The sequence below is a fragment of the Hallerella sp. genome (genome assembly GCF_022776125.1).
GTDB lineage: Bacteria > Fibrobacterota > Fibrobacteria > Fibrobacterales > Fibrobacteraceae > Hallerella > Hallerella succinigenes.
Map to the genome: position 1 here is coordinate 1 of NZ_JALFIA010000024.1, position 57,062 is coordinate 57,062.

Here is a 57,062-nt window from a genome sequence, read left to right on the forward strand (position 1 = left end):
TCGAGGATTGGGATTTTGTCTTCGGAATCCTTGTCAAAGGCTTCTGGAACATCCATCCAGTTAAGCCCATAACGAACACTTTTGACTTGAGACTTCCAGCGTTCGACTTCTTTTTCCAGTTCGTGGATACGAACCTTGAGACCATCCAATGTTTCTGCCACGTGAACCTCACAGCTAAGGGTGTGCGGCCCTTATTTAGTGCTGTTCGCGTCACGATTTCGAATAAAAAAGCGTGGCGTCGAATGTACTTACCGCAACTGAGGCTCTGGTAAACCTATCTATCAATAAGCACAAACGACCCACGCCCATTGCTGGACGTGAGTGCTCGCCTTATTCTCGATAGATTTGAAATTTACCAGATTTCAGTTGCGAGAATAAGAGCTAACTCTACGTTAATCTCTGTCGCCCCTCGCCTTGCGGCAAAGGGCTATGTCTGCGGAGAATGATAGTAAAGAAAAGATTCCCGGTCAAGCCGAGAATGACGAACTAAGGGAAAAAGGGAAATTTTAGGAATAAGAGACGAAAACATCGTAAGGCGAGTGCTGCGAAAATGCTTGCATTTTCATTGCCGAGCCGAAGATGTTTCTACAATCTCAAAATATCCGGTAGCTCCGAACCATTCGGGACGGGGCTATGTCAATGGGAAATATTATCCCTGACGTCTACGATCGGGAAGATGGCCCGATTCATAAAAGCTGCGTTTATCGTCGTACATACGCTTATCGATGATTTCCAAAATATCGTCGACGCTGTTGTCCTTCAGATTAAAGTAGCCGCTTCCGATGGAAACCGAGAGAGCGTACTTTTTTAAGCTTCGTTCATTGTACAAATCCACATTTTTGCGAATGCGCTTTTCATAGCGTTCCGCAATCCCCGGTAGATCGGAGTTCACAAGAATCACGAATTCGTCGCCCGCATAGCGGATAGCCGTTCCACAAGTGCCCATGGAATCTCGCAAAATTTCCGCCATCGCCGCAAGCGCTTCATCCCCACGAGAATGTCCGTAAGTATCATTGATCAGCTTAAAGTCGTTCAAATCGAGCATCATCATGACAAAGCCACGACGCTTGCCCATTTCTTCCACAACCTTATCCAAATAGTAACGGTTAAAAAGACCCGTCAATTTATCGATGAAAATATTTTCATTTTGCAGGGCAAGGTTCATGCCCGTCACACCGACTGCAATACCGACCCAAATCGTTGAAATTCCATACCACGCATTCTGTACCGCTACGCAAACAAAAACGGGCAAAAAGAACTGCATCACAGGGAAGAATTTAAGACCGCCATTCTGGAAGCGCATGAGCAAATAATAAGCGACGCTATCCAGCATAAAGAGAGCTTCAATCAAATTGTTGATCCAGAATAAAGAACCCCGAGAATAGCGGTTCGTATCGTCCAAGCAGAAAAGAATCGGATAAACAAAATTCAATAGCAACAACAGAAAGCCGAATCCCGACACAACCGCCGTAAAAATCTGCTGCCCCTTCGGAATTCGACCCCCAATATGCTTTAATATCATCATCAGCCACAAAGGCCCAATGAACAGGTTTCCAAGGAAAAGCACAAAATTTGAAGCGTAAGCGACATTTCGGAATATAGTTCCCGGAAGCCCGTCCACCGTAAAAGTGACCACATCAGCAATACACGAAATAAAAATCGTGATAATCATGCCGAGCAGGATTTTATCTTCTTTCCGTTTTTTCTGTAATTTCCACGAACCGCTAAACAAGACATTGAGCATCAAAAAAATGCCCAACGCATCCGCAATATAAATCTCAGGCAAATTAATTTCGTACATGTACCGACCCTTACTCCAATGGAAGCCTCTTCGCCTTCCGGATAAAAGCTAGGGTCTCCCGTTCTCCTTTTTCTCCCAACATATTTAAAAGGAAGAATAATTTCCGATATGTGGAATCGGTCATCTTTTCCCGAGCTGAACTTTTTGTTAGGTAAAGGAACGGATCTTTCTGGGAATAGCTCTTCCCATTGTAGATTTTGGATGCTGCAACGCGGTCACAGAACATTTCCTTGATATAGCGGTCCGGCATATCGACTGGAACGAGTTGTTTTGTCACCAGGTCATAATCGTACCAATACTCAAAATGGTGCTTATTGCGGCCCTTATGATGCATCCAGGCACGGCTGTAACCATAAAAGCGTCGCTCCCCATTATTCGGAGATTCTTTTCCTGTGTAAAACTTGACGCCCGGCAAAAACTCTGTCGGAGAATACTTGGACAGGTCGTGAAACAGGCCTTGAAGTCCGATGCCCGCCTTAAAACAAAGTCGCATGACTTCGTTTCGATGCTTGGTAATCGTGATAAAATGCCCTAAAAAATGCCACATTTAAAGTCCAAAAACACGCACGACCCCAAACAGGACAATGCCCGAATAAACGCCGCCGAGCAAATCGTCCGCCATCACTCCCCAAGCGCCCGGGAAACTTTCGAACTTGTGAATGCCAAGCGGTTTTAGAATATCAAAAAAGCGGAAAACGCCAAAAGCGACAAGCAAAAGCCATGGGTTAGAAAGTATCGACTCCGCCGAAATAAACGCGAGCGCCATAAAGACGCCACAGACTTCATCAATTACAATCCAACCCGGATCTTCTGTCTCCGTATCGCGCATCGCCTTTTTCACAAACGGGATCGCTGCAAAAAAGACGACAAGCGCCGCAAACAAAAAGAATCCGTAAGAGTCGAGAGTTACGCCCTCTTCCGTCCAAGATTCATAACGGAGCGGCCAAAATTCAGAACTGAAAATAGCAAGCGGATAAGCGACAAGCGCCGCGGCAAGGCTGCCATAGGATCCCGGCATTTTCGGGAGCATTCCCGTTCCAAAGAAGGTGCAGATCAAAGCCGAAATTTTATCGGTGCAGCGCCACTGATGCGGCACTTTCGGTTTATGATATTTGGCATGTAATTCTTCTCGGTTCATCACCTTGCAATGTAGAACTTTTTAACCGAACGATTTTTTGAAAAAAAAGGTTCTCCCATCAGAAGAACCCTTTTCAAAAATATGGCTGCCCGGTAAAAGTACGAACCTAAACACCATGTGTTAAATACGCGCCGTTTTCGATGAAAAAAAACTTTTTGCGGGCAGCCCAGACGCGATTTAGCACTTTGCAATCATCACGACCTAGATTTAGGACTGTTGCCCCGTCCGTCCCCTATTCGGAAAAGAAGCTTTAATCATACCCTTTACCGCTTTTTGATGACGACGATTTCGGCGTCAGCGCCGTTCTTGCCATATTCGCTCACGAGAATGTAGCGTTCGTCGCATGCAATTCCAAAGCAGCGTCCTTCGGCACCCTTCTTTTCGACCTGATTGCCCCAGTAGCTGGCGTTATCGTCCAGGAACTTGACGCTGTTGCCGTTAATTTTGTATTCCTGATTGATGAACGCGCCCTGCAACACAAAGAGGTTGTCGATTTTCGGCATGTCCTTGACGCCGAGGGCGTTGACTTCCTCGATGAATTTTTGCTTCATGGGCGAAGTAGCGTGCGGCAGTTGATCCGCGGGGAAGCGCCAGCGCTTGAGCGTCGGGAAATACTTGTGGAGTTCCTCCTTGTATTCTTCGCGGGTGAGGTTCTTGCCGGTATTCTTGTTGAACTCATCGACAAACTGCGAGCAGAATTCAACCATCTGTTCCATGTTGAAGTCGCCGGTGAAGGCACCGTCCTTGTAGCAGTAGATGCAATACTCTTCGTTCTTGCTGCCATCGGCATTCGTACCGAAGATTTCGTTTGTGAGCGGCATTCCGCAGCTCTGACAAAATTGCGTCTCCATAGTTTCTCCTTTTTGTTATATGCACAAATGTACACTATTTTAGATGATTGTCAAGACTTTTTTGCGGGCACCCTAGGCGCGATTTAGCTGGCGAACTTTGCCCTACCACATGGAGAGCAACCTTGACGATGCCAAAAAACGGTAGAAAGCGTTGCAGCGTCCGATAGGGGCATCCTTTTGACCGAAACCGTCTTTTAAGGCGTTCAAAAAATTATATTCTACCCATATGAAAATCTCGGACAAAGCCTTAGGCTACATTTCTTTTGCTATTCTCCTTCTGATTATCGTGGGAGTTTCATTCGGAATGTGGCATGCGCATCAAGAAAGTTCCACCCAGGCAACGATCGACTTCCAGGAACTCGGATCCCTTTCTCCCGAAGATCCGATGACCGAAAACGGCTACCCGATTGGACACGTCGGCGATGTACAGTGGCTCGGCGACCGTTCCCGTGTGACCGTTGTCTTTGACGAACCGATTACCCTGCACGAAGGCACCCGATTTCGCAACGCCGCATTCGCCCTGATGGGGCAGCGCCGCATTGAACTCATTCGCACCCACGAAGGCGAGGTCCTTCCCAAGGATCATGTATTTAAAGGCGAATTCGTTCCGGGCATTACCGAATCGCTTCGCTTTATCACTGAATTGCACGACCAGGCGATGGTCGCCCGAGACGCCGTCCTCACCATCCTTTCGGGAAACGACACATTGTCGAGCGTCACCCAAAAATACCAAGAAGCCATGAAGACGGTCGAAAGTCTGCTCAACGGGCTTGAAAAGACTACGAATGCGACCGGCAAAAAAATCCAAGAAGTCCTCGCCCAGGCTGAAAACGCCTCTGCGACCATCCATAAAACAGCGGACGCCGCCGACTCTACCATCCGTACGATCACAGCCCAAGCCGATTCTTCGATCGCCAAGGCGCACGGAGCCCTGCAGGGCCTTTCTGAAGGCATCGAAAAGATCGAAGCGATTACCCAAGCCGTTGAAACCGATACACTGACGCAGAACCTCTTGAATACGAAAAAAACTGTGGATAAGGTTAACCAGCTCGTCGCCCAAATGAAAAAGCTGATCCAGGCGATTAACACCAAGGGCATCGCCATGTATGACGAAAACGGCAACAAGATTCAGCTTTTGAAGTGGAAGAACCTGAATCTGATCGGGGAAACCGCCCGTGAAAAAGCGAAGAAGCGTCAGGAGAATCAAAAAAATTGAAAAAAGTGAAAATACTTCACACAACCCCCTTGACAAGAAATTCTCGTTTTTTATATTTGGGTCACCACGATGCCTCATAGCTCAGTTGGTAGAGCCCCTGACTGTTAATCAGGTTGTCACTGGTTCGAGTCCAGTTGAGGCAGCTTAAAGGCCCCGAGAAATCGGGGTCTTTTTTTATGGATCAGGCATCAGTTCACACTCCAAGTTCTTACCTCTGAACTAACCGCCAGCGAGCTTGACCGTATAACCCCGCTTTTCGAGTTCCGCCTTGAGGACGTTCCTTTTGTCGCCCTGAATTTCGATCTGGAAATCCTTGACCGTTCCACCGGTTCCGCATTTACGCTTAAGATCGCGCCCAAGGTCCGCCAAAGCGTTTGCATCTAAGTCGACGCCCGTGACGACGCTGACCATTTTATTTCCACCGAGACGCTTCAAAAGGATGCGCACCACGCCATCCGTTTTGGGGCGTTCCGCCACAGGCTTCGGCTGTTCAATTTTGCCTTTTCCCGTCACATAGACGAGGGAAGAACGTTCTTCAATCATAAAATCTCCGTGGAAGGTTTACCTAAAATTAAAAAAAATGGACAGCGCGCCTTTTCGTATCATAGATTTTTAAAGATTTTTCATATTTTATTCTATTTTTGGTATTTTTGATGATTTTTCGTTAATTTTGTATCATTGTTTTATTGCATTTTCATGTTTGAGAGTATATATTCATAAAGGTATGAAAACGGTGATGCAATATTCGGACTTCCGAGACTTTCTGAGGGACTTCTATCAAGAAAGAAAGCCCTATGGATTCTCGTTCCGAGAATTTTCGAAGCTCGCCGGTTACAGCTCCCCCGTTTTTTTGAAGCTCGTGATCGAAGGCAAGGCAAACCTTTCCGAACGAGGAACGGAACGCGTGGCAAACGCAACGGGCCTTGTCGGCGCCGATGTGGAATATTTCCGCATTCTCGTGGCAATGAACCAGAGCAAAAAAGCGGAAGAAAAGAAACTTTTGTTCAAAGAACTCCGATCGATTGCAAAATCGAACAAGGTGAAAATTGTCGGCGAAGACCAGTACGATTATTACGAATCCTGGGTTTCCTCGGTGCTACGCGAAGCTTTGCCTCACATGGCAAAATCCAAGGTTTCCGAAGTCGCCGATAAGCTGATATTCAAAAGTTCCGCGGCAGAGATTCGCAAGTCCATCCAGGTTCTTTTGAACGCAGGTCTCCTCTCTAAAAATGCGGACGGGACCTTAACGCAAACGAATCAAAAAATTTCGACGGGCAATCTGGAAATGCCCTCGCTCGCCGTGCGCGACATGCACCGTCAAATGGGAGAGCTCGCCGTTCAAGCTTTGGCCACGGTTCCCGTAGAAGAGCGCGACATTTCCGGTTTAACGCTCGGCGTCCCTGAAAATATTCTACCGAGAATCCGCGCCGAGATCGCGGAATTCCGCCGTCGCATTTCAAATATCGTCACAGAATCTCCGGAAACCGATCGCGTTTACCGTTTGAATGTGCAGTTCTTTCCGCTGACGAAAAAGCTTTCTTCCTCTGTCGAAGGAGGTGCCGCATGAAGCCGATGAAAGCTCTTTTTGCAGCCCTTCCGATTTTAGGCGCAGGTATTTTCTTCGCCTGTTCCACACATGTGGCCGGCGGAAGTTCCGAAGAGACGAATACGATTGCCGGTACGCTGACGCTTCCAAGCGGAGAAGCCGCAGCCCGCGTCGCTGTGCAAGCTCAGGCAGTCAGCGGTTCGGATTCGACAGTCTACAACGACACGACGAACTCCCAGGGCGAATTTTCGATTTCGCCTAAGGCAAAAGGCGTTTACGGTTTAAGCGCCATCTCTGAAGATTTCGCCTACTACGACACGATTTCTGTCTACGGCAAAACGGTTTCCCGCGATGCCGAACTGACAAAGACCGAAACCCTTTCCGGAAACGTTTACTTGCGCACAAACGAAGCCGCAGTCGGTGCAGTCGTTTCTCTCGCCGGCTCTCCGTGGAAAGCGATTACCGATGAAGAAGGTTCCTTTACGCTCGTGAACGTGCCGCAGGGACAACATTCGATTCAGGTTCTTTCGCCACAGTCGAATTACGTACTGAATCAAACTTACTCGGTGGCAAGCGTTCCGGCTCACTGGATTTTACCGCTGTCGACGGATTACGCGATGGCAGGATACTGGACGTTTGAATCTTTCAACGGTAATACTGCGGCCGATGTCCGTGGCGTTTCGGGGAATGCAGTGCTTTACGGCGAAGCCTCTTTGGAAGCGGGTCGTGATGCGGGCAAGGCGCTCCATTTTAAAAGCGCTAGCGATTTTGCAGTCGTCGAAAACGACAAGGGCGTTCTTGACAGCGCGAAGGCTTTTACCGTCGAAGCGTGGGTGAACATTCAAAATCTGCAAAGCGATTCCGCCTTTGTGAAGAATATCGTCGGAAAGCTCGGATTTAGTGATAGCGCGGTCTTTAGCCTTTCCGTTCTAAAGGATACCTGCGGCATCGAAGGTTCCGCTTTTGGATTCTTTATCGCCCAAGGTTCCGGAGATTCTCTCCGTTGCGAAAGCGCAGCGATTAGCAGGGCCGCCGTTGAAATCGGCTCCTGGACTTATCTCGCGGCCTCGTGGAGCGGCGACTCGGCAAAGCTTTACGTGAACGGCAAGTTCGAAGCTACCGTGGCGACGGATTTTGAAGTTCTCGTCGGAGAAAACGGCATTCCGCTTTACTTCGGCAAGGAAAACTTAAACCTTTTAATTGACGAAGTTCGACTTTCTACAACCGCAATTGAAGAAATTGACGCTCTTTATCGCTATCAAGAATAGGAGGTACCGTATGAAGAACAACGAAGCCGCATACTGCGAAATCAATGATCACGGTCGCCTGCTGACGGCAAACAAGCGTTTCTGCCGTCTGTTCGGATACAAGGAAGAACAAGTCGAATGGCACTATATCCGCGATGTTTTCCGCTACGACCAAGATTGGACTTCGTTCATCCAGAACGCGACGACAAAGGCGTCGCACTTCATTGTGCGCCTCAAGAACCGCAAAGGACGCAGCTTCCTCGCGAGCATTTCCCGCGAAGCCTCCGAATTGAACGGAAAGACAGTTTACCAAAACACCTTCCAAAAGCTCTCGGATATCACGGAAACGGGTAACGAAGAAACGTTCATGGTGGAAGAACCCCTTTATGAAGCTCCGCAAATCGTCGCCCTTTAATTTTTACTGCTAGAAAACTCCCTTCTCGTAAGAAATCGGCCTCCCTCAAGAACCACAGAGGGAGGCTGATTTTTTATCTTTAAGGCGAATCAAAAAATTCACTTGTGAAGAGGTTCCAAATGGCCGAAAAGAAAGGCAAAAAAATGATGTGGGACGGCCGCTTTGACTGCGGAATGGCCCAAAGCATGATCGATCTCAGCTTCAGCTTGGATTTTGACAAGGAGCTTTTGGAAGAAGACATTCAGGGTTCTCTCGGCCACGGAAAGGGCCTTGTGGAATCCAGCGTTCTCACCAAAACAGATTATGCCAAGATTCGCAAAGGCCTTTTGGGAATTCTCGACGACGTTCATGCGGGCAAAAATCTTTGGCTCCCGACGGACGAAGACGTCCACATGGCCGTGGAACGCGTTTTGACGGACCGCATCGGCGATCTCGGCAAAAAAATTCACACCGGCAGAAGCCGCAACGACCAGGTTTCCACGGACTTCAAACTTTACATGCGTCACCGCGCTGCAGAAATCCGCGCTCTCGTAGTTGAACTGCAGAAGAACGTTTTGGACGTTGCCAAGAAGAACTTCGGCAAGATTATGCCGGGCTACACACACTTGCAACAGGCCCAGCCGATTCTCTTCAGCCATTACATGATGAGTCTCTTCTTTGCGCTTTCCCGCGACGTGAAGCGCCTTGACAACTTCCTCGATTTGCACGTGGAACTTCCGCTCGGAAGCGGTGCGATTGCAGGTTCTGCATTCCCATACCACCGTCAGCTCGTCGCAGAAGAACTCGGCTTTGAACGTCCGAGCGCAAACAGCATCGATGCTGTTTCGCACCGCGATATGGCTCTCGAATTTTTGAACGATCTCGCAATCATCGCGAATACGCTCAGCCGCTATGCAGAAGACTTTGTGATTTGGAGCTCTTCTGAATTCGGTTACCTCACCCTTTCCGACGCTTTCTCGAGCGGTTCTTCCATGATGCCGCAGAAGAAGAATCCGGATTCGATGGAATTGATCCGCGGTAAGTCCGGTCGTATGCTCGGCAATTACACGGCGATGTTCACTCTGGTGAAGGGCGCACCGCTTTCTTACAGCCGCGACCTTCAGGAAGACAAGCAGCCGGTCTTTGACAGCACGCACACCGCCAAGGTTCTTCTCCGCGTCATGAGCGAAGCGATCGCAAGCGCCCGCTGGAATTTCGACAGGATGGAAGATCGCATGCTCCCGGCCCTTCTCGCCACGGACCTTGCAGACATCTTGGTGGAAGACGGCGTTCCGTTCCGCGATGCACACCGTATCGTGGGAAGCCTTGTCGGCGAAGCTGCGAAGCTCGGTGAACAGTTCACGGACCTTTCCGATGAAGCGTGGGCTGCCAAGGGCGTGCCGAATCCAAAGGACGTGAAAAAACGTTTGACCTTTGCCTATTCCGTCTCCCGTCGTAACATCGAAGGCGGTACCGGTGCGAACTCTGTAAAAAACCAGTTCAAAAAGGCCGAAGCCATTCTCAAGAAAGAATTGAAGAAGTAATTTTTCAGATTCAACAAAAAGCCCGTCACAGAATAGCTGCCGGGCTTTTGTTTTGCAAATTTAGTTTAGCCTTTGAATACGTAGCCCGCCTTTGTGATAGCGGCTTCGATATCTGCGTCCGAAGGCATTTCCGAAAATTCGATTTCGACGGATTTCTTTTTGTGATTCGCCGTCGCCAACAGGATTCCGGGCAAAGTTTCTAGAGCCTGTTTGACATGGGCTTCGCAATGCGAGCACATCATGCCTTCGACTTTTAAGGTTCGAAAATTCGCCCTCTTCGCTTCCGGATTCTTGAAGAAATTCAAGCGTAGCGCATTCGTCACCACGCAGAAACTCGAAAGGCTCATCGCGAGAGCGGCAAAAGTCGCATTCAAAGTCCAACCGAAAAAGTGGTAGTAGCAGCCCGCCGCAAGCGGAATGCCGATCACGTTGTAAATAAACGCCCAGAAAAGGTTTTCGTGGATGTTCCGAATCGTTTTACGGCTCAAACGAATCGCGGTCACCACGTCACAAAGAGAGCTCTTTACAAGCACCACATCCGCTGCGTCAACCGCCACGTCCGTCCCCGCTCCAATCGCAATTCCCACATCAGCACGAGTCAGCGCAGGCGCATCATTGATACCGTCGCCCACCATCGCGACCTTCGCATTCTTTTTACCGCTTTCCGCAAGTTCTGCCTGGAGCCGCTGAATGACCGCCTCCTTTTCATTCGAAAGAACATCGGCAATCACCTCGTCAATGCCCGCTGTCTTCGCAATCGTCTGCGCCGTCCGCAGATTATCGCCGGTGAGCATCACCACACGAAGGCCCATCTGCCGAAGCTCCGAAACCGCCGTAGCAGAATCCGGCTTCACCTGATCCGCCACCGCAATGATTCCCAAAAAACGTTTTCCCTGCACAAACAAAAGCGGCGTCGCTCCAGCATTCGAAAGAGATTCCACCTGCAAGTCCACATCCTTTGAAAGTGCAACCTGCGATCCTATAAACTTGTGCGATCCGCCGACCAAAAGTTCTTTTTGCCCATCCACAGAAATCTTTGCCGAAAGGCCGTTCCCCGGAAGCGCCGTAAATTCGGAAACTTCGCAAAGATCCACGTTTACGGCCTTCGCCATAATCGCCTTCGCCAAGGGATGTTCGCTTCTCGATTCAAGACTCGCCGCAAGCTTCAAAAGTTCTGCTTCCAATACACCTTCCGCCGGAAGAATCTTTGTAACTTCCGGTTCGCCACGGGTAATCGTTCCCGTCTTGTCGAGCACCACGATTTCGGAGCGGCCTGCTGTTTCTAACGCAGCGGAAGTTTTAAAAAGGATTCCATGCTTTGCACCGACGCCGTTACCGACCATAATCGCCACAGGCGTTGCAAGACCAAGCGCGCATGGGCAACTGATGACAAGCACCGCAATACCGCGAGCAAGTGCAAAACCGACATCGGCACCCACCAAAATCCAAACGCCAATCGTCACAACCGCAATTGAAATCACGACCGGCACAAAAAATCCTGCGACTTGATCCGCAATCTTTGAAATCGGGGCTTTGGTCGCCGACGCCGCCGAAACCATCTGAATGATTTTCGAAAGGGTCGTGTCTTCACCCACACGGGTCGCCTTGCACTTCAAAAAACCGGAGCGGTTGATCGTCGCCGCCGAAACGCGGTCATCGACCGTTTTATCGACCGGAATGCTTTCGCCCGTCAAAGCGGATTCATTGACCGCAGAACAGCCTTCCAGCACAAAACCGTCCACTGGAATGCTGTCCCCCGGACGGACCGCGAAAACGTCGCCCACCTTCAGCTGTTCCACAGGGACAATCCTTTCCTCTTCCCGACCGTTTTCCGTCACCACGAGGCGTGCCGTCTTCGGAGCAAGATCCATCAAACCTTTGAGCGCATTTGTCGTGCGGCCTTTGGAAATGGCCTCTAAAAGTTTGCCCACCGCAATTAAAGTGACGATCGTTGCCGCACCTTCAAAAAAATATGCGCCTTCCCCGCCACGTGTCATCTGGAACAAAACAGCCAGGCTGTACAAATAAGAAACGCCCGAGCCAAGAGCGACCAGCGAATCCATATTCGGAGCCCGGTGCAAAATACCCTTAAAACCGTTCACAAAGAACTTCTGGTGAATCACCAGAATAATACCCGCAAGCGTCATCTGCACAAGCGCAATCGCGACGGTATTCGGCAAAGGCTCCATAAACCAGCGCGGCAGCGGAAGGTCGAACATCATGTGTCCCATGCTAAAATACAACAGCGGAACAAGGAAGATAAGAGAGGCGATCAAGCGCCTTTTGAGAAGGGGAATCTCTTTATTTTCAAGCGATGCCGCAGAAAGCGCGGGAGTCGTTCCCTTCCCCTGGACAAAATCCCCTGCAGGCGTTGCGCCGTAACCCGCCTTTTCCACCGCAGCAATCACATCCGATGAAGAAACGGATCCGTCTACCTGCATGGAGTGCGTCAAAAGGCTCACCGCGCAGGAATCTACGCCGGGGAGCGCCTTGACTGCTTTTTCCACACGAGCGACGCACGCAGCGCAGCTCATTCCTGTCACAGAGTACTTGCCCATTCTAACCTCTAGCGTTCAAGGTTAGCGATCTTCGATCGAAACGACGTTGAAATTGCCCGCATTTTGAACAGCGGAACGGATTTCTTCTTCCGAAACTTCACGGATCGCATCGAGCTTCGCCTCGGCCTTTTTCAGATTCACCTTGGCAGATGCCCCGTTGATTTCATTCAAAGCGTTCTGCACACGAGCCTCGCATTTTTCGCAAATCATGCCCTGAATTTTGATGTTCTTTTTGAAAATGACCGTACCGTCGAGCTTCTTTTCGAGGGCGCAGGATCCCCCGCTGTTAGCGCCGCAGCAAGAGCCTTGGCCCATAAAATGGCGAATGGAGGTGCGTACGGCAAAGAAGATGGCAAGTACAATGATGGTGATAATGATAATGTTGATCATGGTGATTTCCTTGGAAAATTATTTCATCATTTTTTGAAGTGTTTTTAAAAGCTCATCGATAACGGTGTCGTCGCCTTCACGCACATGTTTTGCAACACAAGTGCGAAGATGATTTGAAAGCAACACCTTATTAAACGAATTGAGAGCAGCATTGACCGCAGCGACCTGGGTCAAAACGTGTGTACAATAGGCGTCCTTTTCGATCATGCCCTTGATGCCCTTAACCTGACCTTCGATTCGGTTCAAGCGGGCCATCAACTGCTTGACTTCTTCAGGATCTCGATGTTTTGTCTTTTTCATACCTACAATATAATACCCCCAAGGGGTATATTGCAAGGGGCACAAAAAAACTCCCGAATGCGGGAGCGATTCTCGTCCAATCGAAGTCTTTAAGCTCGAAACGGAATTTAACGGCGTTTACGATCCTGCGGAGCGAGGCGTTCCGTGATCTTGGAAAGGCTGTCGTAGAGTTCAAGGAAGTCTTCCACCCAAATGGCATCGCGTTCGCCGACTAAGGACAGCGCATTTTCAAGCGTGTGTTCTGCATTATACAGTCCCACCACAGCACCCGTCGGAGAATGTCCAAAACCCGAAGCATGTTGGCTGTAAAGAATCATCGCGGCGCGCGCACGGTAAGAACGATGCAAACGGGAAACCAACTGCGAACGAAGCGAAAAGAGTTCCGAATACGCCTTGTCAAACTTACCTTGCGAAAGAAGTTCCTTGGCACGTTCCATGTTGTGCGAAAACGAAATGCGTTCCGCCACCGGAATCAGGTAATTCTTAGCCGCAAGAGAAGCCTGCAAACGAGAAATTTCCTTTTCGATGGCAGAAACATTCCAAAGCGAAACCTTTGCCGGCGCGGGCTTTGCCGTTCGGGAGAGTTCCTTTTCGTGCTCATCGACCCAACGGTTCAAACGCACAATCATTTCATGCGCTTCATCCTTTCCACCGACCGCAATGTAATCGCCAATGCGTGACAGCGAAAACTCCGCATAAGCCAGACGCCAATACGGCAAGCGATCCTTTTTACGGAGCTCGTCTACTTTGCCTTTTAAGGCAATATATTCAGCGTCTAACGCTTCGCTCATTTCTGCACAACCTCAGCCGCTTCTGCCTTACGGATCGGCGTAATGCCGATTTCCACGCGGCGGTTCAAACGGCGATTTTCTTCACTCGTATTCGGCACGCGCGGATGGAAAGGTCCAAAGCCCGCGGCAAAAATACGTTCACCCGGAAAGCCTTGGTTGATCAAAGTCTTGACCACGTTCACAGCGCGTTCCGTGGAAAGGTTCCAGTTCGTGTAAGTCGGAGAATTCGTCGGCGTGTCGTCGGTAAAGCCGGAGACCATGATGGCGTCACCGGTATCGAGTACGTCTAGCAAACCTTGGCCAATCGATTTAATGATACCCACGCCTTCGGCAGTCAAATCAGCTCCGTTACGCGGAAAAAGGAAGGACGCCTGAATCTGGATGTTTCCATTTTCGAGTGCGATAATTCCCTTTTCGAGAGGAGCCTTCAAGCTCTGAGAAAGCAGCGCGTTGCGTTCCTTGGCAACACGGCGCATTTCTTCTTGACAGCTCACGACTTCTTGTTCGGTACGTGTCAGCGCTTCCGCCTTCTTTTCTTTCATCGTCGTCATGGCGACAAAGGCAAGAATGAAGAGGGCGAGAAGGCCTGCCGTCAAGTCCGTAAAAATCAGCCAGTGGCTATCTTCGCGACGCTTCGCCATAGATTAGTCCACCTTCTTAGGAGCCTTCTGAACCTGATCCAAGATTTCCAGGAGAATTTCCTGGGTCTTCAACGCGTTTTCAAGCAGCACTTCGCCAGAGCGTTCCTGGAAGGACTGTAACGCGGTGTTCAGCTGTTCGATAAAGTTCTGTTCGTTTTCGCGTTCCGGCACGTCGCCCGAAAGCTTCGAAAGCACCGCTTCGATGCCCTTGCCGAACATTTCGAGGTTTGCCGCAAATTCGGACTGATTCACACGCATGAGCGTTGCCGCTTCCGCAATGTTCGAACCGAGCGCTTCCGTCGATTCGTTTTCCTTCACCACGCGGTTGTCGATACCGGTGATAAGCGCCTGCTGAGAAGCGACAAGAGATGCAGAAGACTTGGCGAGCTCTGCGAAAGAGGTCTGCACCTTCTGCGAAAGGTTTTCGATTTCGGAAGTGACCGTATTCGAAAGCCCCACCGTGGAATCGTTCGCCTTGGAAGCCACCTCTTCTGCCACAGAGCGGAGCACTTCGAGACCCTTCTGTTCGGCTTCCGCGACTTTTTCGGTCGAAGCCTTGAGAGAATCCATGAAGGCGTTCCACTGTTCGCCGGAATTTGCCATCTGCGAATCGAGATGCGTGGAAATGGAATTGGCAACGCTCGAAGAGAGATTCGAAATTTCTTTTTCAAGACCATCGACAACGCCCGATTCGATTGACTTGACGCTCGTCGAAAGTTTCTGCATTTCTTCGGAAAGGCCCGAAGTCACCTGAGAAAGGGAATCGCGGAGTTCTGCAGACGCTGACTTGCCCGAAGCGACAATGCCTTCCGCAGCGGCCTTCTGCACCGCAGAGAATTCTTCCGAAAGCTTTTGGACCGCAGCCTGCATGCCTTCGAGAGCCGCCTTCTGAGCAATCGCCAGATCCTGCATCGCCTTTTCACCGAACTTCGAAACGCTATCCGTAAAGGACTGCTGCAGCTCGGCAAGATTCTGTTTCTGAGCCTGTTCCATCGAAGCGAGACTTGCCGACAAAGACTCGGAACGAGACGCTTCCGCAGCCTTCGAAGCTTCGACCATGCTCTGGAAATCCGCCGCACGGGCCGTATCCGAAGACTTTACCGTATCGATCAAACGACGGATTTCGTTTGCCGCCACATTTTCAGCCGAAGCGGTCTTCGGGATCAAATAGAAGAGCGTAAATTCATCGAGTTCCGCCATCAACTTTTCATGATCCGATTCATAGGAAGAGTGGATGGAGCTCAAGACCAAGGAAGCAAACAGACCGCAAAGGGAAGATCCGAAGATGCCCTTCATACTCGCAAAGATGTTCTGAATAATTCCGAGCGTCGTTTCGGAAGTCGCATTCGTATCGATTGCAGAACCCGCCGCATTGATCGAAAGCATCAAGCCGAAGAATGTACCCATCAAACCGAGAAGCACCACGACGCCGCTATGGCTGTGCACGGTTTCTTCTTCCTTCGAAGCCCACGTCGACTTGAGAAACGGAAGGTCCTGCACCGTCACCACGACCTGTTTCTGCGAAAGGGTCTTGAAAAAGCGCACACGAGAATTCAAAATGCCTTCGCCTTCCACATCGGAATCCGCAGGAACATTGCCTGCGTTATAAACTTCAACAAGTTTTTTCACCTGTCCCCGTTCTACATCTGTCGCACGGATTTCGCGGAAAATATTCCACGACGTCAGAAGGTAAATTGCAAAAATCGCAATCATGATGAGCCAGCCAAAAAGCGGGGCTCCAAAATAGACAGCGCCAATCGCAAGAACGACTGCACCGATCAGGGAAATGATGAGAGTCCGAGAAGATTTTGTCATTGTTATCCCACGGTTTTATGAGTAAAAAGATCCAACTGACCACGCGAGAATCCGCGCAGATATAAAAGCCATTTTTCAAGGTACCACTTACCGATAAAGAGCGTTAAGCCCTGAGCGTAATCACAGAAGTCATCGGTAAAAGCGAGGAACGCATTTTCGTATGCGATGTTCGCATTGTTTGCGCCCACATTCTTTGCACAGGAACGAGCCGTGTGAAAGTGACGTTTGTCACGGGGCGGTTTGAATTCCACCATAAATCGGTTACGGGAAACGCCCGCCAAAGACGCACGCAAGCGAGATGTCAAAGCGTATTCACTTGAACGCAGAGCCGCTTCCAGAGCGGGCAAAATCTTGGAAGACGCATCTACCGCGCTTTCCTTGTACCACAAGCGAGAAAGCTTATCCTGCATATGTTCTACACGGCCCGAAAGGTTCACGAGCAATTTTTCTGCATCCCCCACCATCAAGTGAATCGTTGAGAAATACAGGTTGCGAAGTTTTTCCGCCGTCGCCGTATAGTACCAGCCATTGTCGTCGCGCAGAATGTACTGGTTCTGCGAAAGCATACGGGTGATTTCTTCCGTTGCAAAGCGCTGGATCCACTTGGCACGGAATTCTTCAAATTTTTGGCGATATTCGTCGAGAATAATCGGAAAGTCTTCGGCTGCGATTTTCCAAGCGATCTTGCCGTTTGAAATCATTTCGCTGCCCGACATCATTTCTTCCGGATTCGCTTCGGCAGCGTCCAAATGTTCGTAAAGCGCAATGGACCAGCGGATATCCATCGCCTGAGAAAGGTTTGCCAGTTCCGATGCACGGTCCAAGCGGAAGCCTAGACCGAGCAAACTCGTCCCTGTCATCTTTCGAATCGCTCTACGAAATTTTTCTTCCACGAGTCGTTATCCCCTTAAAATCCCGATTCGATTCTCTGCCAAACGCTTCTAGAAACCTTGCGACCCTTGCCAGCAAGATCGTCGGATTCCTTGCGGACGTCCGCTTCCAGGTTGTTCGATATGGACTTTGCTTCACCGTCGAACGAGGTTCCCTTGTAAAGATAAAGTCCAAAAACGTTTTCGTGTATTTTCGTATTTCTAAAACGCACCGAGCCGACGCCCACCGAAAGAGCGAAACGGTTGCGTTTGAATTCACAGCCGACCAAATCGAAATTCGGGGAATTTTCCACCCAAAGTCCGTAATAGTTATTCACAAACTTCACGTTTTCAAAAAGACCCTGCGAACGGATGACCGTGTTGCGGAAGGAATTTTCCACCCGCAGATTTTTGACATAGAAATAATTTTCACCCGTCGAAAAATACAAGCCGTTCCACGATTCCGAGGAATCCGCATTCATAAAGGCGACCGGCTTTTGCACCGTTCCTTCTATACGCACCGTTCCGCGCAAATAAAGCTTGGCGTAACCGCTAAAAAAAACTTCCACGCCCGGCTCAATCTGAAGTGTATCATCCATGCCAAGCACAAAGCTCGTTTCCAACACATACGGAGACGAAACCTCGGTCAAAACCACCTTGTGATGCTTGATCGCCGGGAACGGAGTCACCGCGAACGTTGCACCGAAAAGGCAAAGGAATGCAAGAAGGAATCGTTTCATTCGCGAACGCTCCTCAGCGTGATCTTTTGACGCACACGCAGATCCGGAATGGTATCACCATCCTTCTTTTCGATGACGCGAACCTTTCCTTCAATATCGAGTTCCCCTTCTACAACCTTACCAGCGGCAATATCAAAGAGAATCGTGCCCGAGCCCAAGACAAAGTCCGGGCTTTCCATGATCTGCGCGTCGTCTTCACTGTTCTGCTTGTAACGCACATTCATGCGAAGCTTTGCAATTTTTACGCCGTCCCGGTCAAAAACCTCTTCCAGCTTGAACCATTTGTAAACCACGCTCTGCTTGTTGTTGTCGTCCGTCAGCATCTGCTGGCGTTCCCAGGTATCGCCCACCGCAAGCGGACTGGACGGCAAAACAGGTTGAACCTTGAGAAAGATGCGACGGATATCGATATCGCCGACATCCGGCAGCGCGACCATTTCGTCGAAACGAACCGAGCTCATTTCCCCGTCGCTTCCCATCTTGTATTGCACCAGCTGAGTCTTCAAATAACGCTGAATGTGATCCGTTTCTTCCACCGAGCGATTGTCCGACGAATAGTTCGCAGAATCCACTCGCAACATAAAGCGACCTGTGCCATCATCATAAGCGGCGAGCAGTTCCGAATGCACCAGAACCTCGACTTTTGCTGACATCGACTGTTGCATTTCGACCGGCACGTTTTTCGGCACATCCAACAGCACGTGCAATGAACTTTTCAGTTCATAATTTTCTGGCGTCGGATTCTGGGTATTGAAACCGAGAGAAATAGACTTATCTTCGCAAGCGACAAACACGGTCAAGAGCGAAAATAAAAGAGACAGGAGCGCAATACGGTTCATGTCTTAAAAATAAATTAAGAAATGGATTCTTTTGGAGGCTTTGCGCCGGAATCACCCTTCTTTAAGCGCATTTCCATAAAAAACGCCTTGAGGATGCCCAAACATTCTTCCGCCTTCACGCCACCTGTCACCTGGACTTTTTGGCCAAGCGCATTGTTCGTGATAACGTCAATGGTCGTGCCGCAGCCACCGAAGCGCGTATCGGGAGAACCGTACACGATTCGGGAAATTCGGCTGTTCAAAATTGCGCCCGCGCACATGGGGCAAGGTTCAAGCGTCACATAAAGAGTCGCACCGGAAAGACGCCAGTTTTCAAGAGCCGAAGAAGCGGCTCCGATTGCCAAAACTTCCGCATGCGCCGTCGCATCTTTTAAGGTTTCCACCTGATTGTAACCTCGAGCAATGCAACGTCCGTCTTTCACAATTACGCATCCTATAGGCACTTCGCCCAGGTCATAAGCACGTTCGGCTTCACGGAGAGCCGCTTCCATCCAACGGATATCTTCTTGATCGGTCAAACTTTTTCCTCCGCAGAAACTTCTGCACGTTGGGGGAATACAAAGCGAAGCAAGTTCGCCATTACAAGCGTTGCAACGCAAGAAATCAACGGGTTCCAGAAGAAGTTAAAGACTCCACCAAACGGCGGAACATAAGACGGAAACACCGGTATCTTGTTAAAGAGCAAAATAGACGCCATACCGCAAATCACGCCCAGCACAACGGCACGCGTGCTTAATTTATCCGTAAAGAACGCCAACAGGAACAGAGCCAGGAGAGGTCCTGTAAAAAGACCTGTAAAGAAGAGCGCATTCGAGAGCAAGGAACTCCGCATATCCGCCGCAATAAAGGCGCAAAGCGTGCTGAGAATCGCCCAAAGGATTGTCCACTTTTTCGCTTTGGAAAGCGCCGCCACATTTTCGGAACGGATGAGCAAAATATCCTTGACCGACGTGTTGCCTAAAGAATTGATTGCACTCGAAAGACTGCTCATCGCAGCCGCATAAATTGCAGCAATCACAAGGCCAGTCGCCCCCGGCGGAAGCACATTCACAATAAAATACGGAAAAACTTCATTCAACTTGACCGCTTCTGGAAGGATCGCAACCCCCTTCACCTGGTAATAAACGAACAAGCCCGCTCCCACCCAAAAGAACACAACCGAAACAAATACGCCGAGCACCATGCTCAAAATACTCGAAGCATTCGCCGACTTGATCGAATCGCAACTCAAATAACGCTGCACGAACTGCTGGTCGCAACCGCGAATCGAAATTTCAATAACCGCATAGGCGAGGCCCGCCGAAAGCAGATTCCGCGAATTGGACGGATCCCAGTTGATCGCATCAAAGAACTTCGTTTTACCCGCCGCCGAAGCCAAGTCGAACATTTCCTGAAAACCACCAATGCCCTTCGCCAAAATGTAAAGGGTGATAATTCCACCGCCAAAAAGCACCATGAACTGCAAAACATCTGTCCAAATAACCGCTTTGAATCCTCCGTACCACGTATAAAGCGTAGCCGCTATGGCCGTCACGAGAATTGCCCAATGGATGTCGATTTCCAAAATCGGAGCGAGCACAAGAGACGGCGCATATAGCAAAATACCCATGCGCAACAGCAAATGCAGGCTGTAAAAAAAAGCCGCCAAACGACGGACAGACGGAGAAAACTTCACTTCAAAAAGTTCGTATGCGCTCGAAATCTTGGAACGGCGAATGCGCGGGATAAACACAAGTCCCACCACAACAATCGCAATCAAAGCGCCGATGTTATTCATGAGATAGCTCATGTCCGCCGCATAAGCTTCTGCCGGATTTCCGAGGAATGTAGTTGCGCTCACCGAAGTGGCTATTAAGCTAATGCCCACCGCAAACCACGGCATCGCACCGCCACCGCGCATGTATTCGCTAAAACCTTTGTTGCTTCCACGCGAAGCCCAAAGACCAATACCAACAGTCAAAAGAATATAGGCAACAAGAACGATCCAATCGAGGACGGTGAACATTTATGCGTTCTCCGTCTGCGCATCTTCCGGTTCAAAATCACGTTCCTGATATTCAACCACACGGTTTCTTCCGCCTTCCTTGGCGCTGTAAAGAGCGTCATCAGCGTAATGCACAGCGCGGGTCATTTCTCCCTGGAAACTTCTTGTCGCAAGGTAACATCCAATGCTGACCGTCACTGGAATCGGAGATCCCTGCTGAATGTCAAATGGAGAAGAATTGACGGCAACGCGAATCGCTTCTGCCGTATCCTTCAGAATTTCTTGAGTCGCCCCCGGAATGGCGACAAAGAATTCTTCACCCCCGTAGCGAGCAAGCAGATTTTCGCCCTTGTTTGCCACCGACGAAATACGAGCCGCAATTCCCTTGAGAATCGTATCGCCTGCCTGGTGACCGTAGGTGTCGTTGATATGCTTAAAGTGGTCGATATCCATCATCATGACACCGACGTCCTTTTCCTGATGAACTCGGTTGAGTTCGGCTAGCCTCGAATCAATCGTTCGACGGTTCAAAAGGCCGGTCAGAGCATCGTGGTAAATTTCGAACTGTTCATGTTCAAACTGCATACCGCGCTGATAAGCAAAGTAGGCGATGTTCACCATAAAGCGGAGCAAATCCTTTTCGAACTGTTCGAACTTAAGCGCCTGGCGACGTTCAATACAGATGGCGATTTCCGAAGGGCGGTTTAACGATGCATTGCGCATGGTCATGGAGCTCGGCTGCACAAAGAGATAGCGGAGCGAATTATTGCGCGGTTCCGCATCGTTCAAACGCAGCACGTAATCACGGCCCGTGAAAACGCGTTCCGTTGCAGTATGCTGCATCATGGCAAGTGGCAAAATGCCCTTGTCCGAAAGCGAGAAGTGACGACCTTCAAAAAGGCGTTCGTCTTCGCCACGGCAGAATGCCACCGTACCCTGTTCCTGATCCATGTTGTCAAAGACAAGAATCATAATACGGTCGGCGCTAAAGTTCTGGCTGACGTATTCAAAGATTTCCTTGTAGGTATCCTTCAAAAGCGTCGTTTTGAAGAACTTCTGCTGATACGCGGAAAGTTCGTAGAACTTCTTCTTTTCCCGGTAGTTCGAAGCCGAAGTGAAGCTCTTATACGTGAGCATGTGGAACATCGAAGCGAAACTGTCGAGAATCGGAATCAAGTTCGCATTGAATGCGTTCTGTTCCAGAGAGTCAATGATGAGAGCGCCCACTCGCTGATTCTTGTTATTGAACATCGGAACGCCTGCCACCGAATGAATGGCGGGAATCGTCAAATAATAGCCTAAACTCTTTCCGTTTAGCAAATCCCCTTCGAGAATACGGTTCACGTCGCGACTAGCCAGCTGCCCCACAATGCCCACGCCATCCAAAATGCGGGCATTCATGTTGATTTCATTTTCCGCAGTCGACGAGAATTGACGAATGGCAAAAGATTTTCCGTCCAACGTCTTCAGCAACAAAAGAACCGAGTGTGTCTTCGGAATCAAGGTTTGAATGGAACGCAAGACAGAGCGGTAAATCGGATCCAGATCGCGTTCAAGCTTATTCCAAATTTCATTGCCTTTGAGCTTGTCGAGCGAAGATTCCCCGTCACCCGGAAAAGCGGTAAAGGTGTCGCGGGCAGAAAGAGTCTGACTCGTCTGGGTCACCGCCGGGCGCAGAATACGACCGATGGCTGTTGCATCCGTTGTACGCGTTGCACGCAGCACAGGCACGGTCGCCGTATGCGCCTTGGACGTCGGCAAGCTCGGACGATTCAACCAAGCAAGCACCAGCGCGATCAGCGCACCAGGAATCGCAAAAAGAAACAGTCCGCCTTTGAAAGCAAGGCCGATAAGCAAACCGGAAGCGACATATAAAATATCAGACATTCTAACCACCAACCATCAATTTCAAAAGATCACAAGCGGAAAGACCGACGAAGCATCCAAACAGCCACGACCGCAAAAACAATGTGTCCTATCCAAGCGCCGAGCATCGGAGAGAGCGCACCATTTTCCCCCATCTTGAGACCGATTCGTATAATGACATAATAACTAAAAACGAGCAGGATGCCGATGCCAAACTTTTGAGAAAGGCCTCCATTTCGGTTAAAACGATGCGCAAGAGCAGCACCAATCAAAAGCACGATGAAATTCATCATGGATCCCGAATATTTAAAGAAGTAGGCGGTTTCGAGCTTGTTCGTATTTTCGCCAGAACGCTTCTGCACTTCGATCTTGCGAAGAATCGTCTGAGCATCCATTTCGTCGCCACGTTGACGTTCGTCCAAAAAATCTTCTGGGAGAAGGCTCGTTTTCCCTTTTAAGCTCTCACGGATAAAATGGCGAATTTGCACCGAGCCATCCTTGAGGAAGACGCGTTGGTAACCTTCTTCCAAACGCCAATAGCCGGGTTTGATTTCCAAAATGGAATCCTTCACCTTTTCCGCCGATGCCGAAGACTTTTCCATTCGAATGGAATCCATCTTCTGCCGAATGCTTTTCACCACGGAATCTTGGGAAACCTTCTCTTTTTTTTCGGCCTTTTTCCGCGGAGCAACGGTTTTAGCAGGCTCTTCCACAGCATGCGCCACTCGAATCGTATCCGGCATCATCCATCGCAGGCGCTTTGCGTCGTAACGTTCAGCGAGATCTCCGTCCCGATGGATCAACAGAACGACGTCGCGGCCAATCTTGTTTGCGCCGCCGTACATGCGCATGAACCAGCTCGTTTTATCGCCCGAAATGTACACAAAGTCGCGTTTGTCCTTGACTCGCGGATCCCTGCGCTGTTGCGCCATCGGTTCCATGATTTTATAACGGCGATGGTTTGCATCCGGAAGGATCTTGGCATCGAGATAGAACGAAATCGCCGTCACGGCCGCACCGACAAAAAGGATCGGAACCAAGGCGCGAAACGGGCTTCTTCCCGACTGCTGAATCGCCGTAAATTCAAGGTGACGAGACATGTTTCCTACCGAGGCGACAATCCCGATAAACAGCGCTACAGGCGACACCAGGTAAACGATGTACGGCATGTAGGCGATATAATAATCCTTCGCATCGGAAAGATCCCGAGCAAGCCACGTTTTGATGTTGCCCACGAAGTCTATCACGATAAACATGAAGACCGAGCCCAAGAGCACGAGCAGGAACATCTTCACAAAATTCCAGACGAGATACCGGGAAAACTTCATCAGCGATTTTCCTCCGGCAAAGATGTCTTTTTACGGTGAATCTTTTTCCAAATATTTCCGAAGAAATTTTTCACATGTCCAAGCGGAGTCGTGCCCGAATAGCGGTCGCGGACCATCTTCCACGTGAGAAGGATGCCGATCGTTCCGATAATCGCATTCGAAATCCACATGGCGAGGGTCGGCGATACGATTAAGCGGTCGGCGAGGTTTTCGCCCCCGATCAAGCAGACCCAGTACAAAACGAAGAACGCGATGCTGTAGATGACGCCCGTGCCGATACCGCCCTTGCGAGCCATAATGCCGAGCGGCGCACCGATCAGAACGAAAATGAGGCAAGCGACGCTCGTGCTGAACTTTTTATGGACTTCCACCCAGTACTGAGCCTGGCGTTTCCTTTCAGAAGTGACGCGTTCCGATGTGCGATGCACAAGGCGTAAACGAGTGCGTTCGGCAATGGCGACGTCGCGCAAGGCGCGGATATGGCGGAGAGAATCCGCCTGAATATCCCATTTGCCGTTTTTCGGCACAATCGAATCTCCCAAGGCGAACTCCCGCAGATGGACTAGATCTGGGAAGAGCGTTTGATGCGATTCCTTGACGATTCGCGCTTCGTTTTTTTTCGCCTCTTCGATAACGTCAAGCATCATGTCTACAGGCATTTCGCGGTCGCTGCGATGTTTGCGGTCTCGACGTTCCAAGCGGTCGTTTACATTCTTAATGGCGAAATCTTCCGATGAGAAACGGATCCGGAAATATCCCGAAGGATCGTCCTTGTCCGCCATGTGATTTTCACCGCTTTTGAGGCGCAGCATGAGCGTTGCCCCATGATCGGCGTAATCCATCGAGGCGCTGTCCGCCAAAACGACTCGGGGAGGACCTTTGCCCTCTGTTTCAAAAATCTGGATGCCGTAGAGCATACCCGTCGAAGGATCAATGCGATCAACCCAAAGCTGCACCCCGGGGAACTGCGTCGTGAGCTTTCCTGCATCGATAAAAGCGTGCGGTTTTTTACGCGAAACGGCACTCATCAGCTCCACGGAACGGTGGTTCGCTTCGGGCAAAAGCCAGTTATTAAAAAGAATCAACAATTCCGAGACCAAAATGCCGACCAGCAAAACCGGTCGCATCATCGCCAGCGGCGAAATTCCAGCCGCCTTCATCGCCGTGATTTCCTGATCTCCCGAAAGGCGCCCAAAAGCCATCAGACAGGCGACAAGCACCGCCATCGGAATCGAAAGCGAGAGCATCCAGACAATATTGAGGGCAAAAATTTCAAGAACGGTCGAAAGCGGCAAGCCTTTGGAAAGCACATTATCGAGGATCGTCACCAAAAAATCCACGACAAATAGGAATGTGATGACAAACAACGCCAGCAAAAAGGGCGCTAGATGTTCCTTCAACACATACCGAACAAGAATCATAGGCGTTTTTTCAACTCGTTTTTGCTAATTTAGCAACTTGAAAAACCGTTCCATCCTTTTTTAGACGGACCAATGCGCATAAACAAACACTTCTCGATTTTTGTTCTTCTTGCTGCAACAGCCTACTCTCTGATTGCTTGCGTCCCGCGTGACGGCGGTGGTGACCGCACACTCATGTGCAAGAACCGCTTTGATGCGGCAGATAAAGACTTTAAGGAAGGCAATTACGGCCGAGCCAAGGAGCCATTAGAAGAAATCCTGAATATCTGTATCGGCACAGGCTATATGGAACAGGCCCAGTTCCTGATTGCCGAAAGCTACTTCAATTTGGAAGAATGGCTCGAAGCCCGTGGCGAATACGGCAGCTTTATCAACAACTTCCCGAGTTCCCCGTTTATCGAAACCGCAGAATACCGCAAGGCCGTTGCCGCCTTCAATATCGAATACGATATCGACCGCGACGAAACCAATACGACCCTCGCCATGCGTGACTTTGAAAAGTTCCAGTCCAATTACCCGGAATCTCCGCTGATGGACTCCGTGAACTACTACATAAACCTTTTGATCGAACGCCGCGCAGAGCGCGATTACCGCACCGCCCGTCTTTACCACAAACTCGACCATCCGCAGTCGACGGTCATTTACATGAAGGAATTCCTAGACCTCTATCCGAAAAGCAAGCGCCGCCCGGAAGCCTTGAACCTTCTCATCGAAAGCTACGCGGAACTCGACCAGTTCGAAACAGCCCGCTACTACCTGGAAAACTACCGTTTGACCGTTCCCGATAGCATCCAAAAGCGCATCGAAACCGTCGAAGCCACAGAAGCCTACATCGCAAAGCTCGAAAAGAAGTTCCTGCAACGCATCGAAAAAGAAAAAAAGCAGAAGCTGATCGAAAAGCAGGAAGCGAAGGAAGAAGCCGATGCGCAGCGCGATGTTGACGAAGAAGATGAAGAGGACGAATATTGAGATTCCCCTTTGTCACCATCGCCGTTTTTTGCACGAGCCTCTGCTCCGCGCTTTGGGCTTTACCGAGTGAAGAGAATCGCCTAGGTGTGAGCGAATCGACAGACGACAGAAGCATTCTTTCGTTCTTTATCCAGCCTTCTATCTCTTTTATCGGATTTGACAACCGTGACAAATTCCAGGCTCAAGTCGATACGGTTTACAACCATTACAAAGCCCAAGCCTTGACGCAAGCGGAAAGCAGCAACGTCGCCAAGCAAGACTTCCAAAAGGTGAACTTCTGTTTTCCGATTACAGCAGGTCTGCAATTCCAATGGCAAGAAGGGCATTTCGTCAGTGCGGGCTTCGGATATATTTACGATAACGAATCCGTGGTCGTCACCGACCGCAAAGACAAGATTCATAATTACAGCTATACGCTCCAAGGTTTTCCGCTGTATCTCGAATACCGCGTCGCTATCCCGACCCATTTGATTTCCCTTTCAAACGCAAGTCTCTTTAGCGTTTCTTTACGCTGGTACTGGATGCTTCCGGGTACCGAAATCTATTCAAGCTGGGGCCATATTTCTGCCGAAACGCCCCTCCTCGGTAACGGCTTCGGGGTGAGCCTTGGCTACCTTGTGACGACGTGGAAGAACATTTACATTTACGGTGACATCGGATATTCGAGAATCATCGTGGAATCGGACGAACCGTTTTCGAGTGTCGTTCCAGACAAAGATACAGACAAGGCGAAGTGGGACTTAGGCGGCTTGATGCTGCAATTTAGGTTCAGCTTCGGGGTACTGAACCGGGAAAAATAATGTGGTTCGATCCTGACTATGCGGAGATGCATTACAAGTTCAAGCTCCCTTGGTCCTTGCTATACAAAAATGAACCCGAAATTTTGATCGACGCCCCCTTCCAAGTCGTTCCCGGCGAAGATACCAGGCTTTTCATCGTCGTCCGTGAAGCGAACCGTTTTCCCGTCACCCTGGAAACCTTCGAAGCGGTCTTCACCTGCGGCACGACCCGTATCACCAAGGCGCAGCCGATTCGAGAAGAAGTTCACACGCCGTTCCGCTTTATTCCCATTTCTTGCGGAAAACTCCCTTCCGGAAACTACACCGTCGAAACGTCGCTTACAGTTCTCCTCAACGGAGAGCGCAAGCGCATTCGTCGTTTTAATTTGACTGGATTAAAGCGAAACCCGCTCCAGATTGCGGTCCTTCGAAATCCGATTCCAAAGCCAGGAGGTTATATCGCAGGCGAAACCCACTCGCATACGTATATTTCCGCGGACCCCGTGGAATTCGGAGCTTCGCCCGCCGTTTTACAGCAAGCGGCCCAATCCGTCGGGTTGGACTTTGTCTTTTGCACGGACCATTCTTACGACTTCGCCTTCCGCGACGATAATTACATGATCCGTACCGACGCAAGCGTTCGCTACAACGAGCTGCGAAAAGAAATCGCCGCGCTCCCCGCTTTTCCGAAGATGATCGCCGGCGAAGAGGTTTCGGCCGGAAACTCCCAAGGTCAAAACGTCCATTTGCTCTTCCCAGGAAACCCCTTCTACGTTCCCGGCGAAGGCGACTGCGGACGCAGATGGCTCGACAACAAACCGACCCTTCCCATTGCGCAAATCGTCTCGCAGACAAAACTTCCCTGTTTTGCCGCACATCCCAAAGAACAGATGGGAAAGCTCGAACGTTTTATTTTTCGCCGTGGAGACTGGCACGCAGAAGATCTTTTGAAAGGATCCCAAAATCCGATTGCCGCGCTCGAATTTTGGAACGGTTCCCGAGACAAAGGCTTTGAACTCGGCCGTGAATTCTGGATTTCAGAGCTCGAAAAAGGGAATTTCATTTTGCCGCTCGGCGGAAACGATGCCCATGGCGATTTGAACGAATATACCGGCGTGAAGATTCCGCTTTTCAAACTCAAGCAGTCCCACGCCCACGTTTTTGGATACGTGAGAACGGTCGTCCAAGGTTCTGACCCGATTTCCGCTTTCCGCGGCACGAACCTTTACATCACCGACGGACCAGCCCTTTGGTGGACAGTCGAAGGAGAAACCGTTACATTCCATTTCCAAAGCACCGAAGACTTCGGCACCCTGCAAACCCTGACTGTTTTTGCGCAAGAAACTTTGGGTACAAAAAAAGAGGCGCCGATTGCAGCACCTCTTGAAAAGATTTCCGATTTTGAAGCTGTAGCAAAGGTTTCTCTTTCAGGCAAGAACTATGTCCGCGCCGAAGCGGAAACCGACTTCAAGCGCTTTGCGCTTACAAGTGCCTGCCCTGCGCTGAAAGATAGCGCTCGTACATAAACATCGCGAGCAGATTCTTGTGATCGATGAACTGCTTGCCCGCTTCTTCATACGGCAAAACGACGGTCTTGATCCATTCATTTTCATCCGTATATTCCTGATTTCTTCCATCCAAACGTTTGAGCTCTTCCGGCGTTACGTCTCTTTCGATCGCATAAAGGCGAATGCGTTCGTCTAAAAGACCGCAACTTCCGGCGTGGCCGTCGAGCTTTCCATCGGTGTAAAACCCGGTTAGGTCAATCAGTTCATCATCCGTCGCATCGATCATCGCCTCTTCTTTCAATTCCGAAAGGGCGACCTTGCGATAATCCTTGGACCAGTCGAGAATTCCCGCCGGCATTTCCAAAGATTCCGGTTCCGAAATGGCAAAGCGCGGCTGACGCACAAGCAGCAAATACGGCTTGCCTTCACAGCGCAGCACCACGAGAACGCCGACCGCATTGCCGCGCACAAGCACAATCCCGTGCACAGGCTTTCCATCCGGAAGCGTTGCAGTCGCAGTCAGCTTGATGAACAGCGGAGAATGATTCTTAAAGCGGTAATCGACCGAAGAAAAGTGGATCTTCGAAACGATGAAATTTTTTTGCGCATGTGCAAGCCAATTCTGAAACAAGAAGCTGTTCAAAACCGCATCGCGGTCTTCGACTAGGACTTCATCCGAAAAGGTGTATTCCACCGGTTTATTCGACATCTTCTTCCTCGCTTGCGCCTACCGAAGCTTTTTTCCACGCCGATAGCAACGTATCCGCCAACGCCGAATCCAAAACTTCTTTTTGAGCGCTCAGGTTGTAAATGGCCCAATTCGAAAGGGCGGCAGGACCGCAGCTCGATTCTTCGAAAGACGGAATAAAGAGAATGTGCTGCGTCGTAAAATAACGTCCATGCAAAGCACTTCCCGTAAAGTCTCCATGATCCACACTAGCACATTTCGGAATCTGTTCCATAAAAAATTTGGAATAGTACCACGTCGTATCCAGATATTCGTAAACGGAATCGCTGAGCGACGTCGAATCGTTTTTCCAGTTGGCCGTCAAGCAGTAGACCAAGGAATCGGCTGCGGTATCTTCGGCACAGACCGCACGGATCGGGACAAGGTTCGTATCCTTTGCGCTCCAGGAAGAACGCCAAGCTGTATCCGGCACCGTTTCGCAGGAATCGTGAATTTCGACACAGTTCGATTCCATGAAGCGGTAAAGGAACGTATCGATATCCAAAGAATCCGTTATAAAGAGAACACCCGCCGTATCGCTCGACGTGCGACGCGGATACGTGTAAGGATCTGCAAAAGAGGAATCGAGATAAACGGAAATGCTTTCCGCGCGGAAGCTTCCCTGTCTAACCAAAATCGAATCCTTGAAAGTCGCATACGCGGTGGCCGCCGTATCGATATCTTCGGGATAGAATTCATTGTGGGCGTTGCCTTCCACACGAATTTCACGAACGCCCTTCTGTTTCCATTCTTCGTTAAACGCCAAGTACAGAACCGTATCCGGTCTAAAAATCGGCTGCGGGCAATCCGTCGTTCCGGTGTTACCGAGCAAGAGCTTTACCGTAATCGTCAGGATGGTGTCGTTAGAATAAGAGCCGTACAGTTCGATGTCTTTCAAAAAGCAGTTGCCGAAAGTCCACATGCTGTCCATCGCAAGGGCAAGCGTATCGCCCTGAATGTGGAAGCGGTAACCGGAATCGAGTTCCGCATAAAGCATATAGCCGTAACCGCCCACGGCAAAATCATTCGGATAAATGCGGATTGGACCATCATCCGATTCCGCACAGGCAAGAATCAAAAGCGAAGCGAGCAGTGCAAGAATCCAACGATTCATCTTAGAATTCAATCTCCGAAAGGAAGAGCTTCACATCCGCCGCATCGGCAACATGGGTCTTCTTGTAGAAATCATCCCAGCGGACAAAACGTCCATTGCGGAGCACTTCCAAAAAAAGGACAGCGCTATCGTTCGGCGCAAGACGTCCCAAGGCATCGTCCTGTTCCAAACGCTTCCCCGCTTCGATATCAGCAGCGATCTGCGAAAGACCCGAAACGCGGGAAAAGAGATTTCCTCCGTGATCCAGATAAAGCTTGTAACCGAGAGAATCCTTCGAAACAGAAATCACGTAGCCGGGCAAAATCGGATAAACCGGAGCTTCGCCGATGCCCATGAACAAATCCTTCAAAAGCAATTCTTCGCGACCGCCAAAGTCAAAGTCCGCTTCAATCGGAAGCGCGCCGCCCTGCAACGGATTTCTCGGACAGGCCCCCGGATAACGGCAACCATCCGCACGCACCCAAGCAAACGAAGAATCCGCAAGCATCAAATGGTAAAAAGAAGTCGTCGTCTTCTTGGAGCGTAAAATCAAAACCTTTGGATTCCAAAAATCCGACGAGTCCGCAATCCAATGCACTTGCAACGGATACTGCATTCCCGGAACAGAAGCCGCATAATGCAAAAACGGAATGTCCGGAAGTTCGGAGACCTCTTTTTCGGATTTCACAATCCAGCCGCACTGTCCCAGGGAACCTTTCTTTGAATCGAAACTCGTCCCTTGAGTTTTCGCACAACCTTCCCGCCACGGCAAATCCGCATACGCCGGTTCTTCGACAGGAATCTTTCTTTGGTCTTCGATAAACCGGTAAGCCTTCTGAGCGGCACCGCTCGCATAGACCGCATAGATCAACGCGAGAACGATCAATGTCCGCACAACCGGAATCCGCTTTTTCGGTTTCCAGTCTGACTTAAAATCTTTGAATTCGCGAAAGGAGCTCATGAATGCAAATTCATCACAAAGACAACAGCCACAGCGGCAACAGCCACCAATCCAAGTCCGAGCCACAGCCACTTTGCGCCGCTGCTCTTTTCTTCCTTGAACGGATTTTCGAGGCTGCCTTCCATCTTCTGGGTATCTTTGCGAATCGCATTAAAACTCTGGGTAAAGCGACCTGTCACACGGCGGCGAAGAGAATTCATCGAAGCCGTTTCACGGCGATTATTGCTCTTTGCGGTCGGGACTTCGACAACTTCTTCTGCGTCTGACTTCGGACTATGCATCGCCTCGTCTTCCTTCATCGAGAAAGCGACCATATCCGCTTCCTTGCGGAAGATGTGAATGCTCTTGTCGAGATTCGCCTTTTTCAGGCACGTGACAACATCATCGTGATCGGTCAAGACGGCAAAAGCGCCGTGCTTTTCAGAAAGCTGTTGCTGCACCTGGCAAAATGCACTGCAGGCATCGCTATAAAGAAAATCAAGACCCGTCGTATCGACACCGATAAAAGAAGAACCCTTTTCAAGCAAAGGCTTCACGTCTTGCTTAAACTGTTCCGCATCAAAAGACCCGATCGGAGTGACGGGGGCAGAAACCAAATCAAATAAACCGACTGCACGACAATTACTTAATTCGCTCATAGGTTTAATATACCTCTCATTCTTCCCAATAGGTACCACCTGCGGATTCTTCTTCCACAAGTTCGTCTGTTTCTACAGGCTCCATTTCAGAAATAGCAGCCTTTTTGACTTCTTCCGCCTTCTTCGCTTCCACCACGTAGGCAGGCGAAGACGCCGATTTCTTCTTCGGGAAAAGGAAGAGACCCGGGCTGACTTCGAGGCTTACACGGTGCACAGCAGAAAGTGTCGGATGCGATTCAAAGGCGTAATCAACCCTTAACCAATTCGAAAGAGCAAATCCAGCGCCAGCGGTCCAGCTTTCGAGTTCCGAAAGGCTCGCCAAACCAGCACGCAAAGACAGCCCAAAATCAAAAGCGAATTCTACACCCGCACGACCGCCACCCAGCCAATCCAGTGGATGTTCCCAAAAACGGCCACCGCGTTCTTCACCGTCCCAGTCCAGGTCACGGTTTTCACGGTGGAAAATCCCTGCGCTCTGCCAATAGGCACTCGCCGTTCCGTAGAAGTAAGAAATCGGCTGGTGCACGTTCAAGCCCAAGTACCATTCCGGGGAGCTGTATTCAAAGGTTCCTTCTTCCCACGTCGTTGCAGACGAAGTCCAGCCTTTGAGGAACGAAGACACCGTCACCTGTTCATGCACATGGTAATTTGCACCGATGTCTCCACGGAACCCCCAACCGCTCTGGTCCAGTTCACGGTAAAGACCATGGAACGAAATGCCCAAGTCCAAGCGATCGTTTAAGAAGCGACGACCCCATGCAAGCGTAAAGACGTAATCCGCAATCGAAAGGGTCTTGTAATCATCGCCTTCCGGCAAAGGATCCCCTTCCGCAATCCAAGGAATGTCATTAGCGCCAAAGCGCGAAAAAGCAAAGCCCAAGCCTCCCATATCGCCAAGCGGGAACTGCACTGCACCGTAATCGTACTGGGTGTCTTCATAATAAACAACGTGGCTAAAGGCGACCCAGGAATTTTCCGCACTCGAAAGCTGTTGCGGATTCGAAGTAAGTTCCAAAAGATCGTGATCGACCGCAATCGATGCACCGCCTAAAGCAGAGGAACGCGCGCCGGCATGAATGTCAAGAGAAGCGTTTGCGCCCACGACACGTTCCAGAGCCCACGTTTGCGAGGCAAACGCGAAAAGGAACAAAGTCGCTGCTGTATAAATTCGGCGGAACATTTTCCACAAGATAAAATTTTCCAAAGAACAGCGCCCACAAAAACTTGTAGATTTAAGGATAATGGCTCTTCTTTCGGAACACACAGAAAACTTTTGCAAATACATCGCCTTGGAACGCCGATTTTCCATGCAAACGGTGAGCACATACCAAAAATCGCTCGCCAAATTTTTGCAGACCTTGCGCCCCGAAGCCGAGCTGAAAGATTTTACGATCGAAAACATCCGAACCTACGTCTGGCAGATGCGCCAAAAAGAAGACCTGGCGATTGCGAGTATCGATTTGCATATCGCTTGCCTCAAAAGTTTTGGCAGCTACCTTGTGCGCAGCCATCTGCTCGACAGCAATCCTGCAGAAGCTGTGCCCATGCCCAAGCGTCCCAGAAGGCTCGTCTCGTTTCTTTCCCAAAAGGATCTCGGCGAAGAAAATTTTCCGGAAATCGAAAATCCGACGCTTCCCATGGTCCGCGCCCGTGTATTGCTTGAACTCATTTACGGCTCGGGACTGCGCATTTCCGAATGCCAGAGCCTGACCTGGTCCCGCATTGATCTTTCTGCCAAATCCGTGCGCGCCTTGGGTAAGGGCTCCAAGGAACGCATTGTCCCGCTGACGCAAGACTTGATCCGTTGGCTGAATACATACAAATTAAAACTCGCCGATGAAGGCAGATTCGTGTCGCCGCATGCGCCTGTCTTTTTGAACGAACACGGTCAAGCTTACGACGTGCGAACACTCCGCCGGGACATCCACGATTTACTTCGAAGCATCGGCTGGGAAGGCAAGGCAAGTCCGCACGTTCTGCGCCATAGCTTTGCCACGCACCTGCTCGAAAACGGTGCAGACCTGATGAGCGTCAAAGAAATGCTTGGGCATTCAAGCCTTGCGACAACACAGGTCTATACGCACGTCTCGGCGGAACGCTTAAAGGAAGCGTTCAAGAAGACGCATCCACGAGCGTGAAAGACTCTTTGTAAACATAGCTCTTCTAAAATATTGGTTCATGGGCCAAGTGATTTAAGACAGGGTATAGCGCACCAAAGCATATCTGCGTGAGCGTCTGTTTCATTCTCCCGATTGAAAATTTTGGTCATATTTCAGAGCGGAGAACAAGAGCCAAAGCTTAAAAAATGTCTATCAACAATGTAGATCATTCAATCCAAACCGGAAATTACGAAAGACTCCCACCGACTTAGCCGACAATTTTGAATGCATATAAAAACAGCAAGCAGATCGCTTGCCGTTTTCAGTTTTTTTAAGAAAGATTAGTCGCCCGTGCGGTAGTTCGGAGCTTCCTTCGTAATCGTCACATCATGCGGATGCGATTCGCGAAGGCCTGCGCCCGTAATACGCACAAACGTTGCCTTTTTGTAAAGTTCTTCGAGGTTTGCAGCACCCGCATAACCCATTGCGGAGTGAATACCACCGATAAGCTGGTAAACGGTGTCGCGGAGAGGTCCCTTATACGGAACACGGCCTTCGATGCCTTCCGGAACGAACTTGCGCGGTTCCTGAACACCACCCTGGAAGTAACGGTCTGCAGAGCCGGCCTTCATGGCAGCGAGAGAACCCATACCGCGATAGCTCTTGTAACTACGGCCATCAGCCAAGATCACTTCACCCGGAGCTTCTTCGGTACCGGCAAAAAGCGAGCCCACCATCACGGCGTGACCACCGGCAGCGAGAGCCTTCACAATGTCGCCAGAGAACTTGAGACCACCGTCGGCGATAATCTTCACGCCCACCTTGCGAGCCATCTTGCCGCATTCCATCACAGCGGAGAACTGCGGATAACCCACACCGGCCACGATACGGGTGGTGCAGATAGAACCAGGACCAATACCCACTTTGACGATATTGGCGCCGCACTTGGCAAGTTCCGCAACCGCTTCAGGCGTGCAGACGTTACCGGCGCAAATGGTGAGCTTCGGGTACTTCTTGCGAACGGTCTTCACCATGTTGCGCACGCCGATGTGGTGGCCGTGAGCCGTATCAATAATCAACAAGTCGACGCCCGCTTCAACAAGGGCTGCCACGCGTTCAAGGGTATTTGCAGAAGTACTGACAGCGGCACCCACCAGCAACTGGCCGTTTTTGTCGAGGCTCGCATTCGGGTTGTTTTCGCGCTTCAAGATGTCCGTCATGGTAATCAAGCCCTTCAAGGCACCGGAAGCATCCACCAGTGGGAGCTTTTCGATACGCTTTTCGGCGAGGATTTCCTTCGCTTTGGCAAGGCTCACCTTGGGGCTTGCCGTCACCGGATTCTTGGTCATGATCGTACGAATCTTCACATTCATGTCGCTCACCGTGCGGAGGTCACGGCTGGTGAGCATACCCACGAGCTTACCCTTGGAAAGGATCGGGAATCCGCTCACCTTGTTACGGGCGCGGAGTTCAAAAGCTGCGGAAACAGGCTGGTCTGCATCGAGGGTCACCGGGTTCGTCACGATACCGGACTGCCACCGCTTGACCTTGCGGACTTCTTCGGCCTGGGCTTCAACGGACATGTTCTTGTGAATGATACCAAGACCGCCCTGCAATGCAAGAGAAATCGCGAGCGGCGCGGTAGTCACCGTGTCCATGGCGGCGCTGATAATAGGAATATTAAGTTTAATATTCGGAGCGAGCTGGGTGCTCACGTCGGTCTCGGCCGGCAAAACGGAGGATTCAGCAGGGACTAGCAGAACGTCATCAAACGTCAGAGCTTCAGGCAAAAGTTTCATAAGTACCTCTTTTTGCGTAAAAAAGATAGAAAATTTTGTGTGTTCAGCCAACTGGGATTTTTACTTCCTAAAGGCTTTTTTCATATTTCAAACGCCTCGGGCCAAGGGATCCCAGATGATTTTATGCAGCTGGACCTGAAAGCGGGTAGAATTTCGCCGCAAGACCTCGTTTGCAAGAATCCAGTTCACCATTTCCTCGTACGGCATCGATCCAAAAATCGGGGAAACGTAAAGCACCGGAAGCGGGCGTTTTTCCTTAGCGAATTCCTTTTCCAAGATTTCCACAATATGCACTGCATCCTCTAAATCCTCAGGCGTTCCGACGACAAACTTGAGCACATCCCGAGCCTCAAGAGTCAAAAGGTTTTGCAAATTTTTTTCATTCCGCATGCCGCTGCTTGAATTTTTCCAATCCATGGTGCAAAAAGCGTTCTTGTATCCGACAGGACTTGGGCGCGTTCCGTTCGTTTCAATATTGACTTCAAAACCGGCGTCGTCCAACAGTTTCAAAAGCGTTTGAACATCCGCATGGATCAGCGGTTCCCCACCGGTGAGCGTTACATACTTTGTACGAAATGACTGCACCTTTTCAAAGATTTCAACAGGCGACATTTCCGCAAAATCCGAGCCTTCTATCGCATACAGGGAATCGCAATAGGCACAATGGAGATTGCAACCGAAAAGGCGTACAAAAACGGCAGGCGCACCCGTTCGAATGCCCTCGCCTTCGATGCTCAAGAAAATTTCAGAGACTTTCATCGCTAACCGTCGACAGCGTATTCTGCCACATTGCCTTCGCTTTCCTGAACGGAAACCTTATAGCATTTCGGAATCTGATCACAGATCCATTTGGCCATATTTTCCGCGGTCGGATTAAAATCCACCACTTCATTCAAATACTTGTGATCGAGCTTTTCCTGGATTGCATTTTTCACATGCGAAAAATCCACGACCATGCCTTCGGCATTCAACGTTTTTGATTGGCAAAAAACGGTGATAATCCAATTATGACCGTGGAGCTCTTGGCACTTGCTTTCGTATGAAAGCTGGAGTCGGTGCGCGCCGGAAATTTCAAAGCGCTTAGAAATTCTATACATAGGGTACCTAGTTTTGTTTTATGACAGGAGGTTTTCGAACTGTCCGCCGGTTCAGCACCCCAAATATAGAAAAAGGCGCTATTTTAGAAAGGTCCCACGCAGAAGGTATCCGTGCTGAAATCGATGTAAAAACGGCGATCTTCTAAAATCGACGCTCCGAGTACACCCAGCACAGCCTCTTTGGGAAGCCCCGTCACTTCCATGATCTTCGTCTTCAAAATATCGGGCATCACCCCGTATTTCACCTGGTAATTCCGTCCACCGAATTCTGTCAACGCGCGGAACACAGGAACCGTGTAATAATCCGCCAAAGGATGATAATCGATACGGCGTCCCTTATCCGCACAGCCATCAAGCCAAACCTTATCCGCATAAGAGGATGTGATGCCCGTATCGAGCAAAACTTTGCGCGGTACCCCGTTCAACTTGACTTCAATGCCCATACAGTCGCCAAGCTTTACTGTTGCAATCGAAGATCCTTCAAACGGAATTTCTTCCGTGTCGAACATAATCTGGTTCCGGATTTTGTCAATCACGATTTTGAATTTAGAAAGGCAATCCGTGCCGAGAATCGTGGTAATCGGAACGCCGACGTGTTTTGAAATCGCATCGAAATCGATGCCCAAAACCTTGGCGGTCATTTTCGCATCACCGTCATGCGCCGCCTTAAGCGCTTCAATATTCAGCCCGAGCGTTTTTGCCAAGGCCTGACCATGACGCGAGCGGAAAAGTCCGATCAAATTTTCCAAGCTAAAGCCTTCGATGAGCGTGCGAAGCGGCGCGAGTTTCGCATCCTTTTCAATCACATTGTGCAAACGCTGCGACATTTCGGAAATATCGCCATCGTTTCCCGTCACACAGGTTGTGTAACAGATCGAAAGAGGTTCCGAGCCACAGTGAAAAGAGAACGGCGAACCTGTATCGACAAGGACCATGTTCTGTCCTTTTTCAAAGACGAAATAACCGTTTACATCGTCGATCAACTTGTAAATTTCCATCGAAGAACCTCCTCAAAAGATTGTATGATTCCCTCTATATAAAGAGATACATCCTTTTACCGGAAAAGGACCTCGACCGAGAAAAAAAATGTTGTTTTAAGTTGGAATATCAGGCCTTATTTGCCGTTATAACGTTCCATGCACTTGGCGATTCCGTTCTTGAAATAACATTCCACCAAAGCAGGAATTTTTCCAATCGCCTCGTCAAAGACAGGACGGTCTTCCGGCGGGAACTTGGCAAGCACCCAGTTCGAAAGATCCCACTTGGGAGGGCATTTTCCTACGCCAAAGCGCACACGTGCGAACTGGTCGCCCACATGCTCAATAATATTACGAAGCCCGTTCTGACCGCCGTGGCTCCCGTTTGCACGTACACGGATACGGCCCACATCCAAATTGATATCGTCCGAAAACACAAGCAGCTGAGACGGCTTTACCTTGTACCAGGTCATCAAGGCCTGAACCGCTTCGCCGGAAAGGTTCATATACGTCTGCGGTTTCGCAAGCAGAACTTCTTCCCCGCCAACCGTCACTTTTTGCGTCAAAGCCTTGTATTCCGACTTCCAGCTTTTGCCCGGATCGGCAAGCTTTTCTACAGCCATAAAGCCCGCATTGTGGTGCGTATTTTCATACTGGTTTCCGGGATTTCCAAGTCCGACGATCAAATACATACAGCATTTCCTTAATGTTTTTCACTTTCGGACTTCGAGAAGCCACGAAAGAACTTCAAATCTTCAAAATCGTTTTTCAAAAGATCGATCGTTTCACCGATCATATACAAGGAACCGGTCACAAGCACAGGCGCATTCGATTCTGCCTGTACCTTTTCCAAAAAAGCCTTGGACATTGGTGCAGAAGTTCCTACGGAGCAGCCCAAGGACTTGAGTTCCAGAGCCACATCCTCGATTTCGCGGAAGCGTTCGTAAGGGGTCCGCGTCACGTGCCACGTCGAAACATGGGGAACCAGCATCGGAATCATTTCGTCAATCGCCTTATCCTTTAAAGCGCCGAAAATGCAGGGAAACTTTTGATTTGGGTAATAGGCATCCAAGGCTTCCGCAAGGCGTTTGACCGCATGCGGATTGTGAGCGCCATCGAGCAGCCAACAGAACTTTCCGTTCGCATCCAAAAGCTTATGCATACGCCCGATCCATAGGGACTTTTGGAGCGCTTCCCGAGCCGTTTTCTCTGAAAACTTTTCGCCCAAAAAACTTCTGGCAGCAGCGAGGGAAAGAGATGCGTTTTCTATGTAATGGCGACCTGGATTCGGCACCTGCAAATCTTTAAGCACGCTCGGCTTTTCGACCGTTGCCGGTATGCCCTTCACAAATTCTTCCGCATCCTGCACCAATACATCGCTGATGCCTCCGATAAACATTTTCGCCCGAGGAGAAAGTACACCGAGCTTTTCATGGAGAATCGCAGATTCCGTACAGCCGAGCCATTCCGTATGCTCTAAACCGATGCTCGTCAGCACGGCCAGTTCACCGCAAGCCGTTCGCGTCGAATCCAAGCGACCGCCGAGACCCGCTTCCACAACCGCCGCGCCGACATGCTTTTCTGCAAAATACAGAAAACAGACAAGCGTCACCGCTTCAAAAAAAGACACATGCGTATCGTTTTTTTCTGCCGCAGACTTTACCTGCAACAGCAAACGGTCAAAATCCTCTTCCGCAATCGGAAAGTTATCAATGCGGATACGTTCCCGAACGTTCACCAAATGCGGACTTGTATAAAGCCCCGCAGAAACGCCGTGGGCTGTCAAAATATTTGCCAAGTAAAAAGAGGTCGAGCCTTTTCCATCCGTTCCCACCACATGAATCGTGCGGAACTTTTTTTCGGGATGTTCCAAAAACTCGAGCAGGCGCTCCATGTTTTTTAAATCACCTGTCATTCCAAGAGGCGCTAGGGAATGCAGATATTCTATACCAGCTAGATTCATGAAAGCATTAAAGGATGTCTCGATTCTGAAGAACGCCATGCGAAAGCGTCAAGCGCCGAAACGGACTGTTCATGTAAAAGTCCGGGTTGTGCGTCGCCATCAAAACCGTTGTACCGCGAGCGTTGATTTCCTTGAAAATCCTGAAGACTTCATTTGCATTTTCCGGATCGAGATTACCCGTCGGTTCGTCCGCAAGAATCAGGTACGGATTGTGCACCATGGCGCGAGCGATTGCCACGCGTTGCTGTTCACCGCCCGAAAGCGTGTACGGCATAGCGAGCCTCTTTTGGGAAATTCCCACGAGAGCGAGCGCGTCAAAGACTCTTGAATTCAACTGTTTTTCAGGAGTTCCCGTAATGCGGAGAGCAAGCGCTACATTTTCAAAAACGTTGCGGTCCGGCAAAAGCTTAAAGTCTTGAAAGACGATTCCCATGTGACGGCGAAGTTCCTGGACCTGTTTTTCCGTAGCGGTTTTCGTATCGAAAACAAGGTCTTTATTGAACTGCACCATGACTTCGCCACCATGGAATTCATCAGGGCGTTCGTCCATATAAATTAACTTGAGAAGCGTTGATTTTCCTGCACCGCTGTGACCCGTCAAAAAGACGAATTCACCTTGGTTGATGCGAAGCGTGACATCGCAAAGGGCTTTCCAGTTGTCCTCGTAAGTCTTCGTCACATGCAAGAATTGGATCATGCGGAATTATTCCTTCATGCGAATTTCGATATGCACTTCTTCACGCCACTTCTTGACGAATTCGCGCAGTTTTTGATCTTCCATGTAGTTAATCGCAAACATTTCCACTTTCATGTAATCTTCGTCGAGATTGTAATCGCGGACCTGCTTCATATCATCCATACGGATCAGGTGCAAAGCATCCCCAGCCGGGAACGGTTCCGAAATTTCACCGACCGAAAGATTCGAAACGATCGGAGCGAACGTCGAGTCCACGTCCGTCTTTTCAAGCCAACCGAGGCGACCTCCGTTAAAGTTCGTTTCCTTATCGGAACTGAACTTTTTCGCCGCTTCCGCAAAGAGCGTATCCGTCGTCAAAGAGGTACGTAGAGAGTCTGCAAGCTTCATCACGCGAGCGGTATCTTCTGCCGTAGGAATGGTCTGCAAAAAAATCTTCGCCGTGCGAACGCCATCTTCCTTGCGACCGATGACGCGGATAATCGTCCAACCGCCCTCTGTCTTTACAGGCTTCGGCGTATAGGCACCGTTATCAACCGTCTTGATGGCACGTTCGTAAACCGGATCCAAAAGACCTTTTTGGAAGTAGCCGATATCACCGCCCTTGGCCGCTGTAGAATCCTGCGAATGATTCTTGGCGAGAATTTCCCAGCTCATGCCGTGATCCAAGGAATCGATGAGCGATTCAGCGATTTTCTTGACCGAGTCCACAATCATCGGGCTCGGTTCAATTTTCAAAGCGATATGCGCAAGGCGCATGCAGTTGTACTGACGAGGAATGGAATCCTTGTAATGTTCGTAGAATTCAGCGACTTCCTTGCGGGTCGGTTTGATTCCACCGACGTAACGCTGGCGGATACGGCCAATCGTCATCTGTTCCCGAACCTGTTTTGCGAGGTTTTCCCGGTACTGCACCATGCTCATGCCGAGCTGTGCACGGATCGCGCGTTCGAGGATTTCCATGCTAATATTCTGACGCGCCGCGAGATTCTGCAAATGTTGCGTCACACGCAGATCGACTTCGTCGTCGGTAATCCGAATCGAGTCGCGGTCCACGCGCGAAAGCAGAACCTTGTCGTCAATCAGGCGGTCGAGCACAAACGCAATCTGTTCCTTTTCCGATTTTTCCGAGGCTTCTGCCGTATTCTGGAACTGATAGAGGTTTTCCATCACTTCGGAACGCATGATCGGCTTGCCGTCGACAATCGCGGCGATGGATTCAAAAAGTTCCGGAGCTGCGAAGAGAGAACTTGCAGTCCACAAAACGAGAGCGATTAAATTTGATTTCTTCATAAGCATTCTCAATGGGTCGCGGATTTGGCAATTTCTTCCGGGTAGACGAAAATCGCCTGACGCTTCTTGATATCATCCTTAAAGTTCGCGATAAATTCCTTGCGCTTGCTGTTTGCGGCAAGAACCTGTGCAAGCTCCGCCACATCCGTAAAAGGTCGCACTGAGCCGGAATCCTGCTTAGCAAGCACGATCACGCTCTTCAAATGCTTTCCACAGGTCTTCGGCGGAGAAATTTTCCCGACCGCAAGCGTTCCGAGTTCTACACTCGGGCAGTCAAACGGTGCAACCGTCACCGAATCAAAGGTTTCCACTTCGCGCACAAGCCAGTTCTTGGAAGGTGCTTGCGTAATCACCTTGCGCGTCGCCGGACCGTAGTACTGCCAGGCCGTCGTTCCGCTCATGTACGTCACCACGGCAAGGTCGTAAACATCCGATTCCAAAGCAAAATTTTCAGGATGCGCATCGTAATAAGCGGCGACTTCCATTTCCGAAACCGAAATCGTATCCGTCACCTGAGCAAAGTAAGCTCCCAGAATGATCTTCTTCTTGGCGTCTTCAATCAGGCGCTTGATTTCAGGACGTTCGTCCACCCGATCTTCCAAAGCACGTTCATAAACCGATTCACGGGAAATCCAATGCTCCACTCGGCTAGTCCGCTCTTCGATCGAAAGGGAGTCCCAGACTCCTTCTGCCTGCATTTCGGACAATTTCAATTCCGAATTTTCCACACGGGCAAGAGTCGGGTCCGAAGCCGAACCTGAAACCTTGCACGCGACAAGGCCCATCGTCAACAAAAGGGTCGGTAAGAGTAAAAAGCGCATCGCTTCCAAATTAGAAAATTTGGATCTCAGCGACTCTTGAATCGTGCCCGAAGTTTCAAGAGATCGTCCCTTTCGACCTTTTCTTCGGGAGCCTGGGCAAGGAAGGAGCGTTTATAACGCAAAAGTTCAAAGTTTTCAAGCAGAATCTGGAGCGAAACGATCGCATCAAAGGAATCCGCATCCGAGCGCACCTTTTCGGCGAGCGAGAGCGTGTCCCGAGCATTTTTCAACTCATGATCCTTCAAAAAGCGGCCAGCAAAATACGAGGAAAATTTTTCGCGCAGATTCTTGACGGTCGGAAGCGAAAGCCCCTCTTTCCATTCGCCCCATTCCGAAGCCTTTTCGGGCAAGACAAAAGCGGAAATTAGCCGCAGACGAGCGTAAAGGTTTTCTTCTGCAGCTAGGCGAGACGCCAACTGGAGAAGTTTTTCCGAGACCTTTGTTCCTCGACGGAACCCGACGAACGCTTCGCGGAAAGCGTCCCACGCCCGAACAAAAGCGGTCACGCCGAGATACGAAGCGTCAAAGACCAAGCGGAAAAGCCCTTCGCGGGAATTCGTTTCCGCGGTTGTTTCCCGGGACGAAATATCGGCAAAAGAGCGCACCTTGCGTGATCGCGCAAATTCAATTCCGGAGAACCGCGCAAGCACTTCGTCCAAGTAATCGACGGTAAACTTTTCCTTTTCCGCATCCGTCATCGCAAGCAAAGAACGCAAAGCCCAGCCCGATTCATCCCTGCGATTGAGGAACGCAAAGCGGGCTTCAAACAAAGACTTGAGAGCCGAATCTTCTAGACTCACCAAGCGCGTTCTGCGATAGAACCTTTGCCAAAAATCCGCTTCTTCCGTCTGCATCGCCAATGCGCCTTGCGGCTTCCAACCGTAAGAAACGCCAAGCACAGGCATCGCCAAAGCCGCTTTCTGCACCAGCGGACGAACCGCATCAAAGAAAATGCAGGCGCCCCATTCCGGAGAAAGTTCTAACGGGAATTTTTCGGAAAATTCCGAAGAGGTGATAGACAAATGAAGCATCAGATGATGCTCGTTTTGCGGATTCAAAACCGGAAGCGCAGCTTCGGAACTTCCAAAGCTTTCAAAGGCTTCGTACAACGAAATGAGCGGAGACTTTTGCGGATTCCTTTCGAGAAAATCCACGAAGCGGTCGTCCAGGTCATCCTTCTTCTGTTCGAGCTTTTTACGGTCACCCTTGGGCAGTTCACGAATGAACGCTTCCACCATCCAGGCTCGCCATTTCGAAAGCTCATGGGCAAGAATCGCTGGGGAAAGTTTTGGCAAAAAGTCCGCCGGGATTTCAAGAGAAAGACCGTCCCAGGTTTTACTTGAATCAAAGACGAGTTCCGATCGAATTAGACGGTCGAGAATTTTCTGAAATTCGACAACGCCGCCATGTTGCGCCGCCTTGCGCTCTTCTTGCGCCTTGGCAAGCTTTTGACGGTACGCCGCCGCAATGACCGGATTGTTCTTGAAGGATTCAAAATGTTCCATCCCCGTTTCCGAAGCGTGGAACCAATCCTCTTCTGTATAACGGAGCGCCTTGTCCGTATTCTTCGCAATAAATTCTTTTAACGTCTGCAGGGAGAACACGCCCGGAGCGCGTTCCATCAAATAATCCACCTGCAGATCATCCGACGGACAAATTCCCCAACGTCGCAAACGCACTTCGCTCGCACGCAGCGCTTCCAAAACGCGTTCATTGTGCTGCATAAAGGGAAAAGGCCTTGGCATATTCCCTTCGACGATCGCTTCGAGAAAGAAAATCCGCGCCGCTTCTTCTGGATTCACGCGTCCATAATCGACGCGGTGCGAACGGGAAAGGACCATGCCGCGGAAAGAAACCTCTTCGACCGCTTCCACAAAGCCACGTTCCGGATTCCAGCGCGGTTCAAACCAGCGGTAAGTACAAAAGTCCTTGGCGACCTTGATGATCCACTCCGGCATGATCTCCGAAGCTTTCGTCAAAAAGACGCGGCTCGTTTCACGGACTTCTGCCGAAAGCACAAACTCCGGGAACTTTCCAGCGAGATCGCTTCCCGGGAAAAGGTAAGCATCACGACCGCCGACAAGACGGTAGCAACCATTATCGCGATCCCTGCGTGCAACACCACCGAGGAATCCCGTCAAAAGGGCAATGTGCAAATTATCGCGGTGAAAGGAATCAAACGGACAAACATAAGAGCCGAACTTGACCTTGAGAATGCGAGAGAATTGTTCGTAAAGATCGATCCATTCGCGACAGCGCAAAAAATGCATAAAATGCTTTTCACAGTACTTGCGAAGCGCATTCCAAGTGGTACCGTTCCATTCCCTACAAAAACCATTCCATTCCGCAAGGAAGGTCAAAAAGTCGCTCTTGTGACCGCCCATGCCCTTGTGCATTCGACGGGCTTTTTCCTTCATCGGTTCTTCCGACGGGAAAAGCCTTGGATCCTGAATGGAAAGCGCCGAGCAGACGATAATCGCCGGTTGCAAAACGCCCGCGTTCCGCGCCCTTAACAAGACGGCAGAAAGTGCGACATCCATCGGCAGGTGCGCCATTTCTGCGCCAAAAAGCGTCACACGCGCACCGCGTTCCACGCTCGAGAGTGCACCGAGTTCAAACAGCGACTTGTACGCGCCACGGAAAGCGGATCTCGGAGGCGGCTGAATGAACGGGAAATCTTCCACGGAAAGGTTCAGGCTGCGGAGTTGCAGCACCACATTCGAAAGGTTTGAACGGCGAATTTCCGGTTCGGTAAATTCTTCGCGGTCGTTAAAATCTTCTTCTGTGTACAGGCGAACGCAAACGCCCGGTTTGACGCGACCCGCACGTCCTGTACGTTGACGGGCGCTCGCCTGTGAAATTTTTTCCACCGGAAGTCCTTGGATACGCGTCTGCGGATTGTATCGCGAAACACGCGCCATTCCCGTATCGACCACATACGCAATTCCCGGAATCGTCAAAGATGTTTCCGCGATATTCGTCGCGAGCACAATGCGCGTCTTTCCGGAATTTTGAAAGACCTTTTTCTGTTCCCGAGGACTCATGCGTCCAAAGAGCGAAAGCACGTCAAACTTTTTATCGTCGAGCTTTTGAATCAGTTCGGCGCTCAAATCCTGAATGTCGCGTTCTGTGGGAAGAAAACAGAGCAGGTGATCTTTCCGTTCTTCTTCCAAAGCAAGAATCGCATCACGAGCTTCTTCGACAAGGCCCGAATCGCCTTTGCTCTTAGAGGAATTCTCTTGCGGATCGGCAAAGATGATTTGGACCGGGAACATGCGCCCTTCCGCTTCGAGAACCGCCGAATTTTCATAAAACTTTTCAAAAAGTTTGGCGTCAAGGGTCGCACTCGCAATCACCAATCGAAACTCCGGGCGTTCTTTTAATACGCCCTTAAAAATGCCGAGCAAAATATCGATGTTGAGCGAGCGTTCATGCGCTTCGTCGACCATGATTGCGGAATACATTTTGAACAGGCGATCCCGGCGGAATTCCTGCAAAAGGATACCGTCCGTCATCACTTTAATCGGAGCGTCTTTAGGACCTTCTTCCAAAAAACGGATTCGCGTCGAAACAAGATTTTCATCTTTCAATTCTTCACGCAAACGGTCTGCGATAGACATCGCCGCAAGTCTGCGGGGTTCCGTCACACCGATTCTGCCACCAGCCGCAAGACCGCTTTCGAGCAAAAACTTGGGAACCTGAGTCGACTTACCGGAACCCGTGTCCGCTTTGACGATTACGACCTGATGTTTTTTTAAAAGCTCCAAAAACTCTGCCCGCTTTTTGACAACGGGAAGATCCGGATATTCGATTTTCAGCTGTGCATAATCCGCGGTCACAGGCGATCGATAAAGTCAGAAACATCTTTACAGGTTTCGAGGTCAATGCGGAGATTGTCCAAATCTTCCTGCGAAATCTTGTCCGTTTTCATATTCTTTTCTGCGGAAGGCGGTTCGGGATGCGGAGCGGATTGGAGCGCTTCCAGCTCGCTTGCTGCTGCCGCTTCACGCACCTTATTCAGCAGCGGGAAAATGTCATGATGCATCTCGGCGCTTTCACGCAATGCATCGACGACGCGCGTCAACTTTTTGCGAAGCGTGTGAAATTCTTCACGATCGAGTTCAAAAACTTCCCCTTCCATCGTAATCAACGGCGATTTGCAACGACCGCAGACACAGACAACCAGAGAACTCTTTTTCCCATGAAGCGAAACATCCATCTCGTTTCCACAATGTGGGCATTTGATATGCATTTTTTCCATACCTTACAATGTACTTTTTTTATTCGAAAGGAATGGATTGTATCCAAAAAAACACCGATTTAAGCAACGACCGGGGCTGTCACTTTTTTATACCGCGAAGAAGTCGCCACGAGAGTCGAAAAAAGCACGGCGACGCTCCCCACAAGCAAAGCGATTCCAAGCGTTTGGAACGTATCCCCAACGCCCACAAGCGGCGACGCGATGCTTCCCATCATAAAGCCAAGCGCTCCCATCAAAGCACTCGCCGTTCCACCATTCGCGCGTTCCGTGCGCAAGGTCTGCGCCGTCGCTGGAGGCTGCAAAAGGCCAAACGCAAAGAGCAGCACAAAGAGCGAAGCCTCAACCCAAATCGGTCCCGCCTTGACAAACAAGAGCGAGAACGCAACAATCGAAGCGATGACCAGCAAAACAGCACCAAAACGAAGAGCCTTCAAATCCTCGCTAAACTGACTCGAAAGCGCACAGCCAACACCAATCCCGACCGCATTCAGCGCAAAAACAAAGCTGAACATCATCGGCGAAAAGCCATATCCTACCTGAAAAATAAAAGGCGATGCCGAAATATAGGCGAACAAAACAAAGCTCGACGTCACAAAGATCATCAAGTTCCGCACGTATTCCCCATTTTTCAAAACCTTACCATAAAGTGCAAAAGTCGAGAGCAAGGACTTTTGAGAGCGGCGGCGCTCCGCAAGCGTTTCTGTAAAGCGAAGAGCAAGTCCAAGAAGCACAACACCAATCACAAGTAGGGCGACAAAAGTTCCCTTCCAGCTCGTAAACTTCAAAAGGATTCCGCCAAATACAGGCGCCGTCACAGGGGCAATCCCGTTAATCGCACTCACAAGTGCAAGGAATTTTGAAAGCAGTTTTCCGCGAAAAGAGTCCATCGTCACCGAACGAGAAATCACAAGACCGCCAGAACCCGCCATACCTTGAAACAGACGGTACAGATTAAAGCTCCAGATATTCGGTGCAAAAAGGCAAAGAAGAGTCGTCACCAAAAAAACGACAAGCGAAGCGATCAGCAGTTTTTTCCGCCCAAACTTATCGCTGATCGGCCCCACCAAAAGCTGTCCACAAGCAAGGCCGAGCATGCTCATGGTAAGGCTCATCTGGACCGACGAAGCGCTCGCGCTAAAGTAATCCGTAAGAGACGGAAGCGCCGGCAAGTAGAAGTCCGTAACGAACGGTGCAAACGCGGTCAACATGCCAAGCATAATCGACAAATAGACGTAACCGTTCGGATATTTCTTTTGTGTGGCTGTCATTTTTACCTCTTTAAAACAAAAAAAACAACGATTTCCTTTTGCAACTGGACTTACGTTCGTTACAAACAGCGCGTTGTTTTTGTCGAGCAATGTAGAAAGATTTTTGAGAAATTCAAACGCTGCAGGAATCGTTTTTCGCACCTTTTCCAAAGAATTCTTTATAATTTTTTGCCCATTGCGCAAGAGAGTTTCATCACATTGGAAGCTTACTTTTTTGTGACGAAGTTGCCGTTTTTTATTAAATTTCAAGAATTTGTGCATCGCACGCAAGCAATTACATATAGATTTGTATCATACATTGCTTGCGTTTTGTATTATCAGGAGATGGCTATGCCTCAAAGAGTTTTTTTGCGTTTTTTAGCTGTGCTACTGCTTATCGCAGGATTGGTTGCAGCCCAACCACTTGAAGTTTGGATTATGCCAAACGGAGCAAACCCGCAGGGAATGCTCGAACAGCGTCTTGCGCTTTTTGAACAAGAGACTGGCTTAAAAACCAAGGTGAAAGTTCTTGACTGGGGCGAAGCCTGGAGTTTGATCACCTCCGTCTTGGAAGGCAAGCAAAACGCGCCGGATGTTTTGCAGCTCGGCACTACCTGGGTTTCCTATTTCGCCTCTCGCGGCCAGCTGGCAAAACTCGATGCCTATCTCCCCGAAATCAAACCAGAGCGTTTTATGAAAGTCAGCTGGAAGACCACCGGTACGGATGGTGATTCTGCGACCTATTCGATTCCTTGGTTCATTGACGCCCGCGCTCTCATGGTGAATAAGTCCATTTTGGCAAAAGCCGGCATAACCGCCAAAGATGTGGCAACCTATGAAGGTTTCTACCAATCCTTAAAGAAGATCAATAATCTTAACCTGCAGAGCAAAGACGGATTCAAGATTCGAGCCTTCGCATTCCCGGGCAAGAGCGACTGGAACATTCCGCATAACTTCGCTCCGTGGGTTTGGTCCGCAGGCGGATCCTTTGTCAAAAAAGATGATCATGGAGCTTGGCATTCTAACCTCCTGGACCCGAACACGATTGAAGGCATCGCCGCTTACCTTAACTTCGTGATGGATTCCCTGGTGGATAAGGCGAATTTGCGACACAATACCGCACAAATCGTTCAACTTTTTAACAATGGCGAACTCGGTTTCATTCTGAACACGGCCGAACTCGTGATGCAAATCCGTTATGAAGCCGCCATCGGCGGTCTTGCCGCTTCGACAATCAGTGCCGATGGCATCGACATCATGCCGGTTCCGGCTGGCAAGGCGGGCAGCGTCTGCTTCATCGGTGGAAGTAACCTTGCCATCCCGGCTTCCAAAGCGAAGAACGCCAATGCAGTCAAGCTTTTGAAATTCCTCATTCGCGACGACAACCTGCACGCTTATACAAAGCAAATCGGATTCCTTCCGCCTGTTACCGACGTTTTGAATACGTGGGCAAAGGATTCTTCTTATAAGGTTTTGATCGATCACTTAGAAGACGGTCGCAACTACCCGAACATTCCGGAATGGACGCTTGTGGAAGGCGCATTGATCAATCTCTTTAGCGACATTTGGGGCTATCTCGACATCGGAGGTCTCTATTCCGAAGAAGCAATGTACAGCACGCTTTTAACTCACAACCAAAAGATCAACGATATCTTGCACGCTCCGGCCAATACGACTCCTCCCATGCGGTTAGACGAGTTCCTCGCGCTTTGGAAAAAAGTCACCACACATCAAGTCAACGCTGTAGATTCTGTGAGTAAAACTATAGATTCAGCAGAAGCAAAAGATGGTTCCAATAAGCAAATCGGCTTTACCGCTATCATTTTCCTTCTCGCCGTATTCTCCGGCTTCATTGTAACGATCATACGTAAACGGAAAAAATAAAGGTTTAGTCTAATGTCAAAAGGTACAGGCAACATAAAGAGTAATATCCCACTAGTAAACACCATCGCTTTCCGAAGCTTGATGGCGTTTGCGCTTGCGTTCTTTGTCGTACTTTTCGGCGGCGCTATCTTTATGATTTCCAATCAATTGAATCTTGTTAAAAAAGAAGCCCAGGAACAGAATAAGCTTTCTCTGCATCAGGTGATGACCGTCATCGAAGGGCAATACGACTTGTTCTTGGGACGCCTTACCCTTTTGGCAACAACTCCCTATATTGAAAACCAGGACCCAACAGAATCCGGCGGATTCTTAAAAGGTTACAATGTGGCTCCGCTCTTTATTCCAGGCGAACACGTTGTTCTTTACAATTCCAAGCATGAAAAGGTTAGCGACAACTCCATGGTCGGAATTGCGCGCGTCAATACCGCTTATCATGAACTCAAGGACTTCAACGCCGTAGAACCGCAGCATCCTTACATTTCTCCACTCTTCTGGGAACAGCACACTCCGAAAAAGATTGTCGCTGTTCTCGTCGAAAACCGAGCAAAAGCCAACGGCTTTCTTGCGGCCTCGTTCTCGTTCCGCCGCCTATGGGAAATCTTTGAATCTTATAAGTTGGGCAATAAAGGTTTCTTTGTCATCGTCGATGAAAGCGATGTGATCGTTTACCACCCGAACATTCGCCAATGGGTAAACGGACAGGCCAGAGCTCAGGATCTGGGACTGGAATCGTTCAACGCGAAGAGCTTTACCCCATCCCAACCGAACTTCACCTTGATAGACGGCGAGGAATACCTGGTCAATTACGAATACAATCCGCGAATCAAGCTCGGCGTTCTCGCCATTCAGCCGATGAGCGAAGTGGAAGCCTCCGCAAAAACCTTCAGCAAGATTTTCTTGTACATCGGCATTATTTCCTTGATCGCAATTCTCATCATAACAGTTTGGATCTTTTACCGCATCGAAACCCCGATACAAGCGCTCATCAACAAGATGCTTGTAATTGCAGACGGAAACTACGAAGAATCGAGCGGTATCACGAGCACCAAGAACAATGAAATTCACGTACTCGCTTGCGTGTTCGACAAAATGCGCTTGACTATCCGCGAAAAAATGTCCGCACTCGCCGAGCACCAGGCTAACTTGGAACAGGAAGTTTACAAACGCACAGAAGAACTCGCCAAGGCAAATGAACTTCTAAAGATGATTTCCCGCACGGATGAACTGACACAGCTCCCGAACCGCCGAGACATTCGCGAAAAGATCAGCTATGAAATTTCCCGTTTCGACAGATCCAAGCGCAAGTTCTCGTTCCTCTTTGTGGACATTGACAAGTTCAAGGACATCAACGACCACTACGGGCACATCTGCGGCGACTTGGTGCTGAAAACCGTTGCCGAAACGATGAAGAAAAGCCTGCGCAAGCAAGACATCGTATCTCGCTGGGGCGGTGAAGAATTCCTCACGCTCTTACCGGAAACACCTCTCGGCGGTGCAAAACTTGTCGCAGAACGCCTGCGCAAAAAGATTGAAGAAACCCAAATCAGCTTTGCCAATCAAAGCTTGCACGTGACCGTTACCGTGGGCGTCGCCGAATACGACGAACGCTTGGGCATGGATCACAGTATCAACCTCGCGGACCGCGCCCTCTACGAAGGCAAGCAGACCGGTCGAAACAAGATCGTCCTCTTCAACCCGGAAGATATCAGCGAAGACGATTTGAAGGCAGCCAAAGACGAATTGAAATACGCCAAGGGCCAGTTCAACAGCGAAAATCAGTCGCCTCCCACAGGCGAGCAGGATTCTTCGAGCAAAGAAAAAGACGCGTAAAATTTCACAAGCAAAGAGAAAAGGCGGTGCCATGCACCGCCTTTTGCTTTGAAATTTGAAGAAGAACTATTCCGCAGCTTCTGCCGGATCGGAATCGGTTTCAACGACTTCTTCCGGTTCATCGGAAAGAGCCGGAGCGTCTGCGTTGCCGAGAAGAGCATCCGCATTCACACCGATGAGCTTGTTCGACTTGTCGAAGCTTGCGACGATGTAATAATCGCTGTTCCAGGAAACCGTGCGGAGCTTGCCCTTACCGTCCGGAGATCCCTGAACCTTGCTCGAGAAAATCGACGGGTTTGCGAGGCGCTTTTCGAGAATGGCAAATTCCTTGGAGTTTTTCACCTGCATATTGGCTGAGCAAGCAAGATTCCAAAGGACCGCATTGTTTTCAATGACCGAGTTCTGGCCTTCGACAATGTTCGTCGCCTGCTTGTAATAAGCATTGGTCTTTTTCTGGTAAGCTTCTTCAGCCTGGGAAACGTAGTTACCCTTCTGCATCACGAGAAGGCCTGCCACTGCGACGTTCAAGGCCAAGGATGCAATCGTAAACACTTTCACTTTAGACGCCATAATTCCTCCTACTTTTCCTTAAAAGAGAACGGAGCCGGAGCTTCGACCTTGAATGTTGCAGACGGAGAGAGGGCGACGAGTTCCTGGTTGTCGACAGAAACAAACTTGCCACCCTTGAACGTGAACGAAACCTTGCAGTTTTCACCACAAGAAAGGGTCGTCACTTCACCAGATGTCTGCGGATTTAAAAGCTTGCCTTCGTCGAGAGCTGCGACGCGAGCGTCAAAAGCCGACTTGGAAAGATTCTGCGCAGTCGTTTCGAAAGTGAGCTGCCAGATCAGATTTCCCTTCTGGATGAAATCGTTCTGGGCTTTCACCGTCTTCGCAACCTGATCCGTGTAAGCCTTTGTAGCCACCTTGTAAGATGCCTGGGCTTGTTCTGCATAACCGCTCTTGAGAGCGAACATGATGACGAGCAATGCCACGTTAACCGCAACAGAGACCGCCAAGATGAGTTTCATCTTTTTCGAATCCATACGCTATAATTCTCCTCAAATAGAATTGATAAGTATAATGTATATTTTCGCCTAAAGAAGAAAAGGGAAAAAAATGCAAAAAAGTCTTTCCGAAGCCGTTTTCGAAAACTTAAAAGAGCTGATCAAGGCGAAAAACGCCGCCCACGAGTCCATGTTCAAATTCCATTGGAAAAAACTCTGGCCGTTCAGCCTGATCTTTCCGCAGGTAGACTTTATCCGTATCGAGCGCTTTATGGGCGAAGTCAAGGATCAGGCCCTTGCCCAAAAGAAGTTCATCGAAAACAATTTAGGGCAAGCCTTCCCCAACGAAAAAGACTTTTTGAATGCAGTTCCCGCATATATCGACGCCTTGGCGGTTTCTTGCGATAAGCTCGCCGTCATTGCCCGTTTTAAGCAGAATATCCTTGAAAAAACGCAAAGACGCGACGTTTTCGGTTTCAACAAGCTTTTGACGGATTACCAGAATGCCCAATCGGACCTTGTGCGTGCAGGCGCCTTTGTGCAAGTCGCCTGGGGATCCTTAATGGCGACCAAGCAGAATTCGGAGAAGATTCAGACGCCATAAAATCTTTTGCGCAAGGCTCGCCTTGTTCTGTTCTAAAAGGGCGGTCGAATTGTGCGCATGTTGGCGATATTCCAAGAGAGGCTCGTTCAAGAAACGTGCCTTTTTTGTTTTTTCCGCACAAATTCCAATCCACTGATCGTGCATCGGAAGACCCTGAGGGAATGGAAGTGCTAAATCGAGGAGTTCCCTGCGAAACGCCATGCAGCAGCCTGTAAAGCTGTTTTTGAGCACATTTGCCCAGATTCCATGCCACGGAGGGCGCACTTCAAAGAGGCGCTTTCCCTGTTCCCATTTTCCCGTTGCATTCTGCGCATAAAAGTAGGCATCATGCAAAACGCAGCTAACCGTTAAATTTTCAAATTCCGCAAGAACCTTGGAAACTTTATTTTCGAGCCATAAATCGTCCTGGTCCGCAAGAAAAATGAATTCTCCCATTGCCGAAGCAAGAGCCCTTTCCAGGTTATAGGTCGGGCCCAAGTTTTTTTGTTCAGGCGCAAGAACCTTGATGCGGGAATCGTTCAAACCCTGGATGATTTCAAGCGTCGCATCGGAAGAGCCGTCATCGGCTATCAGCACTTCATCTTTGAGCGAGAGCTGCGAAAGAATGCTCAAAAGCTGTTCCCGAATAAAGGCTTCCCCGTTGTATGTCGCCATGCAGACTGAAATCATATTTTCCGCCTAATACTTCAAGAACTTTCGAGGAATCAAAAGTTTGGGAAGGTGGATCCAGAAAGCGAGCGATGCGTTCGAAAGCTTCGGAAGCATGCGCAGAGCTTCTCCCTTTTGATCGTAAGCGAGCGATGAGAACCAGCGGGTTTTCCAAAGGTTCACCGCTTTGCGGTAAGCGGCATGGGTCTTGTACTTTTCAACCACCGCAAGAATCTGTGCATAGATAAAGTTTAGATTCTTGTGCATCGAATTCGGAAGAACTCGGTAATGACTGCAGACCGTTTTCAAAATGGGAATGTTTCCAAAGCGGTTCGAAAGGGCAAGCCACGCCGGAAAATCTTCAAAGCGAAAACTTTCATCGTAGAAGCCGACTTCGGCGAACTTGCTTTTGACAATCATTTCCGTGGAGCCGTTCAATTCGACGCGTCCAAGCAGAATGTCTTCAAAAGAAGCTTCCGTCGCACGGTCAAAACGGGAATCGGGTGAACCTTCGAGCGTTCCATCGGGAAGCATATTCACAATTTGCCCGGCGCAGGCAGGCACTTGAGGGTGCGATTCCAAGAAGCGGCTCTCTGCTTCTAAGCGCCCCGGAGCCATGATGTCGTCCGAGGCGAATGTGCAAAAGTACTTTCCGTGCGAAAAGGAAAGCAGTTCGTTCAGGGTTTTGACGAGACCTTTGTTTTCGCGGTGCTTGTAAAAGAATCCGAATTCTTTAGAGAGCCTTTCCAAAATTTGCGGACTTTCGTCCGTGCTTCCGTCATCGATGACGATGAGTTCAAATGGAACGCCTTTTTGCGCCATCACGGAACGCACGGACGCTTCGACGTACGGCGCGTGATTGTAGCTTGAAAGCAGCACGGAAACTAAAGGTTCTTCCATGAAAGTCTCCGCAACAGAATCAGCAGGGCTACAAAGCAAATCCCATTTTCAACGGCGTAAGCAGCAAAAGGCGCATGGTAGCCCAAAGAAGCCGAACCCAAAACCGTCAAAACGGCGAACAAAACATCGGCAGCCACTTCCACAGAAAGGAATGCCACCGTTTCTTTCCGCGCAACGAGCGCAAGGCCAAGGCACCAGCAGCCCGCCTTAAAGAAGTCTCCCACAAACTGCAACGGGATCAGTTCCTTTAACGGAAGGAAGGTTTGCGATAGCGCAATCACCACCACATATTCACGGAACCAAAAGAGAATTCCCACCGCCAAACCGGCAAGCGCCATGACGCGCAACAAAAGTCCGCGAAGCGTTCTGTAGAATTCTTCAGAAGAAATCGCCGCCGAAAGACGCGGAAGCAATACAACCCCTAAAATCGAAGAAAAACCGACATTGAAAAAATCCGAAATACGCACTGCGCCCTGCCAAAGACCCGCCGCATCCCAACCGAACTGCTTTGCCAAATAGGAACGCACAAACATATAGAGCACAGGAGTCAGCACCATCGGCACAAGGCCCATCCACGCATAACCTCGCCAAATCTGGGTATTGCTCTGGATCATCGCACTAAAACGCTTGTAACGGAAACCGCCTTTTTTGGCGTTCCAAATCGCAAAAGCGCAAGAAAGCAACGACTGCGTCGCCACGGCGCTCAACACCGACAAGGATCGCGTCTGCACCATGGCAATCACCCAAACACAATTCAAGACCGAAGAAATAATCGTGATCGAAGCCCAGCGCTTATAATCCGAAAGGCCATTCATCACCGCCTGGCAAATCGTCGTTATCGAAAGGGCGATCATCCCCGGAATCGCAAAGAGAATCGCCGCCTGCAAAAGACGCTTCGGCACGCCTGGGAAAAGGGTCTGCAACGGAGAAAAAAAAGCGAACAACGCAAAGAAAATCGCCGTCGCAATCGACGCGTACACGCTAATTCGAAATCCGCCGCGCCAAATCGGGCCCAGTTCCTTTTCCTTATCCTTGTAACGGGCGGTGAGGCTCACCCAACCGTTCTGCAGCGCAAGGGAAGAAGTTCCTTGCCCAAAGGTGATCAGGTTCTGCAACTGCCCCACAGCCGCAAAGCCGACTGGCCCCATGATCGAAGCCAAAAACTTATTCGTGATAAAAGCGCAAAGAATGCGAATCGCAGTCGCAACCGCAGAACCCGCAGACTGTTTCCAGAATCCCGAAGATTTCATAGATCGTACTCGTAAATATCGTAAGCGACACCACGGGCCGCACAGATTTCTTTTTGATGCACCAAGCCTTCGTTCAAAACGCGCCCCTGTTCTTCATTCGAAGTTCCCCAGTCAAGCCAGCGGACTTCGGGAAAGGCATTCGTTTCGTTCATCATCAAAAAATCCATCGCATTCAAAGAGCGTCCTTTTGCAGAACTCGCCAAATACTGCGCATGGGCAACCTGGCTTGAAATGTACACGACGCTTCCCGAAAGAAGTTCACCGTTGAGCGTCACCGTGTAAAGCTTGATATTCTTTGGAAAACGGCTCGAAAGAAGTTCGAGTTCTGCCTTGGAATGGACCGGATGCGCTCCGTGCCCTTCTTGCAGGCAGCAGTCGAGCAGGTCCCAGAATCCGCTAAAATCCTTCGATTCCGCGAATAGGAGTCCTAAGCGATTTCCCTTGTTCAGGTAATACTTCTTTTTAGAGGAAGGCTGTGTAACCTTCGGCTCGATCGTGCTTGAAATCAAACGGGCGCGGATTCTCGCATTTTTGCGAAAGAGCCAGTACAGATCTTCTTGCGAAGGGCGTTCCGCATAAATCCACGGGAGCGCTTTGTAAATCACCTTCTTCGCCCCGAGCTTTTGAAGCTCCGCATCGAGCAAATCAAAAAGGCATTTGACATCCATTGTCTTTACCGAAGCGTCTACAACGAATCCGCCAAAAGTAAGCCCTGCATGGGAACTGAAAACGCC

The 57,062-nt window shown here is 49.8% G+C and carries 54 protein-coding genes and 1 tRNA gene (1 of these 55 running past the window's edge); 13 read left to right on the top strand and 42 right to left on the bottom strand.

Translation table 11 applies throughout. The features are described 5' to 3' along the window. Positions 1-649: 649 nt before the first annotated feature. The 4 genes from MR847_RS03450 to MR847_RS03465 all read right to left on the bottom strand — a co-directional run bounded on the left by MR847_RS03450 (position 650) and on the right by MR847_RS03465 (position 3,790). Entirely contained in the window at positions 650-1,744 is a 1,095-nt protein-coding gene (locus tag MR847_RS03450) for a GGDEF domain-containing protein (protein WP_287722950.1), read from the bottom strand. A gap of 67 nt (positions 1,745-1,811) precedes the next feature. After that, positions 1,812-2,348 (bottom strand): DUF5662 family protein, encoded by a 537-nt coding sequence (locus MR847_RS03455; protein ID WP_106519586.1) that lies wholly within the window; start codon positions 2,346-2,348, stop codon positions 1,812-1,814. Further along, complete coding sequence (locus MR847_RS03460; RefSeq protein ID WP_100425935.1) at positions 2,349-2,939, bottom strand: phosphatidylglycerophosphatase A family protein; 591 nt, start codon at positions 2,937-2,939, stop codon at positions 2,349-2,351. A 263-nt stretch (positions 2,940-3,202) separates the two neighbouring features. Then, positions 3,203-3,790, bottom strand: a complete 588-nt coding sequence (locus MR847_RS03465; RefSeq protein WP_287722951.1) for a zinc ribbon domain-containing protein — start codon at positions 3,788-3,790, stop codon at positions 3,203-3,205. Between the two features lie 304 nt (positions 3,791-4,094). Between MR847_RS03465 and MR847_RS03470 the strand changes: the two genes are divergently transcribed. Both MR847_RS03470 and MR847_RS03475 read left to right on the top strand, forming a co-directional pair. Then, the gene (locus MR847_RS03470; RefSeq protein WP_287722952.1) at positions 4,095-5,006 is read left to right on the top strand and encodes an Mce/MlaD family protein; all 912 of its coding nucleotides are present in this window, start codon (positions 4,095-4,097) and stop codon (positions 5,004-5,006) included. 70 nt (positions 5,007-5,076) lie between these two features. Beyond that, positions 5,077-5,149, top strand: a tRNA-Asn gene (locus tag MR847_RS03475). Between the two features lie 76 nt (positions 5,150-5,225). On the opposite strand, the gene MR847_RS03480 is transcribed toward MR847_RS03475, so the two are convergent. Beyond that, positions 5,226-5,549 (bottom strand): SUI1 family translation initiation factor, encoded by a 324-nt coding sequence (locus MR847_RS03480; RefSeq protein ID WP_106519582.1) that lies wholly within the window; start codon positions 5,547-5,549, stop codon positions 5,226-5,228. A gap of 181 nt (positions 5,550-5,730) precedes the next feature. Between MR847_RS03480 and MR847_RS03485 the strand changes: the two genes are divergently transcribed. The 4 genes from MR847_RS03485 (at position 5,731) to argH (ending at position 9,737) form a co-directional block, all read left to right on the top strand. Then, the gene (locus MR847_RS03485) at positions 5,731-6,573 is read left to right on the top strand and encodes a TIGR02147 family protein (RefSeq protein ID WP_287722953.1); all 843 of its coding nucleotides are present in this window, start codon (positions 5,731-5,733) and stop codon (positions 6,571-6,573) included. Next, entirely contained in the window at positions 6,570-7,820 is a 1,251-nt protein-coding gene (locus MR847_RS03490) for a LamG-like jellyroll fold domain-containing protein (RefSeq protein WP_287722954.1), read from the top strand. Before MR847_RS03485 ends, MR847_RS03490 begins: the two co-directional genes overlap by 4 nt. A gap of 10 nt (positions 7,821-7,830) precedes the next feature. Next, positions 7,831-8,214 (top strand): PAS domain S-box protein, encoded by a 384-nt coding sequence (locus MR847_RS03495; protein WP_287722955.1) that lies wholly within the window; start codon positions 7,831-7,833, stop codon positions 8,212-8,214. 119 nt (positions 8,215-8,333) lie between these two features. Beyond that, positions 8,334-9,737: an argininosuccinate lyase gene (argH, locus tag MR847_RS03500; RefSeq protein ID WP_287722956.1), complete on the top strand. Its 1,404-nt coding sequence runs from the start codon at positions 8,334-8,336 to the stop codon at positions 9,735-9,737. Positions 9,738-9,802: 65 nt separating this feature from the next. On the opposite strand, the gene MR847_RS03505 is transcribed toward argH, so the two are convergent. From MR847_RS03505 to MR847_RS03570, 14 genes are all read right to left on the bottom strand, one after another. Continuing rightward, complete coding sequence (locus tag MR847_RS03505; protein WP_287722957.1) at positions 9,803-12,295, bottom strand: heavy metal translocating P-type ATPase; 2,493 nt, start codon at positions 12,293-12,295, stop codon at positions 9,803-9,805. A 21-nt stretch (positions 12,296-12,316) separates the two neighbouring features. Next, on the bottom strand, positions 12,317-12,685 hold the full coding sequence (locus tag MR847_RS03510; protein WP_106519577.1) for a heavy-metal-associated domain-containing protein: 369 nt from the start codon (positions 12,683-12,685) through the stop codon (positions 12,317-12,319). 18 nt (positions 12,686-12,703) lie between these two features. After that, positions 12,704-12,985, bottom strand: a complete 282-nt coding sequence (locus tag MR847_RS03515) for a metal-sensing transcriptional repressor (RefSeq protein WP_100425925.1) — start codon at positions 12,983-12,985, stop codon at positions 12,704-12,706. Between the two features lie 107 nt (positions 12,986-13,092). Further along, on the bottom strand, positions 13,093-13,776 hold the full coding sequence (locus MR847_RS03520; protein ID WP_106519576.1) for a hypothetical protein: 684 nt from the start codon (positions 13,774-13,776) through the stop codon (positions 13,093-13,095). Continuing rightward, positions 13,773-14,417 carry an OmpA family protein gene (locus tag MR847_RS03525; protein WP_100425923.1) on the bottom strand — a complete coding sequence of 215 codons (645 nt, stop codon included), beginning with the start codon at positions 14,415-14,417 and terminating at the stop codon, positions 13,773-13,775. The genes MR847_RS03520 and MR847_RS03525 overlap by 4 nt, the downstream gene beginning before the upstream one ends. A 3-nt stretch (positions 14,418-14,420) precedes the next feature. After that, positions 14,421-16,232: a hypothetical protein gene (locus MR847_RS03530; protein WP_287722958.1), complete on the bottom strand. Its 1,812-nt coding sequence runs from the start codon at positions 16,230-16,232 to the stop codon at positions 14,421-14,423. A gap of 2 nt (positions 16,233-16,234) precedes the next feature. Continuing rightward, positions 16,235-17,125, bottom strand: a complete 891-nt coding sequence (locus MR847_RS03535) for a hypothetical protein (RefSeq protein WP_100425921.1) — start codon at positions 17,123-17,125, stop codon at positions 16,235-16,237. A gap of 14 nt (positions 17,126-17,139) precedes the next feature. Next, positions 17,140-17,841 carry a right-handed parallel beta-helix repeat-containing protein gene (locus MR847_RS03540; protein ID WP_100425920.1) on the bottom strand — a complete coding sequence of 234 codons (702 nt, stop codon included), beginning with the start codon at positions 17,839-17,841 and terminating at the stop codon, positions 17,140-17,142. Next, positions 17,838-18,680 (bottom strand): hypothetical protein, encoded by an 843-nt coding sequence (locus MR847_RS03545; RefSeq protein WP_100425919.1) that lies wholly within the window; start codon positions 18,678-18,680, stop codon positions 17,838-17,840. The genes MR847_RS03540 and MR847_RS03545 overlap by 4 nt, the downstream gene beginning before the upstream one ends. Before the next feature lie 14 nt (positions 18,681-18,694). Beyond that, positions 18,695-19,171, bottom strand: a complete 477-nt coding sequence (gene tadA / locus MR847_RS03550; protein WP_100426830.1) for a tRNA adenosine(34) deaminase TadA — start codon at positions 19,169-19,171, stop codon at positions 18,695-18,697. 23 nt (positions 19,172-19,194) lie between these two features. After that, positions 19,195-20,685, bottom strand: coding sequence for a sodium:solute symporter family transporter (locus MR847_RS03555; protein WP_287722959.1), 1,491 nt, complete (start codon positions 20,683-20,685; stop codon positions 19,195-19,197). Continuing rightward, the gene (locus MR847_RS03560; RefSeq protein WP_277003088.1) at positions 20,686-22,551 is read right to left on the bottom strand and encodes a sensor domain-containing diguanylate cyclase; all 1,866 of its coding nucleotides are present in this window, start codon (positions 22,549-22,551) and stop codon (positions 20,686-20,688) included. A gap of 29 nt (positions 22,552-22,580) precedes the next feature. Then, complete coding sequence (locus MR847_RS03565) at positions 22,581-23,858, bottom strand: LptF/LptG family permease (protein ID WP_106519571.1); 1,278 nt, start codon at positions 23,856-23,858, stop codon at positions 22,581-22,583. Continuing rightward, positions 23,858-25,279, bottom strand: coding sequence for an LptF/LptG family permease (locus MR847_RS03570; protein WP_106519570.1), 1,422 nt, complete (start codon positions 25,277-25,279; stop codon positions 23,858-23,860). Before MR847_RS03570 ends, MR847_RS03565 begins: the two co-directional genes overlap by 1 nt. Before the next feature lie 72 nt (positions 25,280-25,351). Here MR847_RS03570 and MR847_RS03575 point away from each other — a divergent pair, with 72 nt between their 5' ends. From MR847_RS03575 to MR847_RS03585, 3 genes are read left to right on the top strand one after another with little or no spacing between them, the layout of a single operon-like run. Then, positions 25,352-26,248: an outer membrane protein assembly factor BamD gene (locus MR847_RS03575; protein ID WP_287722960.1), complete on the top strand. Its 897-nt coding sequence runs from the start codon at positions 25,352-25,354 to the stop codon at positions 26,246-26,248. Then, positions 26,245-27,048, top strand: coding sequence for a hypothetical protein (locus MR847_RS03580; protein ID WP_287722961.1), 804 nt, complete (start codon positions 26,245-26,247; stop codon positions 27,046-27,048). Before MR847_RS03575 ends, MR847_RS03580 begins: the two co-directional genes overlap by 4 nt. Further along, the gene (locus MR847_RS03585; RefSeq protein WP_287722962.1) at positions 27,048-28,553 is read left to right on the top strand and encodes a CehA/McbA family metallohydrolase domain-containing protein; all 1,506 of its coding nucleotides are present in this window, start codon (positions 27,048-27,050) and stop codon (positions 28,551-28,553) included. Before MR847_RS03580 ends, MR847_RS03585 begins: the two co-directional genes overlap by 1 nt. Here MR847_RS03585 and MR847_RS03590 read toward each other — a convergent pair. The 5 genes from MR847_RS03590 to MR847_RS03610 are packed head-to-tail and all read right to left on the bottom strand — an operon-like array spanning position 28,510 to position 33,134. Continuing rightward, positions 28,510-29,244 carry an NUDIX domain-containing protein gene (locus MR847_RS03590; protein WP_106519567.1) on the bottom strand — a complete coding sequence of 245 codons (735 nt, stop codon included), beginning with the start codon at positions 29,242-29,244 and terminating at the stop codon, positions 28,510-28,512. The genes MR847_RS03585 and MR847_RS03590 overlap by 44 nt on opposite strands. Beyond that, positions 29,234-30,376: a hypothetical protein gene (locus MR847_RS03595; protein WP_287722963.1), complete on the bottom strand. Its 1,143-nt coding sequence runs from the start codon at positions 30,374-30,376 to the stop codon at positions 29,234-29,236. Before MR847_RS03595 ends, MR847_RS03590 begins: the two co-directional genes overlap by 11 nt. 1 nt (position 30,377) lies before the next feature. After that, positions 30,378-31,316, bottom strand: coding sequence for a M23 family metallopeptidase (locus MR847_RS03600; protein WP_106519565.1), 939 nt, complete (start codon positions 31,314-31,316; stop codon positions 30,378-30,380). Further along, a complete protein-coding gene (locus MR847_RS03605) occupies positions 31,313-31,954 on the bottom strand; it encodes an STAS domain-containing protein (protein WP_100425908.1) in 642 nt (213 codons plus the stop codon). Before MR847_RS03605 ends, MR847_RS03600 begins: the two co-directional genes overlap by 4 nt. A gap of 16 nt (positions 31,955-31,970) precedes the next feature. Next, complete coding sequence (locus MR847_RS03610) at positions 31,971-33,134, bottom strand: PorV/PorQ family protein (protein ID WP_106519564.1); 1,164 nt, start codon at positions 33,132-33,134, stop codon at positions 31,971-31,973. Between the two features lie 61 nt (positions 33,135-33,195). Here MR847_RS03610 and MR847_RS03615 point away from each other — a divergent pair, with 61 nt between their 5' ends. Beyond that, positions 33,196-34,092, top strand: a complete 897-nt coding sequence (locus MR847_RS03615) for a tyrosine-type recombinase/integrase (RefSeq protein WP_100425906.1) — start codon at positions 33,196-33,198, stop codon at positions 34,090-34,092. Between the two features lie 302 nt (positions 34,093-34,394). Here the strand turns inward: MR847_RS03615 and guaB are convergent, their stop codons facing one another. The 12 genes from guaB to MR847_RS03675 form a co-directional block, all read right to left on the bottom strand. Further along, a complete protein-coding gene (gene guaB, locus MR847_RS03620) occupies positions 34,395-35,852 on the bottom strand; it encodes an IMP dehydrogenase (protein WP_100425905.1) in 1,458 nt (485 codons plus the stop codon). An 87-nt stretch (positions 35,853-35,939) separates the two neighbouring features. Next, positions 35,940-36,611, bottom strand: coding sequence for a 7-carboxy-7-deazaguanine synthase QueE (locus tag MR847_RS03625; protein ID WP_277003110.1), 672 nt, complete (start codon positions 36,609-36,611; stop codon positions 35,940-35,942). A gap of 2 nt (positions 36,612-36,613) precedes the next feature. Continuing rightward, positions 36,614-36,949: a 6-carboxytetrahydropterin synthase QueD gene (gene queD, locus MR847_RS03630; protein WP_100425903.1), complete on the bottom strand. Its 336-nt coding sequence runs from the start codon at positions 36,947-36,949 to the stop codon at positions 36,614-36,616. Between the two features lie 83 nt (positions 36,950-37,032). Further along, positions 37,033-37,947: a hypothetical protein gene (locus MR847_RS03635; protein WP_106519561.1), complete on the bottom strand. Its 915-nt coding sequence runs from the start codon at positions 37,945-37,947 to the stop codon at positions 37,033-37,035. 116 nt (positions 37,948-38,063) lie between these two features. Next, positions 38,064-38,618, bottom strand: coding sequence for an aminoacyl-tRNA hydrolase (gene pth, locus MR847_RS03640; protein ID WP_287722964.1), 555 nt, complete (start codon positions 38,616-38,618; stop codon positions 38,064-38,066). A gap of 11 nt (positions 38,619-38,629) precedes the next feature. Continuing rightward, positions 38,630-39,841, bottom strand: a complete 1,212-nt coding sequence (locus MR847_RS03645; RefSeq protein ID WP_287722965.1) for a bifunctional folylpolyglutamate synthase/dihydrofolate synthase — start codon at positions 39,839-39,841, stop codon at positions 38,630-38,632. A gap of 55 nt (positions 39,842-39,896) precedes the next feature. Next, complete coding sequence (gene ftsE, locus MR847_RS03650) at positions 39,897-40,586, bottom strand: cell division ATP-binding protein FtsE (RefSeq protein WP_100425899.1); 690 nt, start codon at positions 40,584-40,586, stop codon at positions 39,897-39,899. A gap of 6 nt (positions 40,587-40,592) precedes the next feature. Further along, positions 40,593-41,876 (bottom strand): peptidylprolyl isomerase, encoded by a 1,284-nt coding sequence (locus MR847_RS03655; RefSeq protein ID WP_100426829.1) that lies wholly within the window; start codon positions 41,874-41,876, stop codon positions 40,593-40,595. 8 nt (positions 41,877-41,884) lie between these two features. Next, entirely contained in the window at positions 41,885-42,697 is an 813-nt protein-coding gene (locus MR847_RS03660) for a hypothetical protein (RefSeq protein WP_287722966.1), read from the bottom strand. 26 nt (positions 42,698-42,723) lie between these two features. Beyond that, a complete protein-coding gene (gene hrpA, locus MR847_RS03665; RefSeq protein WP_287722967.1) occupies positions 42,724-46,536 on the bottom strand; it encodes an ATP-dependent RNA helicase HrpA in 3,813 nt (1,270 codons plus the stop codon). Beyond that, complete coding sequence (locus MR847_RS03670) at positions 46,533-46,916, bottom strand: hypothetical protein (protein WP_287722968.1); 384 nt, start codon at positions 46,914-46,916, stop codon at positions 46,533-46,535. Before MR847_RS03670 ends, hrpA begins: the two co-directional genes overlap by 4 nt. Before the next feature lie 101 nt (positions 46,917-47,017). Continuing rightward, positions 47,018-48,226 carry a multidrug effflux MFS transporter gene (locus tag MR847_RS03675; protein ID WP_287722969.1) on the bottom strand — a complete coding sequence of 403 codons (1,209 nt, stop codon included), beginning with the start codon at positions 48,224-48,226 and terminating at the stop codon, positions 47,018-47,020. Between the two features lie 330 nt (positions 48,227-48,556). On the opposite strand from MR847_RS03675, the gene MR847_RS03680 reads away from it, so the two are divergent. Both MR847_RS03680 and MR847_RS03685 read left to right on the top strand, forming a co-directional pair. Next, a complete protein-coding gene (locus MR847_RS03680; protein ID WP_287722970.1) occupies positions 48,557-50,089 on the top strand; it encodes an extracellular solute-binding protein in 1,533 nt (510 codons plus the stop codon). 81 nt (positions 50,090-50,170) lie between these two features. Next, the gene (locus tag MR847_RS03685; RefSeq protein WP_287722971.1) at positions 50,171-51,919 is read left to right on the top strand and encodes a sensor domain-containing diguanylate cyclase; all 1,749 of its coding nucleotides are present in this window, start codon (positions 50,171-50,173) and stop codon (positions 51,917-51,919) included. A 66-nt stretch (positions 51,920-51,985) separates the two neighbouring features. On the opposite strand, the gene MR847_RS03690 is transcribed toward MR847_RS03685, so the two are convergent. After that, the gene (locus tag MR847_RS03690) at positions 51,986-52,489 is read right to left on the bottom strand and encodes a hypothetical protein (protein WP_106519554.1); all 504 of its coding nucleotides are present in this window, start codon (positions 52,487-52,489) and stop codon (positions 51,986-51,988) included. An 8-nt stretch (positions 52,490-52,497) separates the two neighbouring features. Beyond that, entirely contained in the window at positions 52,498-52,965 is a 468-nt protein-coding gene (locus MR847_RS03695) for a hypothetical protein (RefSeq protein ID WP_100425892.1), read from the bottom strand. A gap of 73 nt (positions 52,966-53,038) precedes the next feature. On the opposite strand from MR847_RS03695, the gene MR847_RS03700 reads away from it, so the two are divergent. Next, the gene (locus MR847_RS03700) at positions 53,039-53,530 is read left to right on the top strand and encodes a hypothetical protein (protein WP_287722972.1); all 492 of its coding nucleotides are present in this window, start codon (positions 53,039-53,041) and stop codon (positions 53,528-53,530) included. On the opposite strand, the gene MR847_RS03705 is transcribed toward MR847_RS03700, so the two are convergent. The 4 genes in view from MR847_RS03705 to MR847_RS03720 are tightly spaced (at most 9 nt apart) and all read right to left on the bottom strand, a layout consistent with a single transcriptional unit that may run on beyond the window. Beyond that, complete coding sequence (locus tag MR847_RS03705) at positions 53,486-54,199, bottom strand: glycosyltransferase (protein ID WP_287722973.1); 714 nt, start codon at positions 54,197-54,199, stop codon at positions 53,486-53,488. The genes MR847_RS03700 and MR847_RS03705 overlap by 45 nt on opposite strands. A gap of 9 nt (positions 54,200-54,208) precedes the next feature. Further along, positions 54,209-55,078 (bottom strand): glycosyltransferase family 2 protein, encoded by an 870-nt coding sequence (locus MR847_RS03710; protein WP_277003134.1) that lies wholly within the window; start codon positions 55,076-55,078, stop codon positions 54,209-54,211. After that, complete coding sequence (locus tag MR847_RS03715; protein ID WP_277003137.1) at positions 55,063-56,328, bottom strand: O-antigen translocase; 1,266 nt, start codon at positions 56,326-56,328, stop codon at positions 55,063-55,065. The genes MR847_RS03710 and MR847_RS03715 overlap by 16 nt, the downstream gene beginning before the upstream one ends. Beyond that, on the bottom strand, positions 56,325-57,062 hold the 3' portion of the coding sequence (locus MR847_RS03720) for a GNAT family N-acetyltransferase (RefSeq protein WP_287722974.1). It continues 204 nt past the right edge of the window; the window shows 738 of its 942 coding nt (coding positions 205-942); its start codon lies off the right edge, out of view; it ends in the stop codon at positions 56,325-56,327. Before MR847_RS03720 ends, MR847_RS03715 begins: the two co-directional genes overlap by 4 nt.

What these genes read in the sequence shown, in the direction of transcription:
- MR847_RS03685 (WP_287722971.1), top strand. Translation starts at nt 50,171, where the DNA reads ATGGCGTTTGCGCTTGCGTTCTTTGTCGTACTTTTCGGCGGCGCTATC.
- argH (WP_287722956.1), top strand. Translation starts at nt 8,334, where the DNA reads ATGGCCGAAAAGAAAGGCAAAAAAATGATGTGGGACGGCCGCTTTGAC.
- MR847_RS03485 (WP_287722953.1), top strand. Translation starts at nt 5,731, where the DNA reads ATGAAAACGGTGATGCAATATTCGGACTTCCGAGACTTTCTGAGGGAC.
- MR847_RS03615 (WP_100425906.1), top strand. Translation starts at nt 33,196, where the DNA reads ATGGCTCTTCTTTCGGAACACACAGAAAACTTTTGCAAATACATCGCC.
- MR847_RS03595 (WP_287722963.1), bottom strand. Translation starts at nt 30,376, where the DNA reads ATGAATCGTTGGATTCTTGCACTGCTCGCTTCGCTTTTGATTCTTGCC.
- MR847_RS03545 (WP_100425919.1), bottom strand. Translation starts at nt 18,680, where the DNA reads ATGAACCGTATTGCGCTCCTGTCTCTTTTATTTTCGCTCTTGACCGTG.
- MR847_RS03700 (WP_287722972.1), top strand. Translation starts at nt 53,039, where the DNA reads ATGCAAAAAAGTCTTTCCGAAGCCGTTTTCGAAAACTTAAAAGAGCTG.
- MR847_RS03655 (WP_100426829.1), bottom strand. Translation starts at nt 41,876, where the DNA reads ATGAAGAAATCAAATTTAATCGCTCTCGTTTTGTGGACTGCAAGTTCT.
- guaB (WP_100425905.1), bottom strand. Translation starts at nt 35,852, where the DNA reads ATGAAACTTTTGCCTGAAGCTCTGACGTTTGATGACGTTCTGCTAGTC.
- MR847_RS03505 (WP_287722957.1), bottom strand. Translation starts at nt 12,295, where the DNA reads ATGGGCAAGTACTCTGTGACAGGAATGAGCTGCGCTGCGTGCGTCGCT.
- MR847_RS03625 (WP_277003110.1), bottom strand. Translation starts at nt 36,611, where the DNA reads ATGAAAGTCTCTGAAATTTTCTTGAGCATCGAAGGCGAGGGCATTCGA.
- MR847_RS03575 (WP_287722960.1), top strand. Translation starts at nt 25,352, where the DNA reads ATGCGCATAAACAAACACTTCTCGATTTTTGTTCTTCTTGCTGCAACA.
- MR847_RS03525 (WP_100425923.1), bottom strand. Translation starts at nt 14,417, where the DNA reads ATGGCGAAGCGTCGCGAAGATAGCCACTGGCTGATTTTTACGGACTTG.
- MR847_RS03460 (WP_100425935.1), bottom strand. Translation starts at nt 2,939, where the DNA reads ATGAACCGAGAAGAATTACATGCCAAATATCATAAACCGAAAGTGCCG.
- MR847_RS03690 (WP_106519554.1), bottom strand. Translation starts at nt 52,489, where the DNA reads ATGGCGTCTAAAGTGAAAGTGTTTACGATTGCATCCTTGGCCTTGAAC.
- MR847_RS03465 (WP_287722951.1), bottom strand. Translation starts at nt 3,790, where the DNA reads ATGGAGACGCAATTTTGTCAGAGCTGCGGAATGCCGCTCACAAACGAA.
- MR847_RS03610 (WP_106519564.1), bottom strand. Translation starts at nt 33,134, where the DNA reads ATGTTCCGCCGAATTTATACAGCAGCGACTTTGTTCCTTTTCGCGTTT.
- MR847_RS03710 (WP_277003134.1), bottom strand. Translation starts at nt 55,078, where the DNA reads ATGGAAGAACCTTTAGTTTCCGTGCTGCTTTCAAGCTACAATCACGCG.
- MR847_RS03450 (WP_287722950.1), bottom strand. Translation starts at nt 1,744, where the DNA reads ATGCTCAATGTCTTGTTTAGCGGTTCGTGGAAATTACAGAAAAAACGG.
- MR847_RS03715 (WP_277003137.1), bottom strand. Translation starts at nt 56,328, where the DNA reads ATGAAATCTTCGGGATTCTGGAAACAGTCTGCGGGTTCTGCGGTTGCG.
- pth (WP_287722964.1), bottom strand. Translation starts at nt 38,618, where the DNA reads ATGTATTTGATCGTCGGACTTGGAAATCCCGGAAACCAGTATGAAAAT.
- MR847_RS03680 (WP_287722970.1), top strand. Translation starts at nt 48,557, where the DNA reads ATGCCTCAAAGAGTTTTTTTGCGTTTTTTAGCTGTGCTACTGCTTATC.
- MR847_RS03645 (WP_287722965.1), bottom strand. Translation starts at nt 39,841, where the DNA reads ATGACAGGTGATTTAAAAAACATGGAGCGCCTGCTCGAGTTTTTGGAA.
- MR847_RS03530 (WP_287722958.1), bottom strand. Translation starts at nt 16,232, where the DNA reads ATGACAAAATCTTCTCGGACTCTCATCATTTCCCTGATCGGTGCAGTC.
- MR847_RS03455 (WP_106519586.1), bottom strand. Translation starts at nt 2,348, where the DNA reads ATGTGGCATTTTTTAGGGCATTTTATCACGATTACCAAGCATCGAAAC.
- MR847_RS03570 (WP_106519570.1), bottom strand. Translation starts at nt 25,279, where the DNA reads ATGATTCTTGTTCGGTATGTGTTGAAGGAACATCTAGCGCCCTTTTTG.
- MR847_RS03520 (WP_106519576.1), bottom strand. Translation starts at nt 13,776, where the DNA reads ATGAGCGAAGCGTTAGACGCTGAATATATTGCCTTAAAAGGCAAAGTA.
- MR847_RS03590 (WP_106519567.1), bottom strand. Translation starts at nt 29,244, where the DNA reads ATGTCGAATAAACCGGTGGAATACACCTTTTCGGATGAAGTCCTAGTC.
- MR847_RS03675 (WP_287722969.1), bottom strand. Translation starts at nt 48,226, where the DNA reads ATGACAGCCACACAAAAGAAATATCCGAACGGTTACGTCTATTTGTCG.
- MR847_RS03600 (WP_106519565.1), bottom strand. Translation starts at nt 31,316, where the DNA reads ATGAGCTCCTTTCGCGAATTCAAAGATTTTAAGTCAGACTGGAAACCG.
- MR847_RS03635 (WP_106519561.1), bottom strand. Translation starts at nt 37,947, where the DNA reads ATGGAAATTTACAAGTTGATCGACGATGTAAACGGTTATTTCGTCTTT.
- queD (WP_100425903.1), bottom strand. Translation starts at nt 36,949, where the DNA reads ATGTATAGAATTTCTAAGCGCTTTGAAATTTCCGGCGCGCACCGACTC.
- MR847_RS03495 (WP_287722955.1), top strand. Translation starts at nt 7,831, where the DNA reads ATGAAGAACAACGAAGCCGCATACTGCGAAATCAATGATCACGGTCGC.
- tadA (WP_100426830.1), bottom strand. Translation starts at nt 19,171, where the DNA reads ATGGAAGCGGCTCTCCGTGAAGCCGAACGTGCTTATGACCTGGGCGAA.
- MR847_RS03560 (WP_277003088.1), bottom strand. Translation starts at nt 22,551, where the DNA reads ATGTCTGATATTTTATATGTCGCTTCCGGTTTGCTTATCGGCCTTGCT.
- MR847_RS03605 (WP_100425908.1), bottom strand. Translation starts at nt 31,954, where the DNA reads ATGAGCGAATTAAGTAATTGTCGTGCAGTCGGTTTATTTGATTTGGTT.
- MR847_RS03660 (WP_287722966.1), bottom strand. Translation starts at nt 42,697, where the DNA reads ATGCGCTTTTTACTCTTACCGACCCTTTTGTTGACGATGGGCCTTGTC.
- MR847_RS03515 (WP_100425925.1), bottom strand. Translation starts at nt 12,985, where the DNA reads ATGAAAAAGACAAAACATCGAGATCCTGAAGAAGTCAAGCAGTTGATG.
- MR847_RS03585 (WP_287722962.1), top strand. Translation starts at nt 27,048, where the DNA reads ATGTGGTTCGATCCTGACTATGCGGAGATGCATTACAAGTTCAAGCTC.
- MR847_RS03565 (WP_106519571.1), bottom strand. Translation starts at nt 23,858, where the DNA reads ATGAAGTTTTCCCGGTATCTCGTCTGGAATTTTGTGAAGATGTTCCTG.
- MR847_RS03540 (WP_100425920.1), bottom strand. Translation starts at nt 17,841, where the DNA reads ATGAAACGATTCCTTCTTGCATTCCTTTGCCTTTTCGGTGCAACGTTC.
- ftsE (WP_100425899.1), bottom strand. Translation starts at nt 40,586, where the DNA reads ATGATCCAATTCTTGCATGTGACGAAGACTTACGAGGACAACTGGAAA.
- MR847_RS03510 (WP_106519577.1), bottom strand. Translation starts at nt 12,685, where the DNA reads ATGATCAACATTATCATTATCACCATCATTGTACTTGCCATCTTCTTT.
- MR847_RS03555 (WP_287722959.1), bottom strand. Translation starts at nt 20,685, where the DNA reads ATGTTCACCGTCCTCGATTGGATCGTTCTTGTTGCCTATATTCTTTTG.
- MR847_RS03490 (WP_287722954.1), top strand. Translation starts at nt 6,570, where the DNA reads ATGAAGCCGATGAAAGCTCTTTTTGCAGCCCTTCCGATTTTAGGCGCA.
- MR847_RS03670 (WP_287722968.1), bottom strand. Translation starts at nt 46,916, where the DNA reads ATGGATGTTTCGCTTCATGGGAAAAAGAGTTCTCTGGTTGTCTGTGTC.
- MR847_RS03480 (WP_106519582.1), bottom strand. Translation starts at nt 5,549, where the DNA reads ATGATTGAAGAACGTTCTTCCCTCGTCTATGTGACGGGAAAAGGCAAA.
- MR847_RS03470 (WP_287722952.1), top strand. Translation starts at nt 4,095, where the DNA reads ATGTGGCATGCGCATCAAGAAAGTTCCACCCAGGCAACGATCGACTTC.
- MR847_RS03695 (WP_100425892.1), bottom strand. Translation starts at nt 52,965, where the DNA reads ATGGATTCGAAAAAGATGAAACTCATCTTGGCGGTCTCTGTTGCGGTT.
- MR847_RS03705 (WP_287722973.1), bottom strand. Translation starts at nt 54,199, where the DNA reads ATGATTTCAGTCTGCATGGCGACATACAACGGGGAAGCCTTTATTCGG.